Below are 55,354 nucleotides of genomic sequence, written 5' to 3' on the forward strand. Positions count from 1 at the left end.
TGAGGATCGCACCGTCACAGCAGACCAGATCCTGATTGCCACCGGCGGCCGCCCGGCGGCGCATCCGGCGCTGCCCGGCCATGAACATTGCATCTTTTCCAACGAGGCTTTCGACCTCAAGGAATTGCCCAAGGCGATCATGATCGAGGGCGGCGGCTACATCGCCGTCGAGTTCGCCAACATCTTTCACGGTCTCGGCGTCGACACCACGCTGGTCTATCGCGGCAAGGAGATCCTCAGCCGGTTCGACATGGACCTGCGGCGCATGCTGCACGCGACGATGGAAAAGAAGGGGATAAGGATCCTCTGCCATTCCGTGTCCGAATGGATCCGCAAGCGGCCGGACGGCCGGCTCGACGCGCTCGTCAGCGGCGGCGAGGTGCTGACCGTCGACCAGGTGATGCTGGCCATCGGCCGCATTCCCAACACCGAGAATATGGGCCTGGAAGGCATCGGACTGGAGATGACCAAGACTGGCGCCATCGCCGTCGACCAATATTCCCGCACCAACATCGACAGCATCTGGGCGATCGGCGACGTCACCAACCGCGTGCAGCTGACGCCGGTGGCGATCCATGAGGCGATGTGTTTCATCGAAACCGCCTTCAAGGGAAATCCGACCGCGCCCGATCACGAGACGATCGCGACCGCCGTCTTTTCACAGCCGGAAATCGGCACGGTCGGCCTGTCGGAGGACGATGCCGTCAAACGCTTCCCCGATATCGAGATCTACCGCGCCACATTCCGGCCGATGCGGCACACGCTGTCCGGACGCGACGAGAAGATGCTGATAAAGCTGGTGGTCGATGGCGCGTCGAAGAAAGTGCTTGGCGCTCACATATTGGGGCCGGACGCCGGCGAGATGGCGCAGCTTCTCGGCATCTCGCTGAAGGCCGGCCTGACCAAGGACGATTTCGACCGTACGATGGCCGTGCATCCGACTGCGGCGGAAGAACTGGTCACCATGTACAAGCCGACCTATCGCGTGAAGGACGGCGCGCGGGTGGATTGACGGCAAAGCCGGACTGCTGAACTCCGCCGGGCAAGGTATTTGCCACGGCGGAGATAAGGAACGGCTACAGCAGCGTGCCGCGCAGGATCACCAGCGCCACCGAGAAGTAGATCACCAGCCCGGTGACATCGACCAGCGTGGCGACGAACGGCGCCGATGCGCTTGCAGGGTCGAAGCCGATACGTTTCAAGGCGAACGGCAGCATCGACCCCGACAGCGAACCGAAGGTGACGATGCCGACCAGTGCCGCGCCGACCGTCGTGGCGATGAGCGGCCAGTGCGGGCCATAATCGTAGAAGCCCATATACTGCCAGAGCGCGATGCGGCAGAAGCCAACCACGCCGAGCATGGCGCCCAGCACGAGACCAGTGGGCAGCTCGCGCAGCGCCACCCGCCACCAGTCGCCAAGACCGATCTCGCGCAGCGCCAGCGCACGGATGACCAACGAGGTCGCCTGCGAGCCGGAATTGCCGCCGGAACTCATGATCAGCGGGATGAACAGCGTCAGCACGATCGCCTTCTCCAGCTCGCCCTCATAGCTCTGCATGGCGTTGGCCGTCAGCATCTCCGAGATGAACAGCGCGCACAGCCAGCCGCCGCGTTTCTTGATCATGGCGAGGAAGCTCATCTTCATGTACGGCTCGTCCAGCGCCTCCATGCCGCCGAAACGGTGCACGTCCTCGGTCGTCTCCGCGATCATGGTGTCGATGATGTCGTCGATGGTGACGATGCCGAGGACCTTGCCATGGTCGACGACCGGAACGGCGAGCAGATCGTATTTGGAGATCGTCTGCGCCAGGGTCTCGCGATCGGTCAGCGGGCTGACCGTCACCGGAAGATGATCCGGTGCCACCGTCATGATCGAGTCATCAGGCTCCCCGGTGATCAGCCGGCGCAGGCCCGTCGAGCGCACAAGCAGGTGCGTCTGCGGATCGACGATATAGATCGCGTAGACGGTCTCGCGCGTCCGCTCCACCTTGCGGATGTAGTCGAGCGTTTGCCCGACGGTCCAGTCCGAGGGCACGCTGACGAACTCCGTCGTCATGATCGATGCGGCGCTGCCTTCGGGATAGCCGAGGATGGAGAGCAGCGTTGTGCGCAGCGGCGGCGCAAGCCCGCCAAGCAGCTCGGAACGGGCCGGCTCTTCCAGCTCGCGCAGGATGTCGGCGGCACGGTCTACCGACATGGCGGTGAGCAGCTTGCCCGCCTTGGCGCGCGGGAGCGCCTCCATGAGTTCGGACGCGCCGTCGAGTTCCGGCTGGTCGAAGATCTCGACCAGGCGTTCGAACGTCACTTCACAGAGCAGTTCCGTCGCGGTCTCTCGCGGCTCCCTGTTCAGGGCCTCGACAATGTCGGCGACGTGATCGTTGGCTAGGATACGGGCAATCGCGACAGCCTCGTCGCTTGCTACGGCGGTAAATTCGTTCATGGCTCACTCCTTGCCGTCCGGCAGGACATGAACCATGTGAGGTCACGTCAGGGCGGACGGCTGTTGCGTTCGACTGTGACTGTCGCCAGGCATGGCGCGGTGACCTTTCCGCTTGCGGGTTCGCGTTTGACTGTCTGCATGCGGGCGCAACATAGGAGCGCGCCTTGCCGTGTCAATCGCGGTGAGGAGGGAAAGTGCCGACGAGCGGTCGGGATCGCGAGACTGTGATCACCGGCCGCCGTTCGACTAGGCAGACCGGGGTGGAATAACGGTCACTTCTGCTTCAGCCGGCGCGAGAAGCGCAGCCACTTGTCCTCGGCCGGCCTGGGCTGCACCAGAATGGTGGTGAGCTCGACGGGCAGGGTCGGAACCAGCGGCTTCTTGGTGGCGACGCCGTCGGCGATCGCGACGATGCTGTGATAGAATTCGCTGCCCGTCATCGATCTTGGCGCAACCGCTTCGTGCATGACGCTGATCACCGTGACATCGGGGCAGTTGTCCTTGATGGCCTGGTGGAAGGCGACCTTGCCATCGGGGTCGAGCGCGCCGGTCGCCTCGTCGAGGAACAGCAGCCCCGGCTGCTGCAGCACGATGCGGGCCACCACCAGCTTCTGTTTCTGGCCGCCCGACAGCACCTGGTCCCAGCTTTTGCCTTCGCGGCTTTCGTCGCCCATGTGCTCGATAAAGTCGCCGAGCCCCGCCTTGTGCAGCGCCGACGCGACCTGCGCGTCGCCATGGTCCTGCTCGGAGCCCGGAAGGCAGACCAGTTGCTTCAGCGTCACCTGCTGCAGCTTGACCTCCTGGGCGGCATAGAAACTCTTGACGCCCTCGGGGAAGACGATGGTGCCGCGGCCGTAGGGCCACAGGCCGTTGATCGCCTTGATCAGCGAAGTCTTGCCGCTGCCGGATTCGCCTTTCAGGAAGGTCCACTCGCCGCGCCGGAAGCGCAAATTGGCGGCGCTGAGGAAGGGCGTTGCATCCTCACCCTGATGCGCCAGTTCGAGCTTCTGGATGGTAAGGCCGAAGACCGGGTTCTGGCTGGCATAGCAGAAGTCGGAGCGGCCTGTCTGGCTGTAGAACTCCTGCGGGTGCTGAACATTCTCGATCGCCTGCGCCAATTCGATGACGCGCTGGCTGTTGGCGCGCAACGTGGCAAGGGCAGGCATGACGTGGATGAACCACGAGCACTTGCTGATCAGCGCGTTGACCTGCTCAGAACCGGTTATGTAGCCCTTGAGGTCAACGCCGTTGTGGATGAACGGCACCAGACCCGGTCCGTAAGCGACAACTTTGGCACCGACAAAATTATAGACCGATTCGAACCCCGCATAGACGGTGTTGACGATGTTGAACTTCGACCAAGTGCTATCGATGTCGAGATAGAGCCGGCCATGTATCGTCTTCTGCACGTCTTCGCCTTGCGAGGCCGCGACATGGAAACTGCGGCGCAATAACGTGATCAGTTCGCCGCGATAGCTGCCTTCAGCCTTCTGCATCCTGATGTTTAGCCACTCCAGCATTCCGCCGAGTTTCATCGCGATCCAAGTGTTGAAGGGGACGTAAATGGCGACCGCCAGCAGCGCAAGGGCGGCGCTGCCATAGCTTCCTAAAAACTCAAGTCCCTTCACCTCCACCGAGTTTTTCAGCAATGCGCCGCCAACAAAGTAGAACGAGGTGAAGACACCGAACACGCCCATGGCAAGCCCTATGGCGCCGCCTGTCATATCCTTTATCGATTCCTGCACGCGCTGGTCGATATTGTCGGGCGCTGCCGTGCCGGACGAGCCATGCTGGGCATGGTAGTGCGTGTGGTTGGTGTCGAGTAGCGCCTCATTGAATCGGCTGTTTAGCCAGCCGCGCCATTTGCGATGCAATGTCGCCGACACAAACTTGGAGGCACCTGTGATGCCCATGTCCTTGAGCACGACCAACAGCACAAGCAGGCCTGCGTTGGTCAGCAGCGATTCAAGTGGGGTGGTATTCGCGGCGTCGTGGAAAAAAGCGATTGAGGTCGCTAGTTCACCCGCCGCCACGGTAAACCAGACGTCGGCTTTGCTGGAGAGCGCTGTCAGCAAGGCTATCACCAGCGTCAGCGTCCAGGCTTCCCTCCAGCGGCTCGAGAACCAGTAGGCTCTCATCAGGCCCCAGAAGCTGCGCATCGACGACACCGGCGTCAGAAGCGATCGCCCTGCGGCATCGCGAGGTGTTTTTTCCGGTACTGACTCTTGCGATGGTCTACCGACCCGAATCACGATCCCGCCCAAACCTTTTTCTTTTGTTACGGATGGTAACACCAATTGATCATTTTCCATTAATTTAAAACCGGGCCGACCGGATTGCCTCGGCAGCCGTGGCCGTGAGGCAACAGGTTACACGCTGAAATATGGCGACAACGTCGGCAAAAATCGGAATATTGCTATTGATTTCACAAGCTTGATCTGCGGAGGCATGCCGCCGGACAAGCTTCCCCTAGGGAAGGTTGTCACACGGTTTTGTGAACTCAAATCGTACGAACTGAGCGATTTTCTCAGTGCGGGGCTGACCCGAACAACAGAAATTTGCCGTGCGGGATTCGCCGGACTTGCCCTCATCGTCATTGCCGGAGGCAGGAAGTGACCGGAAACTCGTCTGAGCGGCGCGTTCCGTCTCGTCGGGTCGGCTCAGGACCTGCGTTTGACAATTCATCCGTTCGGCATTGAACCTTGCCTGGCATCGTCGCCACACATCCATGCCCGGTTCTCCAACAAGGAAACTCCCAATGCTTGCACGCGCGGCCGCAATCCTGTCCATCTTCGCCTGGCTGCCCCTCGTACCTTTGGCGCATGCCGGCGAGCAGAGCATCCCGGCCAGCGCCGAAGGCCAGATCGAGTTCAACACGCCGTCCGGCAACATCGGCTGCATCTACACGCCCAAAGGCGGCACCGGCACCTATGAGCCAAGGGATGGTGGCCCGGAGCTGAGCTGCTCGCGCGTCGAGCCAAGCTACGTCACGATTATCCTGGGTCCGAAGGGGCCAGCCACGCTGATCGAAAACCCAGGCGAGCAGGGCTGTTGCAGCGATGTCGACAAGCTTGGCTATGGCAACAGCTGGAGCGCCGGGCCGTTCTCGTGCCAGTCGTCAACCAAGGGACTGACCTGCACGGCGACGAACGGCCATGGATTTTTCATCAGCAAGGCCAAGGCGACGGTGAAGTAACGTTTGCTGCTGTCGCGGAGAGGAGAGGGCGGTCGGCTCAGCCGGCCTTTTCCAGTTCGCCGCGCGCCTTGGCAGCCGCAACCTGGCGAATGGCATCGGCCAGCGTGTCGGCATCCTGTGCGCCCATGACCGCGTATTTGTCCTCCAGCAGGAAGCACGGCACACCAGAAATGCCCATGCGCGACGCGGTGGCGATCTCGGTGCGCACCGCCTCGACATCGGCCTCGGTCGGCAAAAGCGTGGCGACCACGGACGCATCCATGCCGGCCTCGCGCGCGGCTTCGACCAGCACGGCATGATCGCCGATGTTGGCGCCTTCCTCGAAATTCAACTGGAACAGCCGGCGCACAAGCCTGTTTTGAACAGCTTCGCCGGCGGCCCCAGCCCAGCGGATCAGCCGGTGCGCATCCAGCGTGTTCGGCGCCACCTTGATGGCGTCGAAGGCGAAGGAAATGCCTTCCGCTTCGCCGAGCGGCTCGATGCGCGCGTGAATCTCGCGGATGCGCTCGTCGCTGCCGAATTTTGCCAGCATGTATTCGCGGCGGTCCTTGCCTTCCGGCGGAATGGTCGGGTCGAGCTGGAACGGGCGCCAGCGGACATGCACGTCGACATCGCCGACGGCGGCGATTGCCCTGTCGAGCCGCTTCTGGCCGACGAAGCACCAAGGGCAGACGACATCGGAAACCACATCGACGGTGATGGCGTTCGGTTCGCTCATCTCGATCTCCTGACTTTTCAATTCGGCTTGCGCCACCAGGTCGGCAGTTGATAGCCAAATATGGGCGTCTTTTGCGGATGTGCCAAATAGTTCCAGTAGGCAATCCATTGCTGCGAGTTGTGCTGCATCGGCACCATATAGTTGCCGGAGATCAGCAGCCGGTCGAGAACGCGAACGGCGGCAACATAATCCTCCTTGGAACGGGCGCGCAGCATCGCCTCGATTGCCGCGTCCACAGCCGGATCGGCGACGCCGGCGAGATTGAACGAGCCTTCCGTCCTGGCCGCGGCCGAACTCCAGCGTCCGCTCTGCTCGATGCCGGGTGACAAGGAATTGTTGAAGCCGCTCGATCCGACCAGGACCTCGAAATCGAAGCGCTGCTTGCGCGACTGGATCTGATCGCCGTCGAGGCTGCGAATGGTGAGGTCGATGCCGATCTTCTCCAGCGTGCGCTGGTAGATGCCGGCAAGGCGCTCCTCGTCCTGCGAAGCGGTCAAGATCTCGAAGCCGAAGGGTTTGCCTTCGGGATCGAGCATCGTTCCATTCTGCACGTGGTAGCCGACACTTTTCAGCAGATCGAAGGCTGCCTTCAAGACGCGGCGGTCCTGACCGGATCCGTCGGTCACCGGCGGCCGCCATGTACCGTCCATGACATCGGCCGGTACGCGGCCGGGGTAGGGCGCCAGAAGCGCTTTCTCCCTGTCGTCGGCTGGATGGCCGAGCGCGGAAAGCTCGGAATTCTGCCAGTAACTCATCGTGCGCGTGTATTTGCCGCCGAACAGGTTCTTGTTGGCCCATTCGAAGTCGTAAAGCATGCCGAGCGCGCGCCGCACGACCGGGTTGGCGAATTTCGGCAACCGCGTGTTGAACAGGAAACCGGTCACCACGGGCGGAATGCCGGTGTCGAAGGTCTGCGCGACCACATCGCCCTTGTGGAAGGCCGGAAAATCGAGATCGCGCTCGCGCTTCACCGGATCGCTGTCATCGTCGATGGCGCAAAGGCCTTTCTTGAACGCTTCGAGCTTGGCATTGGCGTTGAGGAAATACTCGATGGTGATCTGGTCGTAATTGTCGAAACCGCGCTTGGCCGGGACGTCCTTGCCCCAATAGTCGGGGTTGCGCTTGAACACGATGCGCTGGCCGGGCTGCACCTGAGCGATTGTATAGGGGCCACTGCCGATCACCGGCTTGAGCGTCGTCCTGTCGAAAGTCTCCTTGTCGAAGGCATGCTTCGGGATGATCGGGGTCAGCGCGATGATCAGCGGGAATTCGCGATCGGCCTTGTCGTTGAAGGTGAAGCGCACGCTGTGGTCGCCGGTCTTTTCGAGCTTGGCGACCCTGGCCATGCGGTCGCTGTAGGGCGGGCGACCTTTCTCGGTGTAGACGTCATAACTGAACAGCACGTCCTCCGGCGTCACCGCCTGACCGTCCGACCATTTGGCCTTCGGATTGAGATGGAATTCGATGCTCTTGCGCTCCGGGTCCATGTCGGCGCTGTCGGCCAGCAAACCGTAGAGCGTGAAAGCCTCGTCGGCATTGCGTTGCATCAACGGCTCGAAGACCAGATTGCCGAAGATCGTGTCCATCATGCCGCGCGCCGTCGTGCGCAGGCTCTTGAGGATGAAAGGATTGAGATTGTCGAAGCTGCCCACGACGCAATAGGTGATCGAGCCACCCTTCGGCGCATCGGGATTGACGTAGTCGAAATGCGTATAGTCGGCCGGCAGCGCCGGTTCGCCCTGCATGGCGATCGCGTGCTTCGGCTCCGATGCGGCCGGCTGATGCGAAAGTGCGAGAAACGACATCGCGGTGATCAGCCAAACAACAACGCGGCCCATGACCGTCTCCTTAACAGGTCGGCTTGATGATTCGGTGCGCACCCTAGCATGAGGCCGCTGTGCGCCGGCCAACCGCGCGCTCAACAATTGCTGACGCCGGGCTGGATTCGGCATCGCTTGCAGTGTAACACGCCCTCCGAAGTCATTCTGTTGCCTCATTTCGGCAACAGGTAGCTGGTCACACGGCACGAAGAAGCCGGTCCCGGGATCATTTGAGAGGAAGTGCACGACATGACGAGCCTGAACAGCAACGCGTACCGCCTGTCGGTCATGGCCGCTGGCGTGATCGGCTTTCTGGGCGCAGGACTCCCCGCCGCTTCCGCACAGCAGCAACAGCAGATTCCGCAAGGCTGGTTCAAGGCCTGCACCAAGCAGGAAGACGTCGACATCTGCAACGTCCAGAACATCACCACCGCCGGCAACGGCCAGCTGGTCACCGGCGTCAGCCTGATCGAGCTCAAGGGCAAGGTGAACCGCAAGGTGTTCCAGGTGACGGTTCCGACCGGCCGTCTGGTGCCTCCGGGCATCGGCCTGCAGATCGACACCGGCAAGGCGCAGAAGCTCGACTATGTGATCTGCTTCCCGGATCGTTGCGTGGCCGAAGTGCCGCTGACCGACCAGCTCGTCGCGGCATTCAAGAAAGGCCAGGCGATCACGCTGACCTCGGTGAATTTCCAGAACCAGCCCAATCCGATCAAGATCGCCCTGCAGGGCTTCAGCGGCGCCTATGACGGCCCGGCGCTGCAGCAGTCTGACATCGAGGACCGGCAAAAGAAGCTTCAGGACTTCGTCGCCAAGAACAACCAGGATTTCGCCAAGAAGCTCAAGGAAGAGCAGGACAAGGCGAAGACCGCCAACTGATCGGCCGATACCGCCGAGCCAATAAAAAAGCGGGGTCATGCGCCGCTTTTTTGTGATTGTCTTCCAGTAGGCTAATGCCTGGACTGCCGCTTCGGCTGGTAGCCGCCGTCCGGCTTCTTGTCGAACATCTCCTTGATCTGCGGATGCCGGACCGGCTCACCCGACTGATCCTCAAGCAGATTCTGCTCGGAGACGTAGGCGATGTATTCGGTCTCCGAATTCTCGGCGAGCAGATGATAGAAAGGCTGATCCTTGCGCGGCCGAACGTCGGCGGGGATCGCTTCGTACCACTCGTCGGTGTTGGCGAATTGCGGGTCGACGTCGAAAATAATGCCCCTGAATGGAAACAGCCGGTGGCGAACCACCTGTCCGATTGCGAATTTGGCTGTTTTCATCGTACTCACCACTGAATTCCTTGGGCTTATTTGGCGCAGACCGCGCATCAATTCAATCCCGAGGCGCTTGACGCCCTATTGAGCAACGGGCTAGCCCGGCGTCAGGGTTTCGGACCAGCATAAAAATGTCTGACGTCGTCGGTCTTGTTCTTCCGTTCTTCGGCTTGATTTTTGTCGGGTTTCTGGTGGCGCGCATCACCAGGCAGCCGCTGGAGGCGCTCGGCTGGATGAACACGTTCATCGTCTATGTCGCGCTGCCGGCACTTTTCTTCCAACTGCTTGCCAAGACGCCGTTCGAAGACCTGACGGAATGGCGCTTCATCTTCGGTTCGGTCGTCTCCACCTTCATGATATTTTCCTTGATGTTCATGGGGTCGGTCCTGACCTCGCGCGGCGAGATAGCGCAATCGACCATCAAGGCGCTCGCGGCCGCCTATGGCAATATCGGCTATATGGGACCGGGGCTGGCATTGCTGGCCTTCGGCGAGGAGGCGGCTGTGCCGGTCGCCTTGATCTTCTGTTTCGAGAACATCATGCATTTCGCCATCGCACCCATGATGATGGCGCTGTCGGGCGACGAGAAGACCACTCCTCTTCGGCTTGCGCTGGGTGTCGTGCGCAAGATCGTGCTGCACCCGTTCATCATCGCAACCGCCCTGGGTGTCGGCGCCGCCTATATCGGCTTTCGACCGCCCGTGCCGGTGGAGCGATTTCTGGAATATCTTTCCCGGGCGGCCGCACCTTGCGCGCTGTTTGCCATGGGCGTCACCCTGGCGCTCAGGCCGCTCAATCGCGTCCCGCATGAGATGGTTCCGATCGCGGTGCTGAAACTGATCCTGCACCCGTTGCTCTGCTATGTCGTGCTGAGCTGGATCGGCAATTTTTCTGAGACATGGGTCTTCTCGGCGGTGCTTCTGGCGGCATTGCCGACCGCCACCAACGTCTTCGTCATCGCCCAGCAGTATGGCGTCTGGGTGCAACGGGCGTCGGCCAGTGTGCTGATCACAACCTGCCTGTCGGTCGTGACCGTCACCGGGCTGCTCTACCTGATCCGGCACAATATCCTAGCGCCGGACCTGTTTCCCTAACCCGCCAGCAAGCGCGGCAAAACCGCTGCCTGGACGAAGTCCCTCGCGCATGAAAAAAGCCCGAAGCGGCGCGAAGCCTCCGAGCCCGCCGAGCCCGGCAACGCGGGCCATCTGGGCCGGCAGCATGTCGGAAAGCAGCGACATGTTGAGCAGGTTGACCGCGCTGCTGCGCGCCAGAATGTCGGGGCGGCGCTTGAAATCGTAGGCTGCAAGCGCCTTGGCTGCACCAGGATCGGCTCTATTTTCACAAGCGATCCCAATCAGATCGTCGACGTCCCTGATGCCGAGATTGAGGCCTTGCGCACCAATCGGAGGAAACACATGGGCGGCTTCGCCGACCAGCGCCACCCGATCTCGGGCGAAACGCAGTGGCGTCACCGCCGAAAGCGGATAGATCTGCCGGCCCGACTCGACCGTCACCCGGCCCAGCATCGACTGCATCTGCTGTTCGACCCGCTGAGAAAGCGTCGCATCGTCCAGTGCGGCGAGGTCGGTCGCGGTCTCGGGCTTGACCACCCAGACCAGGCTGGAGCGATTGCCGGGCAGGGGAACCTGCGTGAACGGACCGGTCTCGGTGTGGAATTCGGTCGAGGTGAAGGCGTGGTCGCCGCTATGGCCGAAATTGAGGACGAGAGCTGCCTGCGGGTAGGAGCGGGCCGAGGTCGAGATGCCGGCCGCCTGGCGCGCCGGTGACAACCGCCCATCGGCCGCGACCGCCAGCGCTGCGTCGGCCATGCTGCCGTCGGTCAGGACGGCACGGACGTGCTCGGCATCGAGATGCCAGTTAGCCACCATCGACTGCTGCCATTCGATGCCGGCATGCGCGACAACCTTGCTGGCGAGTGCCGGGTTGAGGACGCTGTTGGGAAGGTTCAGCCCGAACTGGTCCTCGTCGATCTCGCTGGCACGGAAGGTGACGACCGGGCTGCGGATCAGCCGTCTGGTGGCGTCGACGATGCGCATCACTTTCAAAGGCGCCGCCTTGGATTTGACGGTTTCGAGCACGCCAAGCCGGTCGAGCACTTTCAAGGCAGGATTCATCAGGGCCGTCGTGCGGCCATCGGGGGTGGCGGCCTCCGGCCCGACCAGTGTCACCGGGAAACCTTCGGCGGCAAAACCGAGCGCCGCGATCAGCCCTGCCGGCCCAGTGCCGGCAATCAGTATCCGCGCAGTTTGCTGATGCTCCAAGATCGGCTTCCGGCTTGCAATGCGAGGCGGTCCACCCGACCTGCCGTTCGATGAGCATATAGGTCAGATCATGCCGCTTGATCAACGCGGCGATTCGGCCCATTCGGATGTCATGACCGCGCAGCAGGACGACTTCAGCCATCTCGACCGCGCCGGCCGCGCCATGGCCGGCATCGCGCGCAATCCTCGCGTCACGGTAAACGTGGTTGTCGGCGCTTGCATCCTGCTTGCCTGGCTGTCTCTTGCGGCGATGGCAATCCGCGGCGCCGAAGGCGGGATTGCGGGCGTCGGCGCCCCTGGCGACACGATCCTGCGCAGCCTGCCGCAACCGCCGCTGCCCGATTTCCTGGAACGGTTCTTTGTACTGTGCCTCTCACCGCTGCCTTTGAACGCAGGTCTCGGCTTGCAGGCCGGCGCGCTCGTTTCGATGTGGTTCCTGATGGCGATCGCGACGATGCTGCCTTCGGCGGCGCCGATGATCCGTACCTATTGCGAGATCGCCGATACGGCTCGCATCAAAAGCGAGCCGGTCGTTCACCCGCTGGTGCTGGTCGCCGGTTACCTCAGCGTCTGGCTCGCCGCTTCAATGATGTTCGCGGCGCTGACCCTGGCCGCCCATGCATTTGCCTCGTCAGCCGGGATGCTCGATCCGGTCGTCGGCCTTGCCGGTGCGCTCGCTCTGCTGATTGCCGGCCTCTATCAGTTCAGTGGCCTGAAGGAAGCCTGCCTGAAGAAATGCAAGAACCCCTTCTCGATCCTGTTTTCGAACTGGAGCGCAAGGCCTCTCAGCATCTTCCGGCTTGGTGTCGAGCAAGGCCTGTGGTGCCTCGGCTGCTGCTGGGCACTGATGCTGGTGATGTTCGCCGTCGGCGTCATGAACGTCTTCTGGATGGCGTTGATCGGGCTGTTCACCCTGATCGAAAAACAAACAGCCAGCAGGGTTCCAACCCGGCTGGCCGGTGCGATACTGCTTGTCTGGGCAGCCGCGCTGCTAGTAGTCTCGCTGTGAGTGGGGGAAAATCGATGGCAGACCAGAGCTGGGCGATGAAGGGAGAACTCGTACTCTCCTGCAATTGCACGGTTTTTTGCCCTTGCGTGTTGTCGCTCGGCAATCATCCGCCGACCGAAGGCTATTGCCAGACATGGGCCGGGTTTCGCATCGACGCAGGCCATTTCGGCGACGTCGACCTGTCCAATCTCAATCTCGGGCTGGTCATGGAAATCCCCGGCTACATGAGCCGCGGCAACTGGACCGCGGGCCTGTTCATCGACAGCCGCGCCTCTGTCTACGCGGTCAAGGCGCTGACAAAGATCTTCACGGGCAAGGCAGGCGGAACCACATCGCTGCTCTCCATCCTGGTCGGCAAATTCCTCGGCGTCGAGCAGGTGCCGATCACCTATGAGACGCGTGACAAGACGCGTATCTTCCAGATACCCAGGATTATCGACGGAGCGGTGACACCCATCCCCGGCAAGGACCGCGACAAGGACACGGTGATCAGCAATTCGGAATACTGGATCGCGCCTGAGATCATCGTGGCCAGGTCCGACAAGAGCAAGATGCGGGCTTTCGGCCGCAACTGGAATTTCGCCGGCCGCTCGGCCGAAATCTGCAAGCTGGATTGGCGGGGCCCGTGAGCAAGAACACAACGGCCCGAAAAGCCGCCAAAAAGATCACGGACCGGATCCCCAGGCCGAAGAAGAAGGTCACCTGGCCACAGGCGAGGGCGTTCTCCGTCCACCTCTTGACCGCCTCGGGGTCGTTCCTGGCCTTCCTGTCGCTGGTCGCGGCAAGCGAGGAGCGCTGGACGGCGATGTTCTGGTGGCTCGGGCTGGCCCTGTTCGTCGACGGCATCGATGGGCCGATCGCGCGGAAGCTCGAGGTCAAGGAGATACTGCCGACATGGTCGGGCGAACTGCTCGACAACATCATCGACTACGTCACCTACGTGCTGATCCCGGCCTTCGCGCTCTATCAACGCGGCTTCATGGGCGAGGGCCTGTCATTCCTGTCGGCGGCGATCATCGTCGTTTCCAGCGCCATCTACTATGCCGACACCGGCATGAAAACGAAGGAGAATTTCTTCAAGGGGTTCCCCGTGGTCTGGAACATGGTGGTGTTCACCCTGTTCGTCATCGAGCCCGGGCAATGGGTTTCGTTCGCGGTTGTGGTGGTGGCCGGCGTCCTGACTTTCGTGCCGATCAACTTCATCCACCCGGTGCGGGTGGTGCGGCTGCGGCGCATCAACCTTGGGATGACTCTCTTGTGGTGCGCTTTCGGCGCGCTTGCCCTGGCCCAGGCGGCACTCGCTGCCTTCTACGATCAGATCGGCGTGCTGGGCGAGCAGGTCAGCACCTTCACCAAGATCGGCATCACCATCACCGGGCTTTACCTTGCCTGCATCGGTGGCATCATGCAGTTCTTTCCCAATCTCGGTGCCAAAAAGGCCTGATCAGCCACTCCCACAGAGAGCCCAGCCCACAGGAAGCCTAGCAATGTCCAAAGCGATCCGCATTCACGCCAATGGCGGCCCGGAAGTTCTGACCTATGAGGACGCTGACCCCGGCCGGCCGGGATCCGGGCAGATCCTGGTCCGGCACACCGCGATCGGCCTCAATTTCATCGATGTCTATCACCGTTCGGGCCTTTATCCGCCGCCCGGCGGGTTCCCGCTAGTCCCAGGCAGCGAAGCCGCCGGCGTGGTGCTGGAGGTTGGCCAGGGCGTCGACTGGCTGAATCCGGGCGATCGCATCGCCTATGCCGTGACGACGGGGGCTTACGCGCAACAGCGCGTCATCGATGCCAGCCGCGTCGTCAAGGTTCCGGATGGCATCAGCGACGAACAGGCCGCGGCGATGATGCTGAAGGGCATGACCGCGGAATATCTGCTGCGCCGGACGTTCAAGGTGAAGTCCGGAGACACGATCCTCTTCCATGCCGCGGCAGGCGGCGTCGGACTGATCCTTGGCCAATGGGCAAAACACCTCGGCTCCACCGTCATCGGCACCGCCAGCTCGTCCGACAAGATCGAGCTCGCCAGGGCGCATGGTTTCGATCATGTCATCAACTACAAGGAACAGGATTTCGTTGCCGGCGTCGCCGCCATCACTGGCGGCAAAAAATGCGACGTCGTCTACGATTCGGTCGGCAACGACACATTTCCGGCTTCGCTCGACTGCCTGCGGCCGCTTGGCATGTTCGTCAGTTTTGGTCAGTCATCGGGACCCATACCGCCGTTCAGCATGTCGTTGCTGGCACAGAAGGGCTCGCTGTTCGCAACAAGGCCGACACTGTTCGTCTACAACGCAAAACGCGAGGACCTCGACGCTTCTGCTGCCGCCCTGTTCGAAGTCGTGCTCAGCGGCGCGGTCGAGATCAAGATCAACCAGCGCTACGCACTCAAGGACGCCGGCAAGGCGCATTCCGACCTGGAAGGCCGCAGGACCACAGGGACGACCATTCTCATCCCGTAGAGACTGGTTGGAAACTCTACTCTGGCGGCCATCTGATGGCGTTTTCTGCGCTTCCTCGTTCTACTGCGTCGCAGTAGAACCGAGCTCACGGACCCAAATGTCCGCTGCGCTCCGGTTCTCGAAACCACCATATGACTCGCCAGAGCGAATTTCAAAACAGTCTCTTAGTTCGTTCTGCCTTGCTATCCCTTGAATTTCCGCTGAAATTCTTGAAGCTCTTTCAAGACGCGTACCGCTTTCCGATGAGAGCCGGGCGCGCCTACCATGCTTGCGGGAACACAGAACATATCTGGCTAACCAGATGGGAGGCACTGTGAGTGCAAATCAGGACGGCACGAACCTGCTTGAGGTGCGTGGCCTCACCAAGATATTCGGCACGCTGACGGCGTGCGATCACATCGATCTCGACATCGCCAGAGGTGAAATCCACGCCTTGCTCGGCGAAAACGGCGCCGGCAAGTCGACACTGGTCAAGATGCTGTTCGGCTCGCTGGAGCCCAATTCCGGAGAGATATTCTGGAACGGCCAGGCGGTCAGGATTTCCAGCCCGGGCGTCGCGAAAAAACTCGGCATCGGCATGGTGTTCCAGCATTTTTCGCTGTTCGAGGCGCTGACCGCGGCCGAAAACATCGCGCTGTCGCTGGACGATGGCTCCCCGATCAGCAGCATCGCGGCGAAGGCGAGGGCGCTTTCCTTCAGCTATGGCCTGCCGCTCGATCCTGAATCGCTGGTCGGCGACCTGTCGGTGGGCGAACGCCAGCGCATCGAGATCATCCGCTGCCTGCTGCAGACCCCGCAGCTCATCATCCTGGACGAACCGACCTCGGTGCTGACGCCGCAGGAAGCCGACAAGCTGTTCGAGACGCTGGAGCGCCTGCGCTCGGAAGGCAAATCCATCCTCTACATCTCGCACCGGCTCGAAGAGGTCAAACGCATCTGCGACCGCGCCACGGTGCTGCGCCACGGCAAGGTGGTCGGCCACTGCAATCCGCGTGAGGAAACTGCCTCTTCGCTGGCCCGCATGATGGTCGGCAACGAGGTGCAGGCCGTGGTGCGCGCGCCGGTCGAGGGCATCGACAAGGCGCAGCCGCTGCTCGAAATCCGCAACCTCAGCCGCAGACCGGCAACGCCGTTCTCGATACCGCTCAAGGGCATCAACCTGAACGTCCGCGCCGGCGAGGTGATCGGCATCGCAGGCGTCGCCGGCAACGGCCAGGGCGAGTTCTTCGAATCCGTTTCAGGCGAAGTGCTGCAGCAGGATGCCGTCTCGGTGCGCATTCGCGGCAAGGAAGCGGGAGGCCTCACCATCACCGGACGCCGACTGCTGGGCGCTGCCTTCGTGCCGGAAGAGCGCCTCGGCCACGGTGCCGCACCGCGCATGAAGCTTTCCGAAAACCTGCTGCTGTCGCGCCATGCCACCGACGGCAAGGCGTTCGTCGGTTCCGGCGGAATGGTCAAGAGCGCCGCCATCCAAGCCGCGTCCCAACGCATCATCGAGGCAATGGATGTGCGCAAGAGTGCGCCGGATCCGGAGGCCGCGGCCCTTTCGGGCGGCAATCTGCAGAAATTCATCGTCGGCCGCGAACTCGACCGCCGGCCAAGCGTCATGGTGGTGAACCAGCCGACCTGGGGCGTCGACGCGGGCGCTGCCGCTCATATCCGCCAGGCCTTGATCGAGTTGTCGCGCAGCGGATCGGCGGTGCTGGTGATCAGCCAGGATCTCGACGAGCTGTTCGAGATATCGGATGCGATCGCGGTCATGCACAATGGCGAGCTGTCGAAGCCGATGCCGGTCGCCGAGGCGACCTTCGAGAAGGTCGGCTTGCTGATGGGCGGCGCCGAACCAGGCCACGCCGAACACACGCTGGAGACGGCATGATGCGCCTCGAACTCGTCAAACGCCCGCAGCGTTCCATGCTGTTTTCGGCCCTGTCGCCGTTCATTGCGTTCGCGCTGACCATCATTGCCGGCGCCGTCATGTTCGCGCTGCTCGGTGTCAATCCGCTGACCGCGTTCAATATCTATTTCATCGAGCCGATCAGCCAGGTCTGGCAGTTGCATGAGCTGGCGATCAAGGCAGCGCCGCTGATCCTGATCGCCGTCGGCCTGTCGGTCTGCTACAAGGCCAACATCTGGAACATCGGCGCCGAAGGCCAGTTCATCCTCGGCGGCATCGTCGGCTCGATGGTTCCGGTGCTGTTTCCGCAGTTCGAAGGCCCGCTGGTGCTGCCGCTGATGCTGTTGCTCGGCATGGTCGGCGGTGCGGCCTATGCCGCGATCCCGGCTCTGCTCAAGACGCGCTTCGGCACCAATGAGATCCTGACCAGCCTGATGCTGGTCTATGTCGCGCAGCTTTTCCTTGACTGGCTGGTGCGCGGCCCCTGGCGCGATCCGCAGGGCCATGGCTTTCCGCAGACCATCCAGTTCAACGATTCGGCGGTGTTGCCGGAACTTATGCCGGATGCCGGACGGGCAAACTGGGGTTTTGTCTTCGCGCTGGTCGCCGCGGTGCTGGTCTGGATCCTGATGAGCCGCATGCTGAAAGGTTTTGAGGTGCGCGTGCTGGGCTCGAGCCCGCGGGCAGGGCGCTTCGCCGGCTTCGGCCTCAACCGCATGGTGTTCTTCGCCTTCCTGCTCTCCGGTGCCTTGGCAGGGCTTGCCGGCATCTCGGAGGTCTCCGGCGCCATCGGCCAGCTGCAGCCCGTGATCTCGCCCGGCTACGGCTTCACCGCCATCATCGTGGCGTTCCTTGGCCGCCTCAACCCGCTCGGCATCGTCGCCGCCGGACTGGTTCTGGCGCTGACCTATCTCGGCGGTGAGGCGGTGCAGAGCGCGCTCGGCATCTCCGACAAGGTGGCGCGGGTGTTTCAGGGCATGCTGCTGTTCTTCGTGCTCGGCTGCGACACGCTTATTCACTACCGCATTCGCCTGATCGGCCTGGCGCTGACCAAACCGGAAGGCGTGGGGAAACTCGAAGCCGCACCGAAGCTGAAGGAAGCCCGTTGATGGACATCACCGTAAACATCCTTCTGACCATCGCCACCGCGGCAACGCCGCTGCTGATCGCGGCAATCGGCGAGCTGGTGGTCGAGCGCTCCGGCGTGCTCAATCTCGGCGTCGAAGGCATGATGATCATGGGCGCCGTCGGCGGCTTCGGCGCAACCTATCTCACCGGATCGCCCTGGATCGGCCTTCTGGCGGCCATCGCCATGGGCGCGGTGTTTTCGCTGCTGTTTGCCGTCATGACGCTGTCGCTGGCCACCAACCAGGTGGCGACCGGCCTGTCCTTGACGCTGCTCGGCCTTGGCCTGTCCGGCATGATGGGCACCAGCTTCGTCGGCCAGCCCGGCGAAAGGCTGCCCAACCTCTACATTCCCGGCCTGACGGAAATCCCTGTGGCCGGCAGGCTGCTGTTCGGGCAGGATCCGATCTTCTACATCTCGATTGCCCTGACCGCAGCCGTCATGTGGTTCCTGTTCAAGACCCGGACCGGGCTCACGCTGCGCTCGATCGGCGACAGCCACACCTCGGCGCATGCGCTTGGCATCAAGGTCATCCGCTATCGCTACCTCGCGGTCATCTTCGGCGGCGCCTGTGCCGGTCTTGCCGGCGGCCATCTCTCATTGGTCTACACACCGCAATGGGTCGAGAACATGAGTGCCGGCCGCGGCTGGATCGCGCTGGCGCTGGTGGTGTTCGCCTCCTGGCGGCCTTGGCGGGTGCTGGCCGGCGCCTACATCTTCGGCGCAGTGTGGATCGGCCAGCTTCATGCACAGGCTTTTGGCATTCCGGTGCCCTCACAGTTCCTTTCTTCGCTGCCCTATCTGGCAACCGTCGTGGTTCTCGTTCTAATCTCGCGCAACAAGCGTCTGACGATGATGAACACGCCGGCTTCCTTGGGGCAGCCATTCGTTCCGGATCGTTGACAACAAAAAAAACGGGAAGCTCCAAGGCTTAACTCAGAGAGGTAACACAATGAAAAAACTGCTTATTGCCCTGATGACCACGACCGCCGCCATGTCGCTGGCAGCGACGGCCGAGGCCGCGGACAAGCTGAAGGCCTGCTGGGTCTACACCGGCCCGATCGGCGACTTCGGCTACTCCTACCAGCACGACCAGGGCCGTCTCGAGGTGGAGAAGGCGCTCGGCGACAAGGTCGAGACCGCCTATCTCGAAAACGTCTCCGAAGGCCCCGACGCCGACCGCGCTTTCGAGCGCCTGGCACGCGAAGGCTGCAAGATCATCTTCGGCACCTCCTTCGGCTTCATGGACCCGGAAGTGAAGGTCGCCAAGAAATTCCCGAAGGTGATGTTCGAGCACGCCACCGGTTACAAGACCGCTGACAACCTCGGCATCTACAATGCGCGTTTCTATGAGGGCCGCTATGTCCTCGGCCAGATCGCCGCCAAGGAATCGAAGGCTGGCGTTGCCGGCTACATCGTTTCCTTCCCGATTCCCGAAGTGGTGATGGGCATCAACTCCTTCATGCTCGGCGCCCAGTCGATCAACCCGAACTTCAAGGCCAAGATCGTCTGGGTGAATTCCTGGTTCGATCCGGGCAAGGAAGCCGACGCCGCCAAGGCGCTGTTCGACCAGGGCGCCGATATCATCGTCCAGCACACCGATTCGACCGCTGCCCTGCAGGTGGCCGAGGAGCGCAAGCTGCACGGCTTCGGCCAATCCTCCGACATGATCAAGTTCGCCCCGAACGCGCAGCTGACCTCACTTACCGACGAATGGGGTCCGTACTACATCAGCCGGGTCCAGGCAGCCCTCGACGGCACCTGGAAGCCGGACAATGTCTGGCTCGGCATCAAGGACGGCGCAGTCAAGCTCGCCCCCTACACCAACATGCCCGACGACGTGAAGGCGATGGCCGAAGCCACCGAAAAGAAGATCGCCGGCGGCTGGAACCCCTTCACCGGACCGATCGCCAAGCAGGACGGCACGCCATGGCTGAAGGATGGCGAAGTCGCCGATGACGGCACGCTGCTCGGCATGAATTTTTATGTGAAGGGTGTCGACGACAAGCTGCCGCAGTAAGCAGCGCAAGAGATCGAATGGGGAGGGCGCCGCGAGGCGCCCTTTTTCATTCGGCAGGCTGAGCCCCGGTAGGGACGCGACGAAACCGTGCCAGGCCGGCATCGACCGCGCGGCCGAGCCAAACCCTGAGCAGCCGCTGCGCGGGTCGTTCGCAACTGCGCCAGATCGCCCACGAAACGAAGAGCATGAGCGCGACGCAGCCAAAGGCGGCAAACCATTTGCCGACCAGGGGTGCCGCGGCGTCGATGGCGAGATAGCCGATCTCCTGGTGCAGCAAATAGAGCGGATACGTCAGCCCGCCCAGCGCCAGGGTGAGCGCCGACGGTCGCAGACGATTACGCAGCAGCACTGCACCGATCAGCGCGCCATGCATGACGACGTTGGCGACGACAAGATTGGCCGAGGCAACGGCAATACCGTAGTGGCCAAGCATCCAGTGCTGCGTCACCGATAGCGTTCCGCAGGAGATCAGGAACGCGGCGGCAAGCAGCAGCATTGCAGGCAGTGAACGGCCATGAGCATGCAGGTGGTGGACCAGCGCGCCGGCGGCGAAGAACGGTCCGAACTCGGTGATGAACAGCAGCCTGGCGGCGCCGCTGCCGACGAAGAATTCGTTCAGTGCCGAGATCGCCAGCCACACGAAGATCAATTCCAGCTTGCGTCTCTGAAACAGCCCGGTGAGCAGCGCCAGCGTCACCCAGCCGTAGAACACGAGCTCAAGAACGATCGACCAGTAGACGCCGTCCATAAAGGGCTGGCCGAACGCCGGCGCGAACATCGACAGATTGGCGGCATACTGAACGAAAGAGGCCGAAAGCAGCGGCGACCCGACAAGGAAGACAGTCGCGAAGGTGATCGTCATGCAGAGCAGGAAGCCCGGATAGAGGCGAACGAACCGCGCGATCGCAAATTGGTCCCAGCTGCGGTTTTCCGCCGACCAGGCAATGACGAAACCGCTGATCAGGAAGAACAGATTGACGCCGAGATAGCCGTAGAGAGCGAACGGTGCCGCAAGCGGATAACCCTGCGCGAGGTAGCCTTCGGCGGCAGTGCCGCGAAAGAAATAATGGAAGAACACGACCGCAAGTGCTGCCGCCAGCCTGAGCAGGTCCAGCGTCGCGATATGATTTTGTTCCGCAGGTCTGGTGTTCATCCGCATTTCCCGCATCTACGGTCAGCAAACCATAGAGCGGATCGCGCCTGCGCGGGTTAAGAGGCTGAATTATCGCCAGATGTAGTAAATACGGCCCGTCAGACCGCCGAACCATAGAGGTCATAGGCATCGGCACGGTCGATCTTGACGGTGACGATATCGCCTTGGCGTAGCGGGCGGCGCGACTGGATGTGCACCGAGCCATCGATCTCGGGCGCGTCGTATTTGGTGCGGCCCTTTGCCGACGTGCCATGCGCCTCATCGATCAGCACCGGCAGGCGCTTGCCGACCTTCCTGGCGAGCTGCGTCGCCGAAATCCTCTGCTGGCGCTGCATGAAGCGGTGCCAGCGTGCCTCCTTGATTTCCTGCGGGACCTGTTCGAGACCGAGATCGTTGGAGCGGGCGCCCCGGACCGGCTCGTATTTGAAGCAGCCGGCGCGATCGATCTTGGCTTCATCGAGCCAGTCGAGCAGCATCTCGAAATCATCATCCGTCTCGCCGGGGAAGCCGACGATGAAGGTCGAGCGGATGGCGAGATCCGGGCAGACCTCGCGCCAGCCGCGAATGCGCTCGAGCGTCTTTTCGCCATGCGCGGGCCGGCGCATGTTCTTCAACACCTGCGGCGACGCATGCTGGAAGGGGATATCCAGATACGGGAGGATCTTGCCGTCGGCCATCAGCGGGATGACGTCGGCGACATGCGGGTAGGGGTAGACATAGTGCATGCGCACCCAGATCCCGAGCTTGCCCAGTTCCTCCGAAAGATCGAGGAATTTCGCGCGGACTTCGCGGTCGCCGAACATGCTGGTCTGGTACTTAATGTCGATGCCGTAGGCGCTGGTGTCCTGCGAGATGACCAGGAGTTCCTTGACGCCGGCCTTGGCCAGTTTCTCGGCTTCGCGCAGCACATCGGCGGCCGGCCGCGAGACGAGGTCGCCACGCAGTGCGGGAATGATGCAGAAGGTGCAGCGGTTGTTGCAGCCTTCGGAAATCTTGAGATAGGCGTAGTGGCGCGGCGTTAGCTTGACGCCCTGCGGCGGCAGCAGGTCGATATAGGGGTCGTGCGAAGGCGGTGCCGCCTCATGCACGGCGGCCATCACGCTCTCATAGGCCTGCGGCCCGGTGATCGCCAGCACGTTGGGGTGCTTTTCACGAATGACGTCCGGTTCGGCGCCCAGGCAACCGGTGACGATCACTCGGCCGTTTTCCGAAAGCGCGGAGCCGATGGCGTTGAGCGACTCGTCGCGGGCGGAATCAAGAAAGCCGCAGGTGTTGACGACGACGAGGTCGGCACCGTCATGCTTGCGCGCGATTTCGTAACCTTCGGCGCGCAGGCGCGTGATGATGCGCTCCGAATCCACAAGGGCCTTCGGGCATCCAAGACTGACAAAACTCACGCGAGGAGCGGACATAGAGGGTTTCCGGGCTTTTCAGGATTGCCGGCGCAGTACCACACTTATTGCGGCATTGGTATGGGCAGGCCCCCGATGCGGCAAAACGCACGGCGATCTTGCTTCCACGGAGCGAAGACGCGGATGTCCGCCAGCCTCAGCCGACCACGTTGTTTACATGTGGCCAGACTTCCACCGCGCCACGATAGACCATGTCCAGCGCGACATAGAGTATGATCAGCAGGCCGACATAGGCGATCCAGCGGTGGCGATGCAGCAGCTTGGCAATGAAAGTCGCGGCCAGCCCCATCAGCGCGATCGACAGCACAAGGCCGATGACCAGCACCGGAAAATGATCACGCGCCGCTCCAGCCACCGCCAGCACGTTGTCGAGCGACATCGACACATCGGCGATGACAATCTGCAAGGCGGCCTGGCCAAGGGTCTTGCGCTTCGTCTTGCCGGCGACCGCCTGGTCACTGTTGAGGTCCGAATTCGACAGCGCCTCGGTCGCTTCCAGCTCATCGGCATGTGACGTGCGCAGCTCGCGGTACATTTTCCAGCAGACCCACAGCAGCAGGATGCCGCCGGCCAGCAGGAGGCCGACGATCGCCAGCAGCTTGACGGTAACGGCGGCAAAACCGATGCGCAGCACCGTTGCCGCAATCACGCCGATGAGGATCGCCTTCTTGCGTTGGTCAGCCGGCAGGCCGGCAGCGGCAAGGCCGATGACGATCGCATTGTCGCCGGCCAGCACAAGGTCGATGGCGATGACCTGGAGCAGGGCGGTCAGGCTGGCAGCGCTGAAAAAAATGTCCATCGACCGGAGCCCTTGCTGATTTTGCCGAGTGTTCGTCGATTATCCAGAGGCCCTAACTTGGTGGTCCCTTGGCGTCAAGGGATCACGCGTGGCGCCGGCATCCAAGCATCGCTACGTCAAGCCGGCTCCAAGGCTCGCGGCAATCGCCGACAGCCAGGCAAAACCATGTCGATCACAAATCAATCGTAGAGATTATATTTTGCCCAGTCGGCTTCCGGAATCTCGTCGCCGATCCGGTAGCGGAGCTGCAAGACTTCCATATGGTCCGGTGCGGTCTGGCATTTGAACTTCAGCCTGTACCACTGCCCCTTGCTGCGAAACGCAGCACCCGGGCTCTTGATTGCATCGGCCCCCATCTCGGGCGTCGCAAAGGCGTAGGCTACGACGCGATCGGCTTTGAACTTGCGATCGTCATGGGTGATGCGGTCGAGCACTTCGGCGTCGCAACGCTGTTCAAGACGGGTTTGGGGATCGAGTTTCATCAGGCCGGCGCGCAATGCGTTGTCCATCGCGCTGGCTGGAAAACTCAGTGTCACTGACGCCAGGGCGGTCATGCAGAGCTTCTTCATGGGCGGGACAAGCAACATATTTTGTCGGAGAAATCAACCGAGCGGACCGCCTCGGGCGCCGCGGGAATCTTCAATCATATGGCCGGTGCGTTCAAAATTGCGTGTCGGGATTCGTCGTGCGATGCCTGCGGCCAACGGACCAAAGAGGCACGGCCGGCATCCGTAAGATCGTACAGGCCGCGGTCGACGCGCGCGAACCAGCCATAGACATTGTGCTGCAGTATCTTGGGCGCGATCGGCGTCACCGCCTTCAGATCTCGCGGCCGCCTCGGGCCATCCACCATGGCGGCAGCGCAGGCGAGGGCGCTTTGGCGATAGGCCGTCATGATCGGATTGCGCGATCCTCCTCCGGCAACGGGATCGCCACGACGGCGCTGGTGCTCGTCGACCAGGCGAGAGCGCCGGCGGGCATTCTTGCGCGGCGCCGGCGCGATCGGGCTGAGAAGCACCTCGACCCGGTCCGTCCCGGTCACACCGAGCAGACCGAAACCAAGCCGGCGGCAGAGATTGCGGAACCTGGCATCGCTTTCGCGTCCCTTGCCGCGGGCCGACATGCGCGCGGCAAGCCACACCTCGTCGCAGGCGGCTGCGCGATCGACGCCCTGCAGCACCAGTTCGAGATTGAACTGCAGTTTCAGCTCGCAGATGACGACAACCGGCGGCTCCCCCTCGCGCAGCGCGACGATGTCGCAGCCGCCGATCTCGCCTTTGACGACGAAGTCGAGGCTTTCGAGGAACCGCTTCACCGGCGCATAGAGTGAGGTCTCGTTCATGCCTCGACGGTTTAGCCGATTCGAGGCGAAAAGCCTTCCGGTGGTTCGCCGTTCCAAGGCTCGAAAGGGCACCGGTGTGGATACCGCCCCGTCGAACCAGCCGTCAGGCTTCGGTGTTCGGCGCTGCCCGGTCCGGCAGCTTCCTGCGGCGGAGCGGATAGCCGAACTGACCGAAATAGGTGGAAGGGATCGGGTCGTCGACGCCGTACTTCTCCGGCACCTTGTCACCGGTGACATTATAGGTGCCGAACAGCATGTCGAGGAAAGGCAACTGGCCGGCGAAGTTCTTGTCATAGGCTTCGCGCTGGTTGGCATGGTGCCAGCGATGGAACTGCGGGCCGGCGATCAGCCACTTCAAAGGGCCGAACCGAATCCGCACGTTTGAATGAACAAGCAGTGTGTGCCCAAGGTAGATGATAAAAAAGATGGCCATCGAGGCTTCGGAGAAGCCAAGGAAAAAGATCGGCGTCAGGGATATTGCCTTTGTGACAATGGCGTCGACCGGGTGATTGTGGAAAGCCCCGAGCCAGTCGAGTTCCTCAATGCCATGGTGAACGGCATGGAACTTCCAAAGCGCGGGGATTTTGTGGAAGGCCCGATGTGTCCAGTAGACGCCGATATCGGTGATCACGATAATTTCGGCAACCTGCAGCCAGACGGGCTGGCCGCTGACGGCCTGCGTTATCGCTTGCGGGACCAGGAGTGCAGCGGCACCGAGCGCGCCTGCCGCCATCATGACGATGGCCAGCTTTATGATGAGGCCGTTGAACAGCAGATAGATCAGATCGACAGCGAAACCCTTGCGGAAGACCTTCTGCGGCCGCTCGGCAAACAGATGTTCGAACGGAATGAAGATCAGCGCGCAGATCAACAGTGCCTTGATGCCGAAGATATCCATCGATTCGCCTCTGCTGCTGGCTCGCCGCCTGCTCCGTCGAGAAGAAACACATCTCTCTTTCCAAAGGTTAAAGGCTCTGCCTTTTGCGTGAGGGCGCCGACGCGCGGAACGTGCGAGCAATGTCGCCGAACGCGACGGCTCGGAGTGGGGGCGTACCCCTGAAACTCCGATTTTTGCAGACCAGGGGAACCTGGCTCTGAAAATGAAGTTCGGTTGGTAGCTTGGCTTACACCCCCAGGCCAAGTGGTCTCGAGGCAGGGCCCGTCATTGCTGATCAGTGACGGGCCTACACGTTTGCGCCGCTACACCACCCTCTGCCAATGACGCTACGCGAAAGGCTCGGCCGGGTCCGACTAAAGCCCGATCCCGAGGCGCAAAGGTCCGACCCCTGAAACAACACAGCCTTTTCGACATTTGGAACGTGGCCGTCGATCATCGTCCCTTCATCGCCGGTTTTGATTACCCGCCACGGCTCGCTTGGCGTGGCGGGTAATCATTCACGGAGAGCGCATGCAGCTTGGTGAGATCATTGCGAACGCATTTGCAGCGGGGCTGGTCATCGTCCTGGTAGCAGTTACTTTCCTGATTTTCGGGGCGCCGCTCTGGCCTGAACGAAACGTCCGGATGGTAATCATCCCGTCCGTCCATCGGATGACCACCACCGCCATCAACAAGGCGGGGCCCGACCTTCCAACCAAATTTGATTTGACCGTTGTGCGGCCGAGACCGCTTACCAGTGAAGGGGCATGAGGGCTGCCCGATTGACACGCAGCCGACTCCAAGGCAGAGGCTGACAGACCGAAAGATTTGGCAAAGGGGGAAGATCGATGAAGAAGACCTATGAGAAGCCCGTTTTCACGAAGCGTGAGCGACTGTCGTCGGTGACGGCGTCGCCCATCTCATCAACTGTCAGTGACTAGTCCTTGGCAGCAGCGCGCACCGCGCTGCTGCCAAGGAACTAGGCTATATTTCTGGTATCGCTGGGCTGTACTTGGCGACACCACAACTCTGCCCGCTGCCGAAAGGTGGCGGGCATTTTGTTTATCCCGGAACCGAAAATGATGGAGCAAGTTGGAATGCCATCAGCGTCCCTTCCGTGGAGGCGCTGTGGCCATGGACGTACAGACTTGGTCGGCCCGCTCTCTGCTTTCTCAGTGGGCGGGCCATTATCATGGGCTTGACTGTTTGCCTCCCGATCTGAGAGGTACTGCAACCGGCTACACGAAAGAGTTGATCACCGCTAAGGGACAGGGATGGTCTCGACAAATTTGCTGATCCGTGCCGACGAGGCAGCTGATTTTCTCACGGTGGTAGGCAGTCCGCATCGGCTGTTGATCCTGCTCCAATTGCGCACCGGGGCGGAGGTCTCGGTTAATGCGCTCGCCGAACATCTGCAAATTCCGCAGCCCTTGCTCTCAATGCATCTTCGCACGTTGCGGAGGCTACGTTTGGTTCAGACTCGGCGTGACAGCCAGCGGGTTTACTACTCCTGCAACTCAAGCAGGGTGTGGGCACTGTTTTCGTTCTTAGAAGAGTTCTATGGTGAGGGGGATAGTGAGGCCGAAATGCGTTCGGCTCCTGCCGCAGCGTCGTAATCGGCAACCAAGGTGGCGCCCGATCTCGGCAAGCAGTCTACCGTTGCACTTCGCAAGGCCGATCTGCGGACGCTGAAGAGGCTTATTAAGGAGGAGCGCGCACGGCGAAGCGCTGTCGGCCTCGAACAGGCGATCAATGACCGCAATGAGGCTTCTGACGCCGAACGCTACGCCTGAACGCCGTGTGCGCCTATCGTTGCACCACCATGGAGGAACACCGCCCTAAGGCCGAGTTCTTGAAAGAGTTCGCACGGCAGATACGGCGACCCCCAGACTGAGGACATTGACGCGCTGCTCTGATCGGTCCTGCCGGAAGAAGCATTGGAAGACGCGGTGCTTCGGAAGGCGGCGTTTGGCCCGCTACCTCACGGTTGCGGGCTTCTCTGCGAATCTAGAGTGCAGCGGGCGATAACCCAGACACCGAACGCACACTACCAGCTGAGAAAACCACGAAGGCAAATATCAGGACGGCCGCAGCTACGATCAATGAGCCGCCAGCGACGATCGGTTCAAACGCCGGGTTGCCTTGCAGCATCAGATAGAGCGCTGGCAGCATCACCACCAATCCGACTGTATACAGGCCATAATGGATCATCGCGATTTTCCGGGCCGCCTTTGCCGGGTTGAGGGCGTAGTAGCCGCCGAAAATTGCACTTGTAACCCATCCGAGAAGATTGATATGTGCATGCGCCGGAAAGGCACCATGATCGCCCGAGATTGCCATCTGCAATCCGGCGCCTATCCCCAGGATAAGCCACACGATAGCGGTCTTAAAAAAGAGATCCGAAACCTTAGGCATGAAACTTCCTCCCCAGAATGCCGATTTCAATGCCGCGATATTAGGGGTTCCTAAAAAGGCTGCAATAAGAATCAGCGACCATCCAAAATGACTCTGCCTCACGGTGGCAGGCTTCATCGTTCATGGACGTCAGGCACTGAGTTGGGCGCCAAATAAAGAAAACCCGAAAAACGATCTCATTACAGCAAGATAGCAAAGATTATGGCGGAGGAAGTGGGATTCGAACCCACGGTGAGCTTGCACCCACGCCGGTTTTCAAGACCGGTGCCTTAAACCGCTCGGCCATTCCTCCATCGTGATTTTTCAACCACTTGGTAGCGCGGGGCCAACTCGTTTGGCCTGTTGGCACCGGATCGGCGCCGAAGGCGCTCCCGGCTGATTCACGCCCCGTTCCTGTAAAGCGGCATTGAGGGCTGCGTCAACCACCGCTGTGTCGCTTCCTGGTGTCCTGGCAGGCTCTGAGCTTGTCGGAATCGGGCACCGGGACTCTCGCGATCCCAATGGGGCATCAAGAAGGAGGCCGCCGACTGGCGATGTACAGGTTTGCGCAAACGAGAAGCCTGACGCGCTGCAGTGCTTCCGCGCAGGAGCCCAAGCAAGTGCGCGGACCTACTATCGACCAGAACCATCGTTGGAACTGGGGGCAAGGCGGGGGAATACCCACCCCCCGCTTCTTGGGATAGCTGCGGTATTTCCTCAAAATCCAGTTTTCCAAGGGACCATTGCGCCTGAGGAAGGCCGAAGCTGCAAATCGGCTCCGGCCTGCGTTTTCCTCAGTCTTTGCAGTTTTCGTCCGCCTTTGCCGCCGCGGCCTTATCACCATGCTGCTGCGCCTCAATGTCCTGCTGCGAGGTTGCAAGATTCTTGTCGCCGCCGCCTTCAGCGCCCGCCAATGGCATTGTGGCGCCATCCTTGGCGGCTGGCTTGCCCGCGCTGTCGGAGGCTTTCGGGGTCTCTAAAGGCGCGTGAGTTCCATCTTTCGAAATACCGGCGGTCTGTTCGGCATCCGTCCCTGCGTTGGAAGCCGACTTGTCCGGGCATGCGGCGATCGCAGCCCCGGCAGTAAGCGACATTGCGATCGCGATTATCGAAGCCATTTTCATCATGCTCGTCCTTCTGTTGGAGTGCCCTGCGGATGAAACTAGCGGCGCATTTCTTTGTTCCGAACGGTCGGTCCGCGGCCCGGCAAAACCGTCAACCGGCAGGCATTGGCATGGCAGGAGCGAAGCCAGGCTCTCTGTGGCAGAGGGCATCACATCTCTCGCATAGAAGCACGAAAACCGTTACTTTTCAGAGGGCTCTCACGGTGGAGACGCCACAATCTTGCCCGGTTGCGGCCACAATCGGTTAATACCGTGATAAGCAATTCCTGCGCACAAAGGATCGGGGTTCAAAGGGTCGTTGGTATGTGTCGGGTGAGTGTTTCGACTTCTCCGACAGTTGGATACGGCGTCTTAGGTCAAGACGAAGGGGATATCGGGAAAATGCAGGCTGTTGCGCAACCGCGCCTTCGTCGCGCTGCTACGGTCGCGTTGTTTGCCATGTCGGCCGCCTTGCTGGCTGCCTGTGCGTCGCAGCCTGAGCCGAAAGCGATGGTCCACAAGAAGACCCGCTCCAAGGAATATTTCGCCGAATCCGAATATGGCGTGAAGGCAAGCCCGCGTGTGATCTCCCGGAATGGGCGCATCCAGCGTGGCGGCGGCAGGGATCAGCTTGGCAAACCCTATCAGGTCCGCGGCAAGTGGTATTACCCGAAGGAAGACAAGCGCTACGCCAAGGTCGGCCTGGCCTCCTGGTATGGCGATGCCTTCCATGGCCGGCTTACCGCCAATGGCGAAGTCTACGACATGACCCATCTGACGGCGGCGCACCCGACCATGCCGCTGCCAAGCTATGCCCGCGTCACCAATCTCAAGACCGGCAGTTCGGTCATCGTTCGCGTCAACGATCGCGGCCCATATCACGAAGGCCGCATCATCGATGTGTCGGAGCGCGCTGCCCAGATGCTTGACTATGCCAACACCGGCACCGCTCAGGTGAAGGTTGAATATGTCGGCCGCGCGCCGCTCGACGGCGATGACGACCAGTATCTAATGGCTTCCTACCATCCCGGCAACAGGGCGCCAGACCCGTCGGATGGACTGCCGACCGGCGTCATGGTCGCCATGAACGGGCCGTCGCCAAGCCTGCCTGCGGGCGCCGCCGCCGTGCCGTTTCCGGGCCAGATGACCGATTCCGGCGTTGTCCAGCCGGTCATGTCGACACAGTCCTCGGCCTATGGCGATCTGGCGCTTCCGGATTTCGGCCCGATCGTGCCGGAGCGCCCGCAGATCAATCTGCCGCCGCAATCACCGTTTGCCGTGGCCTCGCTGTCCTATGCCGACGAGCGGGTCGAACGCGCCTCAAATGCCTTCGCCGCGATGGGTGGCGACGGCATGTCGCCGGCGGACGTGCTCCAATCGTGGAAGCGGCAGCCGCCACCGGCCGGTCCGTCCACCGATTATGTCGCTGCCGGTTCGTTCGAAGATGCGGCGGAGGCCAAGCGTATTGCCGCTCAGCTTGCCGCATACGGCAAGATCGAGATCCAGCGCTCGGAACTCGATGGCGAGGATTGGTATTCGGTCAATCTCTATCCCGATGGCCACCGCAATCTGGATGATTTGCTGCAAGCAGCGTGGTCGCATGGCGCGCCCGATGCGCTGGTTGTGCGCAACTGAGCGCAAGCTTGGTCGGATTTCCGCAGCGCGGTTGATCCGCCGTGCAAAAAGCCCGATACTTTTTGCGGGCTTGCCGGCGGTGCTGGCCAATGGGTCGAACATCATGCAATTTCGCTTGCTCCCGCCTCTCGCCGGACTTCTGGTTTTTGGCTTGCTGCTGTTTTTCCAGGCTCCGGCCGGAGCGCAGCTGTTCGAGACCAAGGCCGCACAGGCCTTCATGATCGACGCCGAGACCGGGACGGTGCTGTTTTCCAAGGATGCCGACAAGCCGATACCGCCGGCCTCGATGGCCAAGCTGATGACCATGGAAGTGGTTTTCAACGCCATCAAGTCCGGCCGCCTGAAGCTCGACGATACGTTCGTGGTCAGCGAAAACGCCTGGCGCAAGGGTGGCGCCCCTTCGGGAACATCGACGATGTTCGCCAAGCTCAAGTCGTCGATCCGGCTCGAGGACCTGATTCAGGGCGTGACCGTGCAGGCGGCCAATGACGGCTGCATCGTCATCGCCGAAGGCATGTCGGGATCCGAGGACAATTTTGCCGCGCAGATGACCGAGCGTGCCCGCCAGATCGGCCTCAAGACGTCGACTTTCGTCAATTCGACCGGCCTGCCGGCGGATGGCCAGCAGACGACCGTGCGCGAGCTGGCGCAGCTTGCCCTGCACCTGTGGCGCGATTATCCGGATTTCTATCGCTATTACAGCGAGAAGGATTTCACCTGGAACAAGATCTCGCAGAGGAACCGCAATCCGCTGCTGGCGATGGACATCGGCGCAGACGGCCTGGCGGTCGGTGCGAGCGAGGCAGCCGGTTTCGGCATCGTCGGTACGGTCAGTCACAACGGCACACGGGTGATCGCAGCGATGAGCGGGCTGGCCTCGGACAAGGAGCGTGCCGAGGAGGCGCGAAAGCTGCTCGACTGGGGCGTCCGCTCCTTCGAGAAGACCGAGATTTTCGCCAAGGACGAGGTGGTTGGCGAGGCCGAGGTTTTTGGTGGTGCGAAATCCGGCGTGACGCTGAAGGCCAAGGGCCCGATCGACATCTTCCTGCCGATCACCAACCGCGACAAGCTGACCGCCAGGATCGTCTACAACGGCCCGGTTGCAGCACCCGTAGAGGAGGGGCAGCCAGTGGGCGCGCTGCGCGTCTGGATCGGCGACACGCTGAGCCAGGAGACACCGCTTTTCGCCGCCGAATCGATCGGCGTCGGCACACTGCCGCAGCGCGCTCTCGATGCAGTCAAGGAACTTGCGATCGGCTGGCTGCGCTAACGCATGTCGCTCAAAACCAGCGATGGTTTTGGGGAACGACATGCATAAGGGCAAAAAATTGACGGCATGGACGTTTGGCCGAACGCGGACTATCTAGAGCGCTACAATCCCATTCAGCCATGGACAAGAAGGCCTTTCGGTTGGCACGCGGTTTTTTCATCACCTTCGAAGGCGGCGAGGGAGCAGGCAAGTCGACGCAGATCGAGCGGTTGGCCAGGAAGATGCGCGCCAAGAAATACGATGTGCTGCTTACGCGCGAACCCGGCGGCTCGCCGGGCGCCGAAGCGGTCAGGCACGTATTGCTTTCAGGCGCCGCCGAACCGTTCGGGCCGAAGATGGAAGCGCTGCTTTTCGCCGCCGCGCGGTCCGATCATGTCGAGCAGTTGATCCGGCCGGCGGTCGAGCGTGGCTCCGTCGTGCTTTGCGACCGCTTCCTCGATTCCTCACGCGTTTATCAGGGCGTCACCGGCGGCATTGATCCGGCGTTCATGGATGCGCTGGAACAGGTCGCCATCAACGGCATGATGCCGGACATGACGCTGATCTTCGACATCGACCCAGCGGAAGGCCTGAGGCGCGCAACGCTGCGGCGCGGCACCGAGGCAGACGCCGACCGTTTTGAAAAGGAGACGCTGGCGATCCACCAGGCTCGCCGTGAAGCGTTCCTGGCGATCGCGGCGGCCGAGCCGGAACGCTGTATCGTGGTCGACGCTGCCGCCGATCCCGATGCGGTCGAAAATGTCGTTACTGCGGCCGTGTTCGCGGCGCTGGAGGCAAGAACGCCGGCGCGCGACAGGCAGGCGACACCGGCATGATTTTTGAGCGCATCGCGCCCGAGCAGCACGACACGCTGGACGGCGTGCCGGAGCCATCCGAAACGCGACGCCTGGTCGGGCACAGCCAAGCCGCTGATATGCTCACCGCTGCCTATCGCGCGGGAAAGCTGCCGCATGCGCTGATCTTCTCCGGGCCGGTCGGCATCGGCAAAGCGACGCTCGCCTTCCATCTTGCGCATCACCTCCTGAAGCACCCGGATTTCGCGCAGGCGCCGGAAGGCCTTGCCACTCCCGATCCGGCCTCGTCGCTGTTTCGCCAGATCGCCACCGGGGCGCATCCCGGCGTGCTGCATCTGACCCGACCGCCGAACGATAAGACCAAGAGCTTCAAGACCGTCGTCACCGTTGATGAAATCCGCAAGGTCAACCGCTTCCTGTCGCTGACCTCGCATGACGGCAGCTACCGGGTCGTCATCGTCGACCCGGCCGATGACATGAACGCCAATGCCGCCAATGCCTTGCTGAAAAACCTTGAAGAGCCGCCGGCACGGACCCTGTTCATCCTGATCGTCCATGCGCCGGGCAGCCTGCTGCCGACGATCCGGTCGCGCTGCCAGGTGGTGCGATTGACCCCGCTCGACGCCGACGAACTGATGGCGGTGCTGGAAACGACCGAGCCACCGCCGCCCGACGATCCGGCTGCGCGCGCGGCACTGGTCGAGCGGGCAGGGGGCAGTGCCCGCAGCGCCATCCTGCTGACGCAGTATGGCGGGCTGGAGATCGCCTCGACGCTCGACGCCCTGGTCGCGGGAAGAAAGAGCGATGTCGGCGGCGCGTTCCGCCTCGCCGAAGCCGTGGCCGGCCGCGACCAGGCGATCCAGTTCGATATCTTCAACCGCCGGGCGCTGGACCTGTTGTCGGACGCGGCAAGCCAGGCAGCACTGGCGGGCGATCTCGAACGGGCCAAAACGCTGTCGGACACTTGGCATGAGGCGCTGGACGCTATATCTGAGACCGATACCTACAATCTCGACAAGAAGCAGCACGCCTTGACCATGATCAACCGCCTGAATTCTGCAATGCGAATGTGACGGCCTTTCGGTGCATGCCGTTGCCCCCAAAACCGGGGCCGCTTTTGGGCGGCATGCATTGGCCTCGGGATGGCAATCGCCGGCCCGATGCGATATCCACCGCCACGCCATTCCATTCAGACATTCATGACGGTTCATTCATGTCACGCGACAAATTCTACATCACCACCCCGATCTTTTATCCGAACGGCAAGCCGCATATCGGCCACGCCTATACGGTCATTGCCACCGACGCGCTGGCTCGCTTCCAGCGCCTGGACGGCAAGGACGTGTTCTTCCTGACCGGCACCGACGAACATGGCCTCAAGATGCAGCAGACAGCCGAGAAGGAAGGCATAACGCCTCTGGCGCTGGCCGACCGCAATTCGGCGATTTTCCGCGCCATGACCGAGGCGATGGGCGGCTCGAACGACGAATACATCCGCACGACCGAGCCGCGCCACTATGAATCCTGCCAGGCAATCTGGAAGGCGATGGCCGCCAATGGCGACATCTATCTCGACCGCTATAGCGGCTGGTACTCGGTGCGCCAGGAAGCCTATTTCGACGAGAGCGAGACGACGCTCGGCGACGACGGCGTGCGTCGCGAGCCGCTTGGCTCGCCCGTCGAATGGAACGAGGAAGAAAGCTATTTCTTTCGGCTTTCCGCCTATCAGGACAAATTGCTGGCGCTCTATGTAAGCCAGCCCGACTTCGTCGGCCCGACCGAGCGCCGCAACGAGGTGATGAGCTTCGTCAAGTCCGGGCTGAAGGATCTGTCGATTTCGCGCACGACCTTCAAATGGGGCGTGCCGGTCCCAGGCGACGACAAGCATGTGATGTATGTCTGGGTCGACGCCCTGACCAATTACATCACCGCCGCCGGCTATCCCGACACAAAGGCCGAGCAATGGCGCTATTGGCCGGCTACGCACATCATCGGCAAGGACATTGTCCGCTTCCATGCGGTCTATTGGCCGGCATTTCTGATGTCGGCAGGCATCGAGCTGCCAAAGCGCGTTTTCGCGCATGGCTTCCTGTTCAACCGCGGCGAGAAGATGTCGAAATCGGTTGGCAACGTCGTGGATCCATTCGCGATGGTCGAGCACTACGGTCTCGACCAGGTGCGCTACTTCTTCCTGCGCGAGGTGCCCTTCGGCAACGACGGCAGCTACAGCCATGACGCGATCGTCAACCGCACCAATGCCGACCTTGCCAATGGTCTCGGCAACCTGGCGCAGCGCTCGCTGTCGATGATCGCCAAGAACTGCGGCGGCGTGGTGCCACAGCGCGGCGAACTGACGGATGCCGACAGCGCGATCCTGGACCAGGCCGTCGCCGCTCTCGACAACGCGCGCAAGGCGATGGCCGAGCAGGGTATCCATCTGGCGCTGGCGGCGATCTTCGGCGTGGTGGCGGAAGCCGATCGCTACTTTGCCGGCGAGGCACCATGGGCGTTGAAGAAGACCAACCCGGCGCGCATGGAAACGGTGCTGTGGACGACCGCCGAAGTGGTGCGCCGCGTGGCGGTGCTGTGTCAGCCCTTCACTCCGGGATCAGCCGCGAAACTGCTCGACCTGTTGGGGGTGCCGGCGGAGAGCCGCGATTTCGCGCATGTCCACGCGGACCATGCGCTGGTGCCGGGCACTGCGTTGCCGGTGCCGGAAGGGGTATTTCCGCGTTACGTCGAACAGCCGGACGCGAAAATCTGATGCTCGTCGACAGCCACTGCCATCTGGATTTTCCAGATTTCGCCGAGGAGCGGGCGGCCATCGTCGCCCGCGCTTTAGCCGCCGGAATCGGCCGTATGGTGACGATCTCGACACGCGTGAAGCGGTTTCCACAAGTGCTTGAGATCGCTGAAACTTTCGACGAAGTTTATTGCTCTGTCGGCACCCATCCGCACAATGCGGCGGAAGAGCTGGATATCCCGGCCGAGGAGCTTGTACGGCTATCCGCGCACCCGAAGGTGGTGGCGATCGGCGAGGCCGGTCTGGACTATTTTTACGACAAGGCGCCACGCGATTCACAGGCGCAGGGGTTTCGCAATCACATCGCCGCCGCACGCGAAACCGGGCTGCCGCTTGTCATCCATTCGCGGGACGCCGACGACGACATGGCAGCAATCCTCGAGGACGAAACAGGGAAGGGCGCCTTCCCTTTCATCCTGCATTGCTTTTCTTCCGGACGCCGGCTTGCCGAGGTGGGCGTCGCTCTCGGTGGCTACGTGTCCTTTTCGGGCATCCTGACCTTCAAGAATTCAGCTGAGTTGCGCGCCATTGCCGCCGATGTGCCGCATGACCGCCTGCTGGTCGAAACCGACGCGCCCTATCTGGCGCCCATCCCGTTTCGCGGCAAGCGCAACGAGCCGGCCTATGTCGCGCACACGGCCAAGGTGCTGGCCGAAACAATCGGCGTCAGCGAAGCTGAAATCGCCGATCTGACCACAGATAATTTCTTCCGGCTGTTCGGCAAGGTGCGGCGGCCCGTAGAGCAAAGTCCCTGAACGATGACTGACCGCCTGCGCCTCACCATTCTCGGCTGCGGCTCGTCGCCAGGTACGCCGCGCATCACTGGCGACTGGGGCAATTGCGATCCGGAGAACCCGAAGAACCGGCGCATGCGCACCGCCGCGCTCGTCGAGCGGATCGCGGCGAATGGCGGCCGCACGACTGTCGTGATCGACACAGGACCGGATTTTCGGCAGCAGATGCTGCTGGCCTCGGTCAGGCGTCTCGATACGGTCGTCTACACGCACCCGCATGCCGACCATATCCACGGCATCGACGATCTGCGTGGTTTCGTCCTCGATCAGCGCCAGCTGATCGATGTCCATGCCGACAGCGCAACAATGCTTCGGCTGCGGGAAGCGTTCGGATACTGCTTCGAGACGCCGCAAGGCAGTTCCTATCCGCCGATCGTCAGGCCGCATCTCATCGACCACGCCAGGCCGGTGGTCATCGAAGGAGAGGGGGGTACCCTCACCCTCGAGCCGCTGCCGCAGATCCATGGCGACATCATCTCGCTCGGTTTCCGCATCGGCGGGCTCGCTTATTGCCCCGACATCAGCGACTTTCCGGAACCCACCGCCGAACGGCTTCGCGACCTCGACGTGCTGATCATCGACGCGCTGCAATACCGGACGCACCCAAGTCATTTGTCACTTGGCGAGGCGCTTGAATGGATCGAGCGGCTGGCGCCAAGACACGCCGTGCTGACGCATATGCATGTGCCGCTGGACTACGCCGCCGTGATGGCCGAGACACCAGCCAATGTCGAACCCGCCTATGACGGCATGGTTATAGAAATCCCTTACGAATCAGCGTGAAGGAAACAGTTCTTCATGGTGAGCTCCCAGGACTCGTATGCCCCCTTGTACCCCCAAGGCCACTGCCGATGCCGGTATGCATGACGACGTAACCTCACCGTCGCGGATACGCTGCCCGGCACACGGCCATTACAGTATCGCGAAGCCAGCGATGGGCAGGGTCCGCGTCCATTCGCGGATGCCACATCGCCGATATCTTGAACTCAGGCGTGGGGACCGGGACTTCGAAGGTCGCAAGACCCGACGTGACAGGGAGATCGTTCGTCAAGCTGTTGCCCAGGCATGAGTGCGGCACCAGCGCGACCAGATCCGATTGGCGCGCGATCCGCATCGCATCCGGATATCCAGGCACGACAACCCTTATCGCCCGTTTAAGCCCCAGCTTCTCCAGGGCGGCATCGATGGGCTCGATTCTCTCCCCGTCCTTGGAAGCCATGACATGGTCGCAGGCGGCATATCTTTCCGCTGTCACCGCCGCGCGCTCCAAAAGAGGATGTCCAATGCGGGCCACGCCGACAAGCTTGTCATGGAACAGGAGCTGGGTGCGTATCTCCGGCGCGGACGTTCCAAGCACGCCGATCTCAAGATCAATGAGCCCCTCCCTTAGCGGCCGCGCGTCCTTGTCAGGTTTGGGGACAAAGCGGAGGCAGATCCGTGGCGCCGCCCGAGTGACCGCGGCCACGACGGGGCCAGACAGAAATTCCAGAAATGCCTCGCTCACCCGGACGGTAAATGTCAGTTCGAGCGAAGCGACGTCCAGGTGCGTGATCTGCGGCCGGAGCACTGCTTGCACGTCCCGCGCAAGCTCATGGACGCGCTCGCGCAGTTCGGCAGCGCGCGGTGTCGGCACCAGGCCTCGCCCGGCGCGAACGAGCAGCGGGTCGCCTGTTGCTGCCCGAAGTCGCGTGAGCGTCCGGCTCATGGCCGATGCGCTCAAGCCGAGGCGACGGGCTGCCCCTGTCACGCTGCCCTCGGCGAGCAGCACATCCAGCGCGACGAGAAGGTTCAGGTCCACATCAACATCGGTCATGACTTGAGCCCTATCCCAGCCGCTTCGCCAGACATAGCGTTTGATGCAACCATACTTTGACTTTGATGCGTCTGGCGCCTGCACGCGGTTGCTTATATCGGCTGTCAAACCTCATCGAAAGAGAGCAGTTCATGCCCAAACCCATTCTGAGCGACACAGCTCGCACAATCCTTCTCATTGGCGCATCGCGGGGCCTCGGCCATGCCATGGCGGCCGAGTTCCTGAAAAAGGGTTGGAATGTCGTCGGCACCGTCCGCGGCGGCGCAACCCGGACCTTGCTGCACGATCTGGCAGACGAGCATGCCGGCCGGGTCGAGATAGAGACCCTGGACATCTGCGAGCCCGACCAGATTGCGGGCCTGCGCCAGCGCCTGACCGCCAGGATGTTCGACATGCTGTTCGTTAACGCCGGAACGACGAACAACGAGGCGGATACGGTCGGACAGGTGACGACGGACGAATTCATCCGGGTCATGGTCACGAACGCGCTGAGCCCCCTGCGGGTGATCGAGAGCCTTGATGACCTCGTCGAGGTGTCCGGGTTGATTGGCGTGATGTCGTCTGGACAGGGCAGCGTCAGTAACAACACGACCGGCATGCGCGAGGTCTACCGCGGCAGCAAGGCCGCCTTGAACCAGTACCTGCGCTGCTACGCGGCCCGGCACGCGGGCGAGGCCCGTTCGATGGTCCTGATGGCGCCGGGCTGGGTTCGCACGGAGTTGGGCGGCCCGGGCGCACGGCTCACCATCCAAGAGAGCATTCCCAGCCTTGTGAACGTGCTCCTCGCAAAACGGGGAAAACCGGGCCTGGAATATCTTGACTATCTCGGCCGCACCGTTCCCTGGTGAAATTGCGGGCGATGATGAAGTTCATCGGCACCGAAGATGCTAAGCCAAGCCGGCTATTCGAAAAAACCATTATAATCATGATGATACGAATAGACCTTCATACGGTCTTCCGGCTCGTTGGTGCAAATATCAGCAGCGTTCCAATCCGTTCGTAGCCCATCCGGGGATAAAGCAATGCCCCGGCGTGGGTCGCAGCCAGCGCCGAGCATCTCGATCCAAAAGCCCGATCGTCGTGCAACATCTTCGAGATCAAAGCCTGGCCAATGCCGCGACGCCGGTGCGACGGCTCGACATACATGCTCGAACACCAGGTGGCTCCCACGGCATCCAGGCTGCGAACGCGCCCAACGATATCGGCGCCATCGACTGCCACATACTGGCGGAACGGCGCGCTGTCGCCGAGCAAATGATCCGGGATCGGCTGCCTGCGGATGATCTTTCCCAACTGCGCCGCCCGTTCGGCTGTCTGCACGCGTTCGATCGAAACAACCGTCGGCCGGCTGGGAATCCGGCGCAATCGGTGGACGAAAAAGCCTTCGGTCCGAAGCAGCCGGTAGCCGAGAGCTTTGTAGGCGGTTCGTGTCGGCCCATCCGGATCCTCGTTCGCGATAACAACGGAAATGGCAAAGCCCGGTCGTGCATGCTGCCGCACGATGGCATCGGCTTCTTGAGCGGCGACGTCATGGACAACCCATTCTTCGCCGCGGTAGTCGCGAGGATTCTTGCGCTCGGCGTCGCGCATCAGCCACAACGGTCCAACGCGGCTGGCCTCGTAAGGAAAGGTGCGGCTCCTGTCGGCGCTGAAGCCATGCACGAACACCTCGATCGCCGCTTCGATCCCGCTGTTTGCCATCTTCATTTCGACAGCCTAGCGTTGGCTATCCGCTCAACGCAATACGCCAGGATTGGATCAAGCCTATGAAAATAAGCGGCAATTTCCAGTTCTTGGCCGATGCGTTAGTTCCATAATATATCTTATGCGACTTTCTGATGTGGTTGGCTGGCTGTATGGATGCGGCGGTCCCCGACTCCACTTTCCAGTTCCTCGGCAAGGAAGTTTGGAGGCTTAAGCCTGGAGACGTCAGGCTTCGAAATATTCGTTCGATATTGGGAGCGCGCAGCTGTACGTTTGGCTCGCCTCCAAGGCGGCGCAGGCAGCGGGCAAGCCCCAGGTACTCGATCCCACCGCAGCGGTGGCTGGCGCGGCTGCATTGCAGCTGAATTGTTGCAACTGGCGACATCGTCGTTACGCATTGCCGAACGCTGGTCGGAATTCTCTCGGCAGTCGATCTTTTTGCGCAAACCTTTTTGCCTGACATGCGTTGTTTCCTCTCCAAGCCAAGGAGACGATCATGCAGATGAAGTCGGAAATAGCCGGCGAAGCGGCCAAGCAGCGCCATATCCAACGTGGCATAGATGCCAAGGACAAGTCGAAAGGCGACGGGAAGCAGCAAGGCGCCATGCAGGCTGGCGCCCGTGAGTATCCCGAGCCCCCCTTCCCTGAGCAACATCAGCCCAAACCGGGGCATGAATGGGCGCTAGAGCCGGAGCCGCTTTACGATGCGCCATACTATCTCGGATCGAAAAAACTCGACCAAAAGGTAGCACTCATCACCGGCGGCGATTCCGGCATCGGCCGCTCGGTGGCGGTGTTGTTCGCCCGCGAGGGCGCCGACGTCGCGATCGTCTATCTGACCGAGGACAAGGATGCTGAAGAAACCAAATCCGCGGTGGAAAAGGAGGGACGACGCTGCATCCTGGTCAAGGCCGATGTCAGCGAACGCAGCCACTGCCACAAGGCGGTCATGGAGACCGTTGAAAAATTCGGCCGCATCGACGTGCTGGTCAACAACGCTGCGTTCCAGATCCATTCCAGCGATTTCGGCGAGCTGACCGAAGAACATTTCGACACGACGCTGAAGACCAATCTTTACGGCTATTTTCATATGGCGCAGGAAGCGGTGCCGCACATGAAACCCGGTTCCGCGATCATCAACACCGGTTCGGTAACCGGTATCGACGGTTCAAAACAACTGGTCGACTATTCAATGACCAAGGGTGGCATCCATGCCTTCACGCGGGCTCTGTCGGGCAATCTCATCGGCAAGGGCATAAGGGTGAATGCGGTAGCACCGGGTCCGGTGTGGACGCCGCTCAATCCGTCCGACAAGGAAGCCGATGACGTCTCGAAATTCGGCGCGGACACGCCAATGAAACGACCCGCACAACCGGAAGAACTCGCGCCGGCCTATGTGTTCCTCGCCTCACCGCATTGCTCGAGCTACATCACCGGCGAGATCTTGCCCGTCGTCGGAGGGTACTGAGGATGGGCCGTCTGCTTTTCATGGTGGCACTCGCTTGTGTGGCGTACCGCATCTACGCTGAAACTGCAGGATCTACTCGGCATGTGCCGCAGGATGACGGTGAGGCGCTGCGCAAACAATCGGCGGCCCTGGGCGTCGACCCGTCTCGCTGACGGAGCGGAAACCTAGGCATCCGGCCGGCGGAGTTACCAGCCGGCCGGATGGCAGCCTTATTCCGCTGCCTGCAGGTTGATCTTGCTTTCCGCCATTTCGGTGAGCTTGCGATCGGTCACCTGTTCTTCCTTCAGGTTCTTGGCCAGCACATTGGCGCAGTCGGTGCGGCCAAGCTGCTTGGCCCAGGCGATGAGCGTGCCGTAGCGGGTCATCTCGTAGTGTTCGACAGCCTGCGCCGAAGCAATCAGCGCCGCGTCGAGAACCTCCTTGTCATCGACGTCACCGCTCACATCATCGGCCTCCTCGAGAATGCCGTCGATTGCCGGACAGTTGACCTCCTTGGCCTTGACGCCATGCAACTCAAACACCTGTTCGACGCGCTCGATATGGCCTCTCGTCTGATCGAGGTGTTTTTCAAATCCGGCTTTCAATTGCGGGTCGGTTGCCTTGTCGATCATCTTCGGCAGTGCCTTCTCGATCTGCTTTTCGGCGTAATAGATGTCGCGCAGCGTGTGCACGAAGAGATCGTCGAGTGTCTTGATGTCCTTCGAAAAGAAGCCCATGGCCTTACCTTTCATTGCACCTGGTGTGGATTTCGGCGACGGGCTTTGCGCGCCGCAGGCCGGGACGGTTCCCGGCTTGTCTGGTCAACGTGCCGGCACCGAAGGAGTTCCTGATTCCGAGGGCGAACCCTCCCCTTCTCCAAGATCTGCGACCCGGTCGTTGGGGAGCCTTTGCCTCGATCACACGTTCTAGCCGCAGAGCAACCGGAACGAGAAGGTTGGCGGAATGTATTTCATTGCATTGGCGACAGACTATGACGGCACGCTGGCTCATGATGGGATCGTCGCCAAGAAGACGCTCGTCGCGCTTGAGCGATTCAGGAAAAGCGGCCGCAAGCTGGTCCTCGTCACGGGCGTGAACTGCCCGATCTCAAGCGCGTCTTTCCCGAGCTTAGCCTCTTCGACAAAGTCGTCGCTGAGAATGGCGCGATGATCTACACGCCGGCCAGCGAGGAAGAACGGGTGATCGCCCCATCGCCCGAGCCTAAATTCGTCGCCAGATTGAAGAGGCAGGGCGTCAAGCCGCTTTCGGTCGGGCGATCGATCGTCGCGACCTGGGAACCCCATCAGGCGACCGTGCTCGAGGTCATCAAGAAGATGGGTCTCGAACTGGAAATCATCTTCAACAAGGGCGCGGTGATGATCCTGCCAAGCGGCATCAACAAAGCCACCGGGCTCGCTGCGGCCCTTCAGGATCTTCGACTTTCGCCGCACAACGTCGTCGGCGTCGGCGACGCCGAGAACGACCACGCGTTCCTGCAAGCCTGTGGCTGCAGCGCCGCCGTCGACAATGCAATTCCGGCGGTCAAGGATACAGCCAACCTGGTCATGCGTGGCGCCCGCGGCAAAGGCGTGGAGCAACTCATCGCAAAGCTGATAAAGCGTGATCACGCGATAGTGCCGAAGCGCCATGACGGCATCGTTCTTGGATCATCTGGCGGCGGTGACATCTTCCTGTCGCCGAGTGATACGATCCTCATTGCCGGAAGTTCCGGCATCGGCAAATCCACCTTGGCCACCGCGCTGACGGAACGCTTCGTCGAAAGCGGCTTTCAGTTTTGTGTGTTTGATCCTGAGGGCGACTATGACGGCCTCGAAGGCGCCGTCCGCCTGGGAGACGGCTCGAGCGCGCCGACAAAGGCGCAGGTGCTGGATCTGATCGCCAAGGCCGACAGCAACATTGTCGTCAATGGACTGGCGCTGCGCGTCGACGAGAGGCCGGATTTCTTTGCCGACCTGCTGCCTGGGCTCAGCAGTTTCCGCCGGCGCACCGCGAGACCGCACTGGCTCGTCATCGATGAAGCGCATCATCTTCTGCCCAAGCGGCGCGATGACACGCGGGCGGTCTTGTCATTGGAATTGCCGGGCACAATCCTGATCACCGTTCACCCCGAGGCGATCTCGACAGACGCCTTGCGCCTTGTGACAGCCATCATTGCGCTTGGCCCCAAGGCGAAGGACGTGGTGAAGGTCTTCTGCAAGGAGACTGGCATTGAGCCGCCAAAGGACATCCCCAGCCCCAAGGGCGCGCGCGTGCTGTTCTGGCGGCCGCAGGCAGGCAAGAAAGTCAAGACGGTCAAGGTGGTCGAACCACGTCAGTCACTCAAGCGGCACAGCCGGAAATATGCCGAAGGCCAGCTCGACGAATCTGGCAGCTTCTATTTCCATGGCCCTAACAATGCGATGAATCTCAGGGCTCACAATCTGATGATCTTCGCTCAGATCGCCGAGGGCATAGACGACAAGACCTGGGAGTTTCATTTGCGCACCGGCGACTATTCCAAATGGTTTCGACATCAGATCAGGGACAAGGACCTGGCGCGCGAAACCGCCGAGGCGGAAGAGGACAAGACCCTGTCGGCGGAAGAGAGCCGCAAGCGGGTGCTTGATGCTGTGCGCCGCCGTTACACGGCTCCCGCCACAGCCCCGGAGAGCCAAGGCAACTAAGCTGTCACGCGAAAACTTTTTTCAGTCAGGCAACGCCGCCACCGCGACAATTTCAACGACGATGTCGGCTTGCGCAAGCGCTGCAACCCCGATCACCTCCGAGGGCGGCGGGTTGTTATAGCTGCAGTGCTTCGGGCAATGCTCGGCAAAGAACTCGTCCAGCACGTCGAGACGAAAATTGGGTGAACTCAGAACGCCGCCATCGGGAAATGGCCCCTGGATGAAGAAGGTCAGCCGGATGAGGTAGTCGACGCACTGCCGAGTTCTTCCAGATCTGATTTGATGTTCGCCAGAATTGCGCGCCACTGTGCCGCCGCATCGCCAGTGAAGCCCCCTCCTCTCTTTACGGCAGGATCGTAATTTTCGGCGGTTGCCGTATTTCCGCAAAGGTAAGACAAATCCCTTTGCTCCGGTGACGACCCTGCCTTTTCCCCACGGCATCAACCTGCCGTTTTTGAATTTCCTATGGGTTACGAGTTCCATGCTCCGTCCAGAACTCTTGATCGTCAGTCTATCAAATGGTCTATTCTGATCGGCAGATCGCGAATGCGCTTGCCGGTGGCATGATAGACGGCACTCGCCACGGCAGCAGCCGTTCCGACATTGCCGAGTTCGCCCAAGCCCTTGACGCCAGCAGGATTGACCTGATGGTCGATTTCGGGGACCAGGATAACGTCGACCTGTTTGATGTCGGCGTTGACCGGCACGAGATAGTCCTGCAGGTCGCGATTGATGTAGCGCGCGTATCGCTGATCGATTTCCGTCGCCTCGTGCAACGCCTGGCCGATGCCCCAGATCATGCCACCCATCAGCTGGCTGCGCGCGGTGCGCGTGTTCATGATGCGCCCGGCAGCGAAGGCTCCGACGATGCGCGGCACCCGAATTTCGCGTGTATAGCTGTTGATGCGCACTTCGACGAACTCGGCGCCAAAGGCATATTTGACCGAATCTTCGTCGTTCTCTCCACCATGAAACTCAGACTGTCCGGCATAGAGTTTCCTCAGGGCTTCAGGCGAAGAACCCTTCGGCGCAAACTCGGCATATTCTTCGAGGGCGCCGACCTGCATAGCCTTGAAGACATCGGCCAGCTTTGCGGATTTGCCGGTCTCGGTGACGACCTCTTCGTCCTTCAAGTCCAGCTTCGCATTGCCCGAACCAGCCAGCGGAGCTCCCCTGCCCGCAGCGGCGGCGAAGAGCTTTTCGCGTATCGCGTCGCAGGCTTTCATGACCGCCGAGCAGACACTGGCGGTCGAGATCGATCCGCCCGACACGGGAGCCGGCGGCAAGGCACTGTCGCCCATCTCGACGTTGATCTTGTCCATGCCGACCCCCAGCCTTTCGGCCGCCATCTGGCCGGCGATGGTGCGAACGCCGGTGCCGATTTCATGCGAGCCGCACTGAACCCGGACCTCGCCATCGGCGGTGAGACGAACCCTGGCCGCGCAAGGTGCGGCGGCAGTCGGATAGATTGCCGTCGCACAGCCCATCCCGACCAGCCAATCGCCGTCGCGCATCGAGCCGATCCTGGGGTCGCGCTTCGACCAGCCGAAGGCATCCGACGCCTGGTCGTAGCACTTGATGAGTGAGCGGCTGGAAAATGGCTTGCCTCCGATCGGCTCCTTCTCCGGTTCATTGACGCGACGAAACTCGACAGGATCCATGCCGAGGGCCACGGCCATTTCGTCCATGGCGTTTTCCAGCGCGTAGACATAAGGCGTCTCCGGCGGCGATCGCATATAGCCAGGCGTGTTGCGATCGGCATGAACCAGCGAAACACGCGTCAGAACGGAGCCGTAATCGTACATGCGCGCGGTGGCGGACGTGCCGCCGACGACATAAGGATCAGGCCGTGACGTCACCTCCCAGGCCTCATGTCCGAACGCCGTGATGCGGCCGTCCTTGCCGGCGCCCATGCGGATCCGATGCCGCGTTTCGGCTCGATAGGTCTGCGTACCGAAGGCTTGCATGCGATTGACGACGCAGCGAACCGGCCGGCCGATCCGCCGCGCCGCGACGGCAACGATCGCAGTGCGTGCCGTCATCGGCCCCTTGGAGCCGAAGGCGCCGCCGATATAGGGGCTGACGATCCGCACATTGGCCGGATCGAGCTTCAATTGGCGTGCCAGTTCCACCTTCCAGCCCGTAACATTCTGGCTGGGCTCGTGTATCGTCAACTGGTCGCCCTGCCATATGGCCGTGGTCGAAAACAGCTCGATCGGATTGTGATGCTGGGTCGGCGTCGAATATTTTTCGTCGATCTTCACCGTCGCATCCGCCCAGGCGGCGTCGAAGTCACCGGCCTTCGCATCCTCCTTGAACATAGGGCTTTTGCCGGCAGCCGGTTCCATCTTCACACCCTTGGAATCAAAGCTGGCGCTGGGCCGTTCGTTCTCGTAGTCGGCACGGATCAACATCGCTGCTTCCTCCGCCGCCTCGAAGGTTTCGGCGACCACCAGAGCGATGATCTGACCGTCGTGAAAAACCGTCTTGTCGTGCAGGGGCCCGATCGAACTTGCGCCGGTTTTGCCGAATTTCGGCGTATCGGTCTTGTCCATATCGCCATAGGTGACGATGTCCAGCACACCGGGTACGGCCCTGGCGTCTTTCGTGTGAAGTTCCGAAACTTTGCCCCGGGCAATGCTGCTGGTGGCAAGGGCACCGTAGGCGACGTTGGCCGTGACTATGTCAGCGGGATAGTCGGCCTGTCCGGTAACTTTTAGCCGGCCATCAATGCGGACAACCGGGTCGCCCTGGTTTTCCCTTGGAGCGGGTGCAGCTTGGTTCATGGCTCAGCCCTTCATATCCCGGGTTTCGAGCAGCGCCCGCACCAGCGTGCGCTTGCCGAGAGGTATCTTGAATGCGTTATGCTCGCGCGGCCTGGCATCGGCGAAAGCAGCCTCGGCAGCCTCTTGCGCCGCAGCTTCGTCAAGCACTTTACCCTGTAGCGCGTCCTCTGCTTCGCGCGCACGCCACGGCACCGTCGCCACACCACCAAGCGCAATGCGCGCACTCCTTACCGTCTCGCCATCCATGTCGAGCGCGACAGCCGCGGACGCCAGCGCAAACGCGTAGGATTCGCGATCGCGTATCTTCAGATAGCGCGACCGGCTGCTCCACCGTGCGAGCGGCACTTCGATGGCGGTTATGAGCTCGTCGGCGGCAAGATCCGTCTCGATGTCGGGCGTTTCGCCCGGCCGTTTGTGCAGCTTGGCAAAAGCAAGCGTGCGCCTTCCCCGCGGGCCTTCGACATCGACGGTGGCATCCAGCGCAACCAGCGCCTGCGCGAAGTCACCGTGATATGTGGCGATGCAGGCATCGCTCGTACCCAGCACTGCATGCTGGCGATTGGACCCTTCCATCGCAGCGCAGCCGGAGCCCGGGTCGCGCTTGTTGCACGGCCAAGAAATCTCCCGAAAATATTCGCAGCGCGTACGTTGCAGCACATTGCCGCCCAGGCTCGCCATGTTGCGAAGCTGACCGCTGGCGGCGAATTTCAGGCTGTCGGCAAGGACTGGGCAACGCCGCCTGACATCACTGTTGTCGGCAGCTTCACCCATGCGGACCAGTGCACCAAACCGGATCGTGTCATCGTCAATCCTGATCTGCCGCAAGGCCGGCTCGGCAAGAGTGTTGAGGTCGAGCAGTCGCTCCGGCCGCGCGACACCGAGCTTCATGTAGTCGGCCAGATTGGTGCCGCCGGCGACGAACTGCGTGCTGGCGCCGGTTGGCGGAACACGCACGGCATCGGGACCGGACGCCATGGCGATTGCCGCGGAGACGCTGGTTGGTCTCTCATATACGAAGGGGCGCATCCTAAGCCCTCCTGATCTCGTCGCGTGCCTGAACGATCGCCGCAACAATGTTGGGATAGGCCGCGCAGCGACATATATTGCCGCTCATATATTCGCGAATATCGTCTTCCGACCCAGCATGGCCTTCGTTGATGCAACCGATGGCGGACATGATCTGACCCGGTGTGCAATAACCGCATTGAAAGGCATCGTGGTCGATGAAGGCCTGCTGAACCGGATGCAGGTCCCCGTCCGTCGAAGCCAGCCCTTCCACCGTTGTGATCTCCCGCCCCTGGTTCATGACGGCAAAGCTCAAGCAGGACAGTACCCGCTTCCCGTCGATCAGAACCGTGCAGGCGCCGCACTGACCGTGATCGCAACCTTTCTTGGTGCCCGTCAGGCCGACATGGTCGCGCAGAGCGTCAAGCAGGCTGGTTCGATTGTCGAGCGCGAGATTGTAGGTCTGCTTGTTGATACGCATTGAAACCGCCGACAAGTCGCGCGGGTCGGCTGGTTTTGCGGGCGCTGGCCGGGCAGCTCTCGTCGGGGAATTCACAAGCGGCATCACCGCCGCCGCAGAAACAGAGGCCGTCATGAACATGCGTCTGCTCAGGCCACGGGACATCTTGGCATCGGACATGGCTGGCTCCGGGTGGCTGGGTCTCAAGCGGCCCAAACCAATCGCGGAGGACAAAGTTCCCTCCTCACGAGCCCGTGATCCGTGGCGGGATCGATTTAACCGGAACCTCACCTGCCGAGCGATGGTTGTGTGCCAGGAGCATCGGACGGTGACGATGGACCTATGTTCTCTGCGGAGCAGCCGAGGTCGGTCGTGATCCTGGCCATCGTGGTCAGGTTGGCAATCGGCTGAACCAATTTCCCTCCCCTTGCTGCTGCGCTCTCCCCGGCCCGAAATGAGTTAGCTTGCGCCGTGCGGCGGTGTTTGGCGATGCCCCGCGATGCGGCATTGGCTACGCGAACTTCTGTTGGAACCAGCGCCTCGAGTCGACGTTCCGCCCTTATTCAACAGGAGGAAAGGAGAATAGGCCATGCCACGAGGCGACAAATCGAAATACACTGACAAGCAGGAGCGTAAAGCCGATCATATAGCCGAAGGCTATGAGAAGCGCGGGGTTTCCGACAAGGAGGCAGAGCGGCGTGCATGGGCAACCGTCAACAAGGACGATGGCGGTGGCAAGAAGGAAGGCGGTTCCGGCCGCGGCAAACACACGGGTCATCCCGCGGCGCACAAAGGCGGCAAAAGCGGCGGCAAGGCGTCGGCATCACGGTCTGCCGCGAGCCGATCGGAATCGGCAAAGAAAGCTGCAGCGACCCGCAAGCGCAACGCGGAACACCGCGCCCATTGATCTGGTGACGGCACTCAATGGGCCGAAGGATGGAAGCACAGGGATGAAATCGCAGCTCGTCAACGAGATCGGCGGACAAAGGACATTTGTCGTGGTGCTCGACGCGGGCGAAGAAGCGTTCGCGGCCCTGACCGCTTTCGCCATCGAGCAGAAGATCGGCAGCGCGTCCCTGACCGCCATAGGGGCTTTCGAGAAAGCCACCGTGGGCTGGTTTGATCCGGACGCGAAGACCTACCTCAAAATCCCTGTCGACGAACAGTGCGAGGTTCTGAGCGCGATCGGCGATGTCGCACTGGGAGACGACGACAAGCCTAGCCTGCACGTCCATGCGGTGCTTGGATTGAGCGATGGTACCACCCGGGGCGGACATCTGCTTGACGGCATCGTTCGGCCAACACTCGAAATCACCTTGGTGGAAGCGCCCGGCCATCTGCGCCGCAGCAAGCGCCCGGACCTCGGTGTCGCGCTGATCGACCTGGACGATTGATCTACAGCCGCTCTAACTCGTTCTCACGCTTTCTTGCTCGGCTCAGCAGGTGCTGTGTCCGGCGCCGCTTCCCAACCGAACACGCTGCGCCCGCCAAGCAGATGCGACTGGTCGAATTCTCCCGCGACAATTTCCTTCAGGCTGGGGCCGGTCACGTATCGTTCGACTTGCCGCGACTGATCGTCGAGCCGCCTCAAGGCACCGATTTCTTCATCGCGACCGAGTTTTGCCTTCTGCATGGCCGACTTCAGTACCCCAATCGTCTCATCATAGACCTTCAGCGGTACCGGAAATGGATGCCTGTCCTTGCCGCCATGCGCCAGCGAGAAGCGGCCGGGATCGGAAAAACGGCAAGGCGCGCCATGCACCACCTCCGCAACGAGGGCCAGCGCACGCACCGTGCGCGCGCCGACGCCAGGAACCAGAAGGAGTTCGGCGAAATCGGCAGGACCGCGGTCCGCGGCGGCTGCGATATTGCCGTGAAGACGATGCATGACCACATCGCATTCGCGAACGTCATGGTGGGCCGGCATGACCAAATGCGGGAGCAGCGGCTGCTCCGGCTCCTGCCGGCGCTTCGGCTCTGCGCCACGCTCCAATGCTGCAAACTCGCTCAGGATGCGATCGGGTCCGAGGTCCCGCAAAAGGTTCAGTTGCCCTTGGCGCGACGCGTCGGCGCGCCTGTCGGTCAGGTTGACGATCTCACCTTGATGGGCGCCTTCGATGGCGGCATGCGGCTGGTCGACAAAACTCTTGAGGCCCTCGGAGAGCCAATGGTAGCGGCGCGCTACCTTGCTGTCACCGTTCATGCCTTGCTGCACCACGACCCAGCGACCGTCATCTGTGACGATGAAACCATGCAGGTAAAGATCGAAACCGTCCTGGACTGCGGCGCTGTCGACCTTGGCGACAAGCCGGCTGACGGTGGCCAGGCCCGCTCCGTCGAAGCCGACGCGTTGGCCGATGACCTCCAGCTCATGCGGGGTTTTGCGCGAATGCGCGCCGCGACCACCGCAGACATGAATGCCGAGCTCGCCGGAAAGCGGTGTGAGGCCACGCTTCAAAGCGCCCACGACACTGGTCGTGATCCCCGACGAGTGCCAATCCATGCCCATGACAGCACCAAAGGACTGGAACCAGAACGGATGCGCCAGCCGCCGCAGCAGCTCGTCTCGACCATAGTGATGAACGATCGCCTCGCACATCACGGCGCCAAGACGCGTCATGCGGTCGCCGAGCCATTTTGGCACGCGCCCGCCATGGAGTGGAAGATCAGCACTTCCCGATCGTTGCGTCACGTCTGCTGCCTGTTCTGGTGTCCGTCATTCTCTTACAGATAGGCAGCCCAACGGCGCAAGGAAGCATGGACACTTCCCGCCCGAGCTGGGTTATCGGACGTCAAGTCCAGTTCGAGAGAACCGTTTCCATCTCAACCGTCTCGACCTGCTGCGCGAAACGTTGGTGGTAAACGGTCAGCAGTGCGTCATGAGTTGCGTCGGAAGAACTGCATAGCGCGTCCGTTACGAGAACCACGCGATAGCCGAAATCGATGGCCCCTAGCACCGTGGCGAGAACGCAAACATCCGTTTCGCCGCCGGTGATGACCAACGTATCGATCCCGCGTTCCACCAGAAGGGCTCTGAGGCGCCCTTCGAACCAGGGCGAGTAGATGTGCTTGTCGATGATCGCCGCGGGCGGGCAGTAGCCGGCTAAAGACGGCAACAGTTCGGTCATTTCGGGCCCGATCTTCTCGATCGTCAGTGAAGCCCAGCGCTCATAATAGCGCTTCCATGTGCCGACGCCCTGCCCCGGCTTCCCGGCCGGCAGGAAGCGTGTAAAGACCGTATGTGGCGCACGTCTTTCGACCAGCCTCTCGATCTGCGGGAGAACCCGGGTGATCCAGGGTGTTGCCCATGGGGACGGCTCGGCAAACAGCCGCTGCATATCCACGCAGACATGCATGCAACGATCGCCCAGGGGACCGTATGCCAGCCCCGGCATCGACATCAGTGCGTCTCCAACCGGCCATGCATTCCCAGCCTCCTCACTGCCAGCAAAAACACGCAACGCCGCGCGCAAGCACTGGTTCCTGAGACAGCCACAGGAACCGACGCAAATGGCTGGCGTTTCCGCTGAGATGAATGGAGGTGCTCGCATGAGACCGCGCGAGAGGCGTTGGAGCCGCAAGTCAGCCGGAGCCCCAAAATGGAGCTGAGCGGAGGATGTCTCTGCGGCACGATCCGCTTCCGCGTTGGAAGCGAACCGCGAGTGCATTACTGCCATTGTGATATGTGCCGGCGAGCGACCGGCAGTGCGTTCGCGGTTCTGGCCTGGGTGCCTTCCCAAAGCGTGACCTGGACCAATGCGACGCCGACCTATCGCAGGTCATCGCCGATTGCCCGCAGGGGGTTCTGCTCCACCTGCGGGTCGCCGCTCAGCCTTGCCTATGACGCATCGCCCGGAGAGATCGCGCTGCATGTCGGAACGTTCGACGATCCGGCTCAACTGGAACCGCGCTACAACTATGGATCGAGGCAGCGACTTGGCTGGGTTTGCTGCGGAATAGACCTGCCGCACCACGACACCGAGGAGCGATGGTGAAACCATGTCTGAAGGGCAAGCCAGATGAGCATGTTTTATCGGGCGGCCAAGATTGCCGAAGAGGTCCACGCAGCACAGCGCGACAAGACCGGGCGACCCTATATCGAGCACTGCCGCCGTGTCGTTGACGCGGTCGAAACCAAGGACCAGAAGGTCGTCGCCTATCTCCATGACGTCCTGGAAAAGGGCGAAGGCTGGAACCGGACCCGGTTGGACGAGGCCGGTTTCGGCCCAACGATCGTTTCGGCCGTCGACGCCATGTCGCGCAGGGACGGCGAGGATTACTTCGCTTTCGTGCGACGAGCGGCATCAAATCCATTGGCGCTGCCGGTCAAGCGCGCGGATTTGGCGGACAATATCTGGCAGGCACGACAGGTCGGGGCATCGACTGCCAAATACGAGGAGGCACTACGCATCCTTGATGACGAGTTTCCGCGCCGTCAGCAGCAGCCTTGAATCAGCTCGCCCCGGCGCGAACGGGATTTCTAGTCCGGGACGTGGGGCGTGTGCCGTCTGTCTTCCGCGGGCTCAGCATCGATGCGCGCTTTTTCCGGATCGAATGCGCCATGCCGTGCAATGGCCCGCGCCGCGGTTTCAGGCGTCTCGTATGCCCACATGAAATCGTCAGCCGAGCTGCCCACGGCATGGACGCGCCAGTAGCTAGCGGTACCTTTCAAAGCGGAGCGGCTGGTGGTGTTCGTCTTTTCGAAAAGGTCGAAATAGATGTCTTCGAAAGGGATGTAGAACACGGGCTCATGTCCTTCTTCCTGAAGCACTTTCGCCCGTTCCGTGGCAGCGACTATGGCGTCGGAAAATCGTACCGTCACCGTCCCCGCATACGGTTCTATGGCCAATTGGCCAGCATGGTGTGTCGAGACTGCGCCTGAAGCTTGCATCCAAATTCTCCCTGGCTGCCGATGATTGCGAGACCGCATTTCGGTTTGTCATGCATGGAGACGAAATGCGCGGCGATGCGTCAGGTTCCGGCTTCAGCGCTTGCCATGGCTATCGAGAACGCAGCCAACATTCGCGAAACCTTTTCAGATGCCTCACGCGTCGGAAGTGTCCGATGCCATCCAGCACACCCGCCTGTAGAACGCGACGCGCAGCAGAGGTGTGTCGCAATGTAAGACGGAGTTCATTGGCTCTGGGGCACAGTAGCTGGCTGATCACCACCAGTCGTGGACTCCGGTCTGGCGGCCTGGTCAACCTGTGGGTTCTTGATGGTGCCGGTATTGGCTTTCATCGGCTCGGTATTGTTGTCGCAGGCGCCAAGCGCAAGGAAAGTGGCCAAGACCGGCAGTGAAAAGAACCTCTTCATCGAAACCTCCTCTGGTTGCTGTCCGCCAAACGAGGTTTCACCAATTTGGTTGCCTGATCGTGCTCTCAAGACGCCTCGGCATTTGACGATCAACGCTTCAAGCTATTGGAATCGGCTGCGATTGTCGGGTCAGGCAAAACCGGGCCACGTTCAGTCTCCGAACCCTCAGCTTCGATCTCCTGAACGGCCCGATCCCAGTGCTCCTGCTCGCGGCCTCCCGGGCGGCCCTCTTGCTCCCAGATTTCATGGGCTCGCCGTTTGATCTTTTCTTCCCTGCTGTCCATGGCTAAAGCCTCCAATCCATCAGTCTCAATTCCGGGCCCTTTTTTTTGTTCCTCCTCTGTCTGGAACAGCCGCTGCCGGAACCGCGATTTCGGGGAAAGCCCTTGTGGATTGCGTGGGATGAGCCGCTTGGTAATTTTCGTACCGATATTTTTTCGTGACACACCGATGCCCGCAGTTTTATGAATCAGGCCATCGGCCAGCGCCAAGCACGTCCCTCTCCGATCCCATTGCCCGGCGCTCAATGCCTGATCGCCCGTCGCGCCGATATGGCGGGCTGTTGCTTCGATTGGAGGTAACGCCCATGCGGGAATTGCCGAAGGACATCGACGCCGATGTGGTCATCGAAATCAGCAAGCTGCTGGACGACAGCCCGCTTTTCGTCCCGGTGCGGGTTCATGAGCTCGCGGCCAGGGTGAGGCAGAGGGTGAAGACGGGTCTGCCGGATCTTTCGATCGAGGAACTGATCGTGGAGATGGCCTCCGTACGTCAGTTGGCCATGGCCTTTGATCTGCCTGGATCCGAGAATGTGGTGCAAATCCCGGTGCGGTATCGCCGCTAGGACTGCGGCATCACACGCTCCATCTGGAGGTCAGGACAAGCGACGCCTCAACATCTGTGCACCGATCTCATCGCGTGCTTTGACGGTTATCTTGACGAAATCGCAATCGGGCATTCGTCTTGGGCGACATCCTGCAAAATACGAATTGTTTCCGCTCTGGCTTGTTCCCGGGATTCGAACAGTTGCCGTTATTGTCGGGCACGATGCCGTCACCATTTTGAAGATCGAAATAGTACCCGCTTCATTTTCGGGTCACGCCGGAAACATCTTGCGTGTCAATGATTTCGCTTCATTGGTGGTTCCAGCTCGCTCGGCGGCCGTGCTGGTGAGACATGGTCCTTCAACGCACCGCAGCGCGAAGCGCCGATATGAAAAGCACCAGCAACGCCAAGGCATTGAGACCAGCGGCGATGGCATGCGAATACTCCCATTGGCGCCGCATTAGCTCCCAGTTTTCAGGGAGGACAGTCCAGTTCCGGGTCGCCTGATTGATTGGATAGGTCAGCGTCCAGAAGGCAAATTGCGTGGCGCCGATGCTGAGAAAGGCGACAACAACCAAGCCGAAAGATGCACTCGCTCGGTAGAGCAGGATTGCCAGGGCGGCCGTAGAGAGCAATGCTCCCAGCACCACGATGGCGAACAGGCTCCATCCATCATAGGCGCGTTGCGCAGCCAGA

Annotated in this window: 55 protein-coding genes, 1 tRNA gene and 2 pseudogenes (2 of these 58 only partly in view); 30 read left to right on the plus strand and 28 right to left on the minus strand. The window is 61.4% G+C overall.

Annotated elements, in window-relative coordinates; translation table 11 throughout:
* Positions 1 to 1,012: the 3' portion of a glutathione-disulfide reductase gene (gene gor, locus LB558_RS26320; protein WP_224700227.1), read on the plus strand. Its footprint begins 380 nt before the window's first position; 1,012 of the gene's 1,392 nt are visible here — the last part of the coding sequence; its start codon lies off the left edge, out of view; its stop codon occupies positions 1,010 to 1,012.
* A gap of 64 nt (positions 1,013 to 1,076) precedes the next feature.
* On the opposite strand, the gene mgtE is transcribed toward gor, so the two are convergent.
* On the minus strand, positions 1,077 to 2,441 hold the full coding sequence (gene mgtE / locus LB558_RS26325; protein ID WP_224700228.1) for a magnesium transporter: 1,365 nt from the start codon (positions 2,439 to 2,441) through the stop codon (positions 1,077 to 1,079).
* Positions 2,442 to 2,713: 272 nt separating this feature from the next.
* Positions 2,714 to 4,600: an ABC transporter ATP-binding protein/permease gene (locus LB558_RS26330; RefSeq protein WP_224700229.1), complete on the minus strand. Its 1,887-nt coding sequence runs from the start codon at positions 4,598 to 4,600 to the stop codon at positions 2,714 to 2,716.
* A 949-nt stretch (positions 4,601 to 5,549) separates the two neighbouring features.
* Here LB558_RS26330 and LB558_RS33265 point away from each other — a divergent pair.
* Positions 5,550 to 5,687, plus strand: a pseudogene (locus LB558_RS33265) (hypothetical protein); the annotation flags it as partial.
* On the opposite strand, the gene LB558_RS26345 reads toward LB558_RS33265, so the two are convergent.
* Positions 5,675 to 6,355: a DsbA family oxidoreductase gene (locus LB558_RS26345; RefSeq protein ID WP_224700231.1), complete on the minus strand. Its 681-nt coding sequence runs from the start codon at positions 6,353 to 6,355 to the stop codon at positions 5,675 to 5,677. The pseudogene LB558_RS33265 and the gene LB558_RS26345 overlap by 13 nt on opposite strands.
* A 17-nt stretch (positions 6,356 to 6,372) precedes the next feature.
* Positions 6,373 to 8,193 (minus strand): extracellular solute-binding protein, encoded by a 1,821-nt coding sequence (locus tag LB558_RS26350; protein ID WP_224700232.1) that lies wholly within the window; start codon positions 8,191 to 8,193, stop codon positions 6,373 to 6,375.
* Positions 8,194 to 8,424: 231 nt separating this feature from the next.
* Here LB558_RS26350 and LB558_RS26355 point away from each other — a divergent pair, with 231 nt between their 5' ends.
* Positions 8,425 to 9,054, plus strand: a complete 630-nt coding sequence (locus LB558_RS26355) for an invasion associated locus B family protein (RefSeq protein WP_027036590.1) — start codon at positions 8,425 to 8,427, stop codon at positions 9,052 to 9,054.
* A gap of 71 nt (positions 9,055 to 9,125) precedes the next feature.
* Here LB558_RS26355 and hspQ read toward each other — a convergent pair whose 3' ends face one another.
* Positions 9,126 to 9,449: a heat shock protein HspQ gene (gene hspQ, locus LB558_RS26360; RefSeq protein WP_056587784.1), complete on the minus strand. Its 324-nt coding sequence runs from the start codon at positions 9,447 to 9,449 to the stop codon at positions 9,126 to 9,128.
* Between the two features lie 125 nt (positions 9,450 to 9,574).
* On the opposite strand from hspQ, the gene LB558_RS26365 reads away from it, so the two are divergent.
* A complete protein-coding gene (locus LB558_RS26365; RefSeq protein WP_224700233.1) occupies positions 9,575 to 10,537 on the plus strand; it encodes an AEC family transporter in 963 nt (320 codons plus the stop codon).
* Here the strand turns inward: LB558_RS26365 and LB558_RS26370 are convergent.
* Positions 10,514 to 11,725 carry a UbiH/UbiF family hydroxylase gene (locus LB558_RS26370; protein WP_224700234.1) on the minus strand — a complete coding sequence of 404 codons (1,212 nt, stop codon included), beginning with the start codon at positions 11,723 to 11,725 and terminating at the stop codon, positions 10,514 to 10,516. The genes LB558_RS26365 and LB558_RS26370 overlap by 24 nt on opposite strands.
* A 70-nt stretch (positions 11,726 to 11,795) precedes the next feature.
* Between LB558_RS26370 and LB558_RS26375 the strand changes: the two genes are divergently transcribed.
* The 8 genes from LB558_RS26375 (at position 11,796) to LB558_RS26410 (ending at position 20,242) form a co-directional block, all read left to right on the plus strand.
* Positions 11,796 to 12,734 (plus strand): DUF2182 domain-containing protein, encoded by a 939-nt coding sequence (locus LB558_RS26375; protein ID WP_224700235.1) that lies wholly within the window; start codon positions 11,796 to 11,798, stop codon positions 12,732 to 12,734.
* Positions 12,735 to 12,748: 14 nt separating this feature from the next.
* The gene (locus LB558_RS26380) at positions 12,749 to 13,363 is read left to right on the plus strand and encodes a DUF1326 domain-containing protein (RefSeq protein WP_224700236.1); all 615 of its coding nucleotides are present in this window, start codon (positions 12,749 to 12,751) and stop codon (positions 13,361 to 13,363) included.
* Positions 13,360 to 14,178 (plus strand): phosphatidylcholine synthase, encoded by an 819-nt coding sequence (gene pcsA, locus LB558_RS26385; RefSeq protein WP_023811884.1) that lies wholly within the window; start codon positions 13,360 to 13,362, stop codon positions 14,176 to 14,178. The genes LB558_RS26380 and pcsA overlap by 4 nt, the downstream gene beginning before the upstream one ends.
* Positions 14,179 to 14,221: 43 nt before the next feature.
* Positions 14,222 to 15,199 carry a quinone oxidoreductase family protein gene (locus LB558_RS26390; RefSeq protein WP_224700237.1) on the plus strand — a complete coding sequence of 326 codons (978 nt, stop codon included), beginning with the start codon at positions 14,222 to 14,224 and terminating at the stop codon, positions 15,197 to 15,199.
* Between the two features lie 301 nt (positions 15,200 to 15,500).
* Positions 15,501 to 17,078, plus strand: coding sequence for an ABC transporter ATP-binding protein (locus LB558_RS26395; RefSeq protein ID WP_224700238.1), 1,578 nt, complete (start codon positions 15,501 to 15,503; stop codon positions 17,076 to 17,078).
* Entirely contained in the window at positions 17,075 to 18,205 is a 1,131-nt protein-coding gene (locus LB558_RS26400; protein WP_224700239.1) for an ABC transporter permease, read from the plus strand. Before LB558_RS26395 ends, LB558_RS26400 begins: the two co-directional genes overlap by 4 nt.
* Positions 18,205 to 19,125, plus strand: a complete 921-nt coding sequence (locus LB558_RS26405) for an ABC transporter permease (protein WP_224700240.1) — start codon at positions 18,205 to 18,207, stop codon at positions 19,123 to 19,125. Before LB558_RS26400 ends, LB558_RS26405 begins: the two co-directional genes overlap by 1 nt.
* A gap of 49 nt (positions 19,126 to 19,174) precedes the next feature.
* Entirely contained in the window at positions 19,175 to 20,242 is a 1,068-nt protein-coding gene (locus LB558_RS26410) for a BMP family ABC transporter substrate-binding protein (protein ID WP_224700241.1), read from the plus strand.
* 46 nt (positions 20,243 to 20,288) lie between these two features.
* Here LB558_RS26410 and LB558_RS26415 read toward each other — a convergent pair whose 3' ends face one another.
* The 6 genes from LB558_RS26415 to LB558_RS26440 all read right to left on the minus strand — a co-directional run bounded on the left by LB558_RS26415 (position 20,289) and on the right by LB558_RS26440 (position 25,846).
* A complete protein-coding gene (locus LB558_RS26415) occupies positions 20,289 to 21,395 on the minus strand; it encodes an acyltransferase family protein (protein WP_224700242.1) in 1,107 nt (368 codons plus the stop codon).
* Between the two features lie 98 nt (positions 21,396 to 21,493).
* Positions 21,494 to 22,807, minus strand: a complete 1,314-nt coding sequence (gene rimO, locus LB558_RS26420; protein ID WP_224700243.1) for a 30S ribosomal protein S12 methylthiotransferase RimO — start codon at positions 22,805 to 22,807, stop codon at positions 21,494 to 21,496.
* A 136-nt stretch (positions 22,808 to 22,943) separates the two neighbouring features.
* Positions 22,944 to 23,606, minus strand: coding sequence for a TerC family protein (locus LB558_RS26425; protein WP_127259296.1), 663 nt, complete (start codon positions 23,604 to 23,606; stop codon positions 22,944 to 22,946).
* 179 nt (positions 23,607 to 23,785) lie between these two features.
* Positions 23,786 to 24,193 carry a DUF930 domain-containing protein gene (locus LB558_RS26430; RefSeq protein WP_032909322.1) on the minus strand — a complete coding sequence of 136 codons (408 nt, stop codon included), beginning with the start codon at positions 24,191 to 24,193 and terminating at the stop codon, positions 23,786 to 23,788.
* A 56-nt stretch (positions 24,194 to 24,249) separates the two neighbouring features.
* On the minus strand, positions 24,250 to 24,948 hold the full coding sequence (locus LB558_RS26435; protein WP_224700244.1) for a DUF2161 domain-containing phosphodiesterase: 699 nt from the start codon (positions 24,946 to 24,948) through the stop codon (positions 24,250 to 24,252).
* A gap of 103 nt (positions 24,949 to 25,051) precedes the next feature.
* On the minus strand, positions 25,052 to 25,846 hold the full coding sequence (locus LB558_RS26440; protein WP_224700245.1) for a sterol desaturase family protein: 795 nt from the start codon (positions 25,844 to 25,846) through the stop codon (positions 25,052 to 25,054).
* A gap of 510 nt (positions 25,847 to 26,356) precedes the next feature.
* Here LB558_RS26440 and LB558_RS26445 point away from each other — a divergent pair.
* The 3 genes from LB558_RS26445 to LB558_RS26455 all read left to right on the plus strand — a co-directional run bounded on the left by LB558_RS26445 (position 26,357) and on the right by LB558_RS26455 (position 27,618).
* Positions 26,357 to 26,596, plus strand: coding sequence for a hypothetical protein (locus LB558_RS26445; protein WP_224700246.1), 240 nt, complete (start codon positions 26,357 to 26,359; stop codon positions 26,594 to 26,596).
* A 503-nt stretch (positions 26,597 to 27,099) separates the two neighbouring features.
* Positions 27,100 to 27,441 (plus strand): ArsR/SmtB family transcription factor, encoded by a 342-nt coding sequence (locus LB558_RS26450; RefSeq protein WP_224700247.1) that lies wholly within the window; start codon positions 27,100 to 27,102, stop codon positions 27,439 to 27,441.
* 12 nt (positions 27,442 to 27,453) lie between these two features.
* Positions 27,454 to 27,618 (plus strand): hypothetical protein, encoded by a 165-nt coding sequence (locus tag LB558_RS26455; protein ID WP_224700248.1) that lies wholly within the window; start codon positions 27,454 to 27,456, stop codon positions 27,616 to 27,618.
* A gap of 214 nt (positions 27,619 to 27,832) precedes the next feature.
* On the opposite strand, the gene LB558_RS26460 is transcribed toward LB558_RS26455, so the two are convergent.
* From LB558_RS26460 to LB558_RS26470, 3 genes are all read right to left on the minus strand, one after another.
* Positions 27,833 to 28,240 carry a hypothetical protein gene (locus LB558_RS26460; protein WP_224700296.1) on the minus strand — a complete coding sequence of 136 codons (408 nt, stop codon included), beginning with the start codon at positions 28,238 to 28,240 and terminating at the stop codon, positions 27,833 to 27,835.
* A 202-nt stretch (positions 28,241 to 28,442) separates the two neighbouring features.
* Positions 28,443 to 28,532, minus strand: a tRNA-Ser gene (locus tag LB558_RS26465).
* Positions 28,533 to 29,013: 481 nt separating this feature from the next.
* Positions 29,014 to 29,346: a hypothetical protein gene (locus LB558_RS26470; protein ID WP_224700249.1), complete on the minus strand. Its 333-nt coding sequence runs from the start codon at positions 29,344 to 29,346 to the stop codon at positions 29,014 to 29,016.
* Positions 29,347 to 29,724: 378 nt separating this feature from the next.
* Here LB558_RS26470 and LB558_RS26475 point away from each other — a divergent pair, with 378 nt between their 5' ends.
* The 7 genes from LB558_RS26475 (at position 29,725) to LB558_RS26505 (ending at position 37,401) form a co-directional block, all read left to right on the plus strand.
* Positions 29,725 to 30,957, plus strand: a complete 1,233-nt coding sequence (locus LB558_RS26475) for a septal ring lytic transglycosylase RlpA family protein (RefSeq protein ID WP_224700250.1) — start codon at positions 29,725 to 29,727, stop codon at positions 30,955 to 30,957.
* Between the two features lie 103 nt (positions 30,958 to 31,060).
* Positions 31,061 to 32,227 (plus strand): D-alanyl-D-alanine carboxypeptidase family protein, encoded by a 1,167-nt coding sequence (locus tag LB558_RS26480; RefSeq protein ID WP_224700251.1) that lies wholly within the window; start codon positions 31,061 to 31,063, stop codon positions 32,225 to 32,227.
* A gap of 140 nt (positions 32,228 to 32,367) precedes the next feature.
* Complete coding sequence (gene tmk, locus LB558_RS26485) at positions 32,368 to 33,042, plus strand: dTMP kinase (RefSeq protein ID WP_224700252.1); 675 nt, start codon at positions 32,368 to 32,370, stop codon at positions 33,040 to 33,042.
* Positions 33,039 to 34,094, plus strand: coding sequence for a DNA polymerase III subunit delta' (locus LB558_RS26490; RefSeq protein ID WP_224700253.1), 1,056 nt, complete (start codon positions 33,039 to 33,041; stop codon positions 34,092 to 34,094). Before tmk ends, LB558_RS26490 begins: the two co-directional genes overlap by 4 nt.
* A 140-nt stretch (positions 34,095 to 34,234) precedes the next feature.
* Positions 34,235 to 35,785, plus strand: a complete 1,551-nt coding sequence (metG, locus tag LB558_RS26495) for a methionine--tRNA ligase (RefSeq protein WP_224700254.1) — start codon at positions 34,235 to 34,237, stop codon at positions 35,783 to 35,785.
* Complete coding sequence (locus LB558_RS26500; RefSeq protein WP_224700255.1) at positions 35,785 to 36,579, plus strand: TatD family hydrolase; 795 nt, start codon at positions 35,785 to 35,787, stop codon at positions 36,577 to 36,579. Before metG ends, LB558_RS26500 begins: the two co-directional genes overlap by 1 nt.
* 3 nt (positions 36,580 to 36,582) lie before the next feature.
* Positions 36,583 to 37,401 (plus strand): MBL fold metallo-hydrolase, encoded by an 819-nt coding sequence (locus LB558_RS26505; protein ID WP_224700256.1) that lies wholly within the window; start codon positions 36,583 to 36,585, stop codon positions 37,399 to 37,401.
* Positions 37,402 to 37,495: 94 nt separating this feature from the next.
* Here LB558_RS26505 and LB558_RS26510 read toward each other — a convergent pair whose 3' ends face one another.
* The gene (locus LB558_RS26510; protein WP_224700257.1) at positions 37,496 to 38,431 is read right to left on the minus strand and encodes a LysR family transcriptional regulator; all 936 of its coding nucleotides are present in this window, start codon (positions 38,429 to 38,431) and stop codon (positions 37,496 to 37,498) included.
* 131 nt (positions 38,432 to 38,562) lie between these two features.
* Here LB558_RS26510 and LB558_RS26515 point away from each other — a divergent pair, with 131 nt between their 5' ends.
* Positions 38,563 to 39,279, plus strand: a complete 717-nt coding sequence (locus LB558_RS26515; RefSeq protein ID WP_224700258.1) for an SDR family NAD(P)-dependent oxidoreductase — start codon at positions 38,563 to 38,565, stop codon at positions 39,277 to 39,279.
* A 97-nt stretch (positions 39,280 to 39,376) separates the two neighbouring features.
* Here LB558_RS26515 and LB558_RS26520 read toward each other — a convergent pair whose 3' ends face one another.
* A complete protein-coding gene (locus tag LB558_RS26520; protein WP_224700259.1) occupies positions 39,377 to 40,021 on the minus strand; it encodes a GNAT family N-acetyltransferase in 645 nt (214 codons plus the stop codon).
* Between the two features lie 610 nt (positions 40,022 to 40,631).
* Between LB558_RS26520 and LB558_RS26525 the strand changes: the two genes are divergently transcribed.
* Positions 40,632 to 41,603 (plus strand): SDR family oxidoreductase, encoded by a 972-nt coding sequence (locus LB558_RS26525; RefSeq protein ID WP_224700260.1) that lies wholly within the window; start codon positions 40,632 to 40,634, stop codon positions 41,601 to 41,603.
* Positions 41,604 to 41,812: 209 nt separating this feature from the next.
* Here the strand turns inward: LB558_RS26525 and LB558_RS26530 are convergent, their stop codons facing one another.
* Entirely contained in the window at positions 41,813 to 42,319 is a 507-nt protein-coding gene (locus tag LB558_RS26530) for a ferritin-like domain-containing protein (protein ID WP_224700261.1), read from the minus strand.
* Positions 42,320 to 42,545: 226 nt separating this feature from the next.
* Here LB558_RS26530 and LB558_RS26535 point away from each other — a divergent pair.
* Positions 42,546 to 44,266, plus strand: a pseudogene (locus tag LB558_RS26535) (HAD-IIB family hydrolase).
* 21 nt (positions 44,267 to 44,287) lie between these two features.
* Here the strand turns inward: LB558_RS26535 and LB558_RS26540 are convergent.
* The 4 genes from LB558_RS26540 to LB558_RS26555 are packed head-to-tail and all read right to left on the minus strand — an operon-like array spanning position 44,288 to position 48,697.
* Entirely contained in the window at positions 44,288 to 44,749 is a 462-nt protein-coding gene (locus LB558_RS26540) for a RidA family protein (protein WP_224700262.1), read from the minus strand.
* Positions 44,750 to 44,772: 23 nt separating this feature from the next.
* A complete protein-coding gene (locus tag LB558_RS26545; RefSeq protein ID WP_224700263.1) occupies positions 44,773 to 47,052 on the minus strand; it encodes a xanthine dehydrogenase family protein molybdopterin-binding subunit in 2,280 nt (759 codons plus the stop codon).
* 3 nt (positions 47,053 to 47,055) lie between these two features.
* Positions 47,056 to 48,078 carry an FAD binding domain-containing protein gene (locus tag LB558_RS26550; RefSeq protein WP_224700264.1) on the minus strand — a complete coding sequence of 341 codons (1,023 nt, stop codon included), beginning with the start codon at positions 48,076 to 48,078 and terminating at the stop codon, positions 47,056 to 47,058.
* 1 nt (position 48,079) lies between these two features.
* Positions 48,080 to 48,697 (minus strand): (2Fe-2S)-binding protein, encoded by a 618-nt coding sequence (locus tag LB558_RS26555; protein WP_224700265.1) that lies wholly within the window; start codon positions 48,695 to 48,697, stop codon positions 48,080 to 48,082.
* Positions 48,698 to 49,106: 409 nt separating this feature from the next.
* On the opposite strand from LB558_RS26555, the gene LB558_RS26560 reads away from it, so the two are divergent.
* Positions 49,107 to 49,424: a hypothetical protein gene (locus LB558_RS26560; protein WP_013531559.1), complete on the plus strand. Its 318-nt coding sequence runs from the start codon at positions 49,107 to 49,109 to the stop codon at positions 49,422 to 49,424.
* Positions 49,425 to 49,467: 43 nt separating this feature from the next.
* A complete protein-coding gene (locus LB558_RS26565) occupies positions 49,468 to 49,911 on the plus strand; it encodes a PPC domain-containing DNA-binding protein (RefSeq protein WP_224700266.1) in 444 nt (147 codons plus the stop codon).
* A gap of 23 nt (positions 49,912 to 49,934) precedes the next feature.
* On the opposite strand, the gene LB558_RS26570 is transcribed toward LB558_RS26565, so the two are convergent.
* Positions 49,935 to 51,209, minus strand: a complete 1,275-nt coding sequence (locus LB558_RS26570; protein WP_224700267.1) for a DUF763 domain-containing protein — start codon at positions 51,207 to 51,209, stop codon at positions 49,935 to 49,937.
* 100 nt (positions 51,210 to 51,309) lie between these two features.
* Entirely contained in the window at positions 51,310 to 51,918 is a 609-nt protein-coding gene (locus tag LB558_RS26575) for a cysteine hydrolase family protein (RefSeq protein ID WP_224700297.1), read from the minus strand.
* Positions 51,919 to 52,116: 198 nt separating this feature from the next.
* Between LB558_RS26575 and LB558_RS26580 the strand changes: the two genes are divergently transcribed.
* Positions 52,117 to 52,512 carry a GFA family protein gene (locus LB558_RS26580; RefSeq protein ID WP_263495419.1) on the plus strand — a complete coding sequence of 132 codons (396 nt, stop codon included), beginning with the start codon at positions 52,117 to 52,119 and terminating at the stop codon, positions 52,510 to 52,512.
* Between the two features lie 24 nt (positions 52,513 to 52,536).
* Positions 52,537 to 52,968: an HD domain-containing protein gene (locus LB558_RS26585; RefSeq protein WP_224700268.1), complete on the plus strand. Its 432-nt coding sequence runs from the start codon at positions 52,537 to 52,539 to the stop codon at positions 52,966 to 52,968.
* Positions 52,969 to 52,997: 29 nt separating this feature from the next.
* On the opposite strand, the gene LB558_RS26590 is transcribed toward LB558_RS26585, so the two are convergent.
* The 3 genes from LB558_RS26590 to LB558_RS26600 all read right to left on the minus strand — a co-directional run bounded on the left by LB558_RS26590 (position 52,998) and on the right by LB558_RS26600 (position 54,324).
* Entirely contained in the window at positions 52,998 to 53,447 is a 450-nt protein-coding gene (locus LB558_RS26590; RefSeq protein WP_318011674.1) for a DUF427 domain-containing protein, read from the minus strand.
* A gap of 203 nt (positions 53,448 to 53,650) precedes the next feature.
* Complete coding sequence (locus tag LB558_RS26595) at positions 53,651 to 53,833, minus strand: hypothetical protein (protein WP_224700270.1); 183 nt, start codon at positions 53,831 to 53,833, stop codon at positions 53,651 to 53,653.
* 89 nt (positions 53,834 to 53,922) lie between these two features.
* Positions 53,923 to 54,324: a DUF2934 domain-containing protein gene (locus LB558_RS26600; RefSeq protein ID WP_224700271.1), complete on the minus strand. Its 402-nt coding sequence runs from the start codon at positions 54,322 to 54,324 to the stop codon at positions 53,923 to 53,925.
* A 95-nt stretch (positions 54,325 to 54,419) separates the two neighbouring features.
* Between LB558_RS26600 and LB558_RS26605 the strand changes: the two genes are divergently transcribed.
* Complete coding sequence (locus LB558_RS26605) at positions 54,420 to 54,677, plus strand: hypothetical protein (protein WP_013531550.1); 258 nt, start codon at positions 54,420 to 54,422, stop codon at positions 54,675 to 54,677.
* Between the two features lie 340 nt (positions 54,678 to 55,017).
* On the opposite strand, the gene LB558_RS26610 is transcribed toward LB558_RS26605, so the two are convergent.
* On the minus strand, positions 55,018 to 55,354 hold the 3' portion of the coding sequence (locus tag LB558_RS26610) for a hypothetical protein (RefSeq protein WP_224700272.1). It continues 194 nt past the right edge of the window; the window shows 337 of its 531 coding nt (coding positions 195-531); its start codon lies beyond the right edge, outside the window; the stop codon is at positions 55,018 to 55,020.

Source organism: Mesorhizobium sp. CO1-1-8 (assembly GCF_020164875.1).
Classification (GTDB): domain Bacteria; phylum Pseudomonadota; class Alphaproteobacteria; order Rhizobiales; family Rhizobiaceae; genus Mesorhizobium.

Excerpts from the sequence above, each read along its gene's own strand:
- mgtE (WP_224700228.1), bottom strand. The coding sequence starts at position 2,441 with ATGAACGAATTTACCGCCGTAGCAAGCGACGAGGCTGTCGCGATTGCC.
- LB558_RS26330 (WP_224700229.1), bottom strand. The coding sequence starts at position 4,600 with ATGCGCAGCTTCTGGGGCCTGATGAGAGCCTACTGGTTCTCGAGCCGC.
- LB558_RS26345 (WP_224700231.1), bottom strand. The coding sequence starts at position 6,355 with ATGAGCGAACCGAACGCCATCACCGTCGATGTGGTTTCCGATGTCGTC.
- LB558_RS26350 (WP_224700232.1), bottom strand. The coding sequence starts at position 8,193 with ATGGGCCGCGTTGTTGTTTGGCTGATCACCGCGATGTCGTTTCTCGCA.
- LB558_RS26355 (WP_027036590.1), top strand. The coding sequence starts at position 8,425 with ATGACGAGCCTGAACAGCAACGCGTACCGCCTGTCGGTCATGGCCGCT.
- hspQ (WP_056587784.1), bottom strand. The coding sequence starts at position 9,449 with ATGAAAACAGCCAAATTCGCAATCGGACAGGTGGTTCGCCACCGGCTG.
- LB558_RS26365 (WP_224700233.1), top strand. The coding sequence starts at position 9,575 with ATGTCTGACGTCGTCGGTCTTGTTCTTCCGTTCTTCGGCTTGATTTTT.
- LB558_RS26375 (WP_224700235.1), top strand. The coding sequence starts at position 11,796 with ATGCCGCTTGATCAACGCGGCGATTCGGCCCATTCGGATGTCATGACC.
- LB558_RS26380 (WP_224700236.1), top strand. The coding sequence starts at position 12,749 with ATGGCAGACCAGAGCTGGGCGATGAAGGGAGAACTCGTACTCTCCTGC.
- LB558_RS26390 (WP_224700237.1), top strand. The coding sequence starts at position 14,222 with ATGTCCAAAGCGATCCGCATTCACGCCAATGGCGGCCCGGAAGTTCTG.
- LB558_RS26395 (WP_224700238.1), top strand. The coding sequence starts at position 15,501 with ATGGGAGGCACTGTGAGTGCAAATCAGGACGGCACGAACCTGCTTGAG.
- LB558_RS26400 (WP_224700239.1), top strand. The coding sequence starts at position 17,075 with ATGATGCGCCTCGAACTCGTCAAACGCCCGCAGCGTTCCATGCTGTTT.
- LB558_RS26405 (WP_224700240.1), top strand. The coding sequence starts at position 18,205 with ATGGACATCACCGTAAACATCCTTCTGACCATCGCCACCGCGGCAACG.
- LB558_RS26410 (WP_224700241.1), top strand. The coding sequence starts at position 19,175 with ATGAAAAAACTGCTTATTGCCCTGATGACCACGACCGCCGCCATGTCG.
- LB558_RS26415 (WP_224700242.1), bottom strand. The coding sequence starts at position 21,395 with ATGAACACCAGACCTGCGGAACAAAATCATATCGCGACGCTGGACCTG.
- rimO (WP_224700243.1), bottom strand. The coding sequence starts at position 22,807 with ATGTCCGCTCCTCGCGTGAGTTTTGTCAGTCTTGGATGCCCGAAGGCC.
- LB558_RS26425 (WP_127259296.1), bottom strand. The coding sequence starts at position 23,606 with ATGGACATTTTTTTCAGCGCTGCCAGCCTGACCGCCCTGCTCCAGGTC.
- LB558_RS26430 (WP_032909322.1), bottom strand. The coding sequence starts at position 24,193 with ATGTTGCTTGTCCCGCCCATGAAGAAGCTCTGCATGACCGCCCTGGCG.
- LB558_RS26435 (WP_224700244.1), bottom strand. The coding sequence starts at position 24,948 with ATGAACGAGACCTCACTCTATGCGCCGGTGAAGCGGTTCCTCGAAAGC.
- LB558_RS26440 (WP_224700245.1), bottom strand. The coding sequence starts at position 25,846 with ATGGATATCTTCGGCATCAAGGCACTGTTGATCTGCGCGCTGATCTTC.
- LB558_RS26445 (WP_224700246.1), top strand. The coding sequence starts at position 26,357 with ATGCAGCTTGGTGAGATCATTGCGAACGCATTTGCAGCGGGGCTGGTC.
- LB558_RS26450 (WP_224700247.1), top strand. The coding sequence starts at position 27,100 with ATGGTCTCGACAAATTTGCTGATCCGTGCCGACGAGGCAGCTGATTTT.
- LB558_RS26460 (WP_224700296.1), bottom strand. The coding sequence starts at position 28,240 with ATGCCTAAGGTTTCGGATCTCTTTTTTAAGACCGCTATCGTGTGGCTT.
- LB558_RS26470 (WP_224700249.1), bottom strand. The coding sequence starts at position 29,346 with ATGATGAAAATGGCTTCGATAATCGCGATCGCAATGTCGCTTACTGCC.
- LB558_RS26475 (WP_224700250.1), top strand. The coding sequence starts at position 29,725 with ATGCAGGCTGTTGCGCAACCGCGCCTTCGTCGCGCTGCTACGGTCGCG.
- LB558_RS26480 (WP_224700251.1), top strand. The coding sequence starts at position 31,061 with ATGCAATTTCGCTTGCTCCCGCCTCTCGCCGGACTTCTGGTTTTTGGC.
- LB558_RS26490 (WP_224700253.1), top strand. The coding sequence starts at position 33,039 with ATGATTTTTGAGCGCATCGCGCCCGAGCAGCACGACACGCTGGACGGC.
- metG (WP_224700254.1), top strand. The coding sequence starts at position 34,235 with ATGTCACGCGACAAATTCTACATCACCACCCCGATCTTTTATCCGAAC.
- LB558_RS26500 (WP_224700255.1), top strand. The coding sequence starts at position 35,785 with ATGCTCGTCGACAGCCACTGCCATCTGGATTTTCCAGATTTCGCCGAG.
- LB558_RS26505 (WP_224700256.1), top strand. The coding sequence starts at position 36,583 with ATGACTGACCGCCTGCGCCTCACCATTCTCGGCTGCGGCTCGTCGCCA.
- LB558_RS26510 (WP_224700257.1), bottom strand. The coding sequence starts at position 38,431 with ATGACCGATGTTGATGTGGACCTGAACCTTCTCGTCGCGCTGGATGTG.
- LB558_RS26515 (WP_224700258.1), top strand. The coding sequence starts at position 38,563 with ATGCCCAAACCCATTCTGAGCGACACAGCTCGCACAATCCTTCTCATT.
- LB558_RS26520 (WP_224700259.1), bottom strand. The coding sequence starts at position 40,021 with ATGCGCGACGCCGAGCGCAAGAATCCTCGCGACTACCGCGGCGAAGAA.
- LB558_RS26525 (WP_224700260.1), top strand. The coding sequence starts at position 40,632 with ATGCAGATGAAGTCGGAAATAGCCGGCGAAGCGGCCAAGCAGCGCCAT.
- LB558_RS26530 (WP_224700261.1), bottom strand. The coding sequence starts at position 42,319 with ATGGGCTTCTTTTCGAAGGACATCAAGACACTCGACGATCTCTTCGTG.
- LB558_RS26540 (WP_224700262.1), bottom strand. The coding sequence starts at position 44,749 with ATGGAACTCGTAACCCATAGGAAATTCAAAAACGGCAGGTTGATGCCG.
- LB558_RS26545 (WP_224700263.1), bottom strand. The coding sequence starts at position 47,052 with ATGAACCAAGCTGCACCCGCTCCAAGGGAAAACCAGGGCGACCCGGTT.
- LB558_RS26550 (WP_224700264.1), bottom strand. The coding sequence starts at position 48,078 with ATGCGCCCCTTCGTATATGAGAGACCAACCAGCGTCTCCGCGGCAATC.
- LB558_RS26555 (WP_224700265.1), bottom strand. The coding sequence starts at position 48,697 with ATGTCCGATGCCAAGATGTCCCGTGGCCTGAGCAGACGCATGTTCATG.
- LB558_RS26560 (WP_013531559.1), top strand. The coding sequence starts at position 49,107 with ATGCCACGAGGCGACAAATCGAAATACACTGACAAGCAGGAGCGTAAA.
- LB558_RS26565 (WP_224700266.1), top strand. The coding sequence starts at position 49,468 with ATGAAATCGCAGCTCGTCAACGAGATCGGCGGACAAAGGACATTTGTC.
- LB558_RS26575 (WP_224700297.1), bottom strand. The coding sequence starts at position 51,918 with ATGTCGATGCCGGGGCTGGCATACGGTCCCCTGGGCGATCGTTGCATG.
- LB558_RS26580 (WP_263495419.1), top strand. The coding sequence starts at position 52,117 with ATGGAGCTGAGCGGAGGATGTCTCTGCGGCACGATCCGCTTCCGCGTT.
- LB558_RS26585 (WP_224700268.1), top strand. The coding sequence starts at position 52,537 with ATGAGCATGTTTTATCGGGCGGCCAAGATTGCCGAAGAGGTCCACGCA.
- LB558_RS26590 (WP_318011674.1), bottom strand. The coding sequence starts at position 53,447 with ATGCGGTCTCGCAATCATCGGCAGCCAGGGAGAATTTGGATGCAAGCT.
- LB558_RS26595 (WP_224700270.1), bottom strand. The coding sequence starts at position 53,833 with ATGAAGAGGTTCTTTTCACTGCCGGTCTTGGCCACTTTCCTTGCGCTT.
- LB558_RS26605 (WP_013531550.1), top strand. The coding sequence starts at position 54,420 with ATGCGGGAATTGCCGAAGGACATCGACGCCGATGTGGTCATCGAAATC.